62 protein-coding genes and 11 tRNA genes are annotated in these 57,054 nt (G+C 41.0%); 71 read left to right on the top strand and 2 right to left on the bottom strand.

The annotated features are described in order from the left end of the window. The first annotated feature begins 11 nt into the window (after window positions 1-11). The 17 genes from hypB to rplL all read left to right on the top strand — a co-directional run bounded on the left by hypB (window position 12) and on the right by rplL (window position 11,073). Window positions 12-665, top strand: coding sequence for a hydrogenase nickel incorporation protein HypB (gene hypB / locus RYO55_RS03940; RefSeq protein WP_270278913.1), 654 nt, complete (start codon window positions 12-14; stop codon window positions 663-665). Beyond that, the gene (locus RYO55_RS03935; protein ID WP_270278912.1) at window positions 662-2,083 is read left to right on the top strand and encodes a hypothetical protein; all 1,422 of its coding nucleotides are present in this window, start codon (window positions 662-664) and stop codon (window positions 2,081-2,083) included. The genes hypB and RYO55_RS03935 overlap by 4 nt, the downstream gene beginning before the upstream one ends. A 28-nt stretch (window positions 2,084-2,111) precedes the next feature. Then, on the top strand, window positions 2,112-2,576 hold the full coding sequence (gene brxF, locus RYO55_RS03930; RefSeq protein ID WP_004695092.1) for a BREX-3 system P-loop-containing protein BrxF: 465 nt from the start codon (window positions 2,112-2,114) through the stop codon (window positions 2,574-2,576). Between the two features lie 447 nt (window positions 2,577-3,023). Then, window positions 3,024-3,099: transfer RNA gene (locus RYO55_RS03925), tRNA-Thr, on the top strand. 10 nt (window positions 3,100-3,109) lie between these two features. Beyond that, window positions 3,110-3,194 (top strand) — tRNA-Tyr (locus RYO55_RS03920). A 5-nt stretch (window positions 3,195-3,199) separates the two neighbouring features. Next, window positions 3,200-3,275, top strand: a tRNA-Met gene (locus RYO55_RS03915). 31 nt (window positions 3,276-3,306) lie between these two features. Then, window positions 3,307-3,382, top strand: a tRNA-Thr gene (locus RYO55_RS03910). Window positions 3,383-3,387: 5 nt separating this feature from the next. Further along, a tRNA-Met gene (locus tag RYO55_RS03905) sits at window positions 3,388-3,464 on the top strand. 180 nt (window positions 3,465-3,644) lie between these two features. After that, window positions 3,645-4,832 carry an elongation factor Tu gene (gene tuf, locus RYO55_RS03900; RefSeq protein WP_012864763.1) on the top strand — a complete coding sequence of 396 codons (1,188 nt, stop codon included), beginning with the start codon at window positions 3,645-3,647 and terminating at the stop codon, window positions 4,830-4,832. A 335-nt stretch (window positions 4,833-5,167) separates the two neighbouring features. Then, window positions 5,168-7,405 (top strand): nitric-oxide reductase large subunit, encoded by a 2,238-nt coding sequence (locus RYO55_RS03895; RefSeq protein ID WP_004693527.1) that lies wholly within the window; start codon window positions 5,168-5,170, stop codon window positions 7,403-7,405. A gap of 270 nt (window positions 7,406-7,675) precedes the next feature. Next, complete coding sequence (rpmG, locus tag RYO55_RS03890; RefSeq protein WP_004693530.1) at window positions 7,676-7,825, top strand: 50S ribosomal protein L33; 150 nt, start codon at window positions 7,676-7,678, stop codon at window positions 7,823-7,825. Window positions 7,826-7,868: 43 nt separating this feature from the next. Then, window positions 7,869-8,090 carry a preprotein translocase subunit SecE gene (gene secE, locus RYO55_RS03885; RefSeq protein WP_004693531.1) on the top strand — a complete coding sequence of 74 codons (222 nt, stop codon included), beginning with the start codon at window positions 7,869-7,871 and terminating at the stop codon, window positions 8,088-8,090. A gap of 12 nt (window positions 8,091-8,102) precedes the next feature. Continuing rightward, complete coding sequence (gene nusG, locus RYO55_RS03880; RefSeq protein ID WP_008602485.1) at window positions 8,103-8,639, top strand: transcription termination/antitermination protein NusG; 537 nt, start codon at window positions 8,103-8,105, stop codon at window positions 8,637-8,639. Window positions 8,640-8,748: 109 nt separating this feature from the next. Continuing rightward, a complete protein-coding gene (gene rplK / locus RYO55_RS03875) occupies window positions 8,749-9,174 on the top strand; it encodes a 50S ribosomal protein L11 (protein WP_004693535.1) in 426 nt (141 codons plus the stop codon). A 76-nt stretch (window positions 9,175-9,250) separates the two neighbouring features. Then, window positions 9,251-9,961, top strand: coding sequence for a 50S ribosomal protein L1 (gene rplA, locus RYO55_RS03870; protein WP_004693536.1), 711 nt, complete (start codon window positions 9,251-9,253; stop codon window positions 9,959-9,961). Window positions 9,962-10,136: 175 nt separating this feature from the next. Beyond that, window positions 10,137-10,634 carry a 50S ribosomal protein L10 gene (rplJ, locus tag RYO55_RS03865; protein ID WP_008602491.1) on the top strand — a complete coding sequence of 166 codons (498 nt, stop codon included), beginning with the start codon at window positions 10,137-10,139 and terminating at the stop codon, window positions 10,632-10,634. A gap of 70 nt (window positions 10,635-10,704) precedes the next feature. After that, window positions 10,705-11,073: a 50S ribosomal protein L7/L12 gene (gene rplL, locus RYO55_RS03860; RefSeq protein ID WP_004693540.1), complete on the top strand. Its 369-nt coding sequence runs from the start codon at window positions 10,705-10,707 to the stop codon at window positions 11,071-11,073. Window positions 11,074-11,115: 42 nt separating this feature from the next. Here rplL and RYO55_RS03855 read toward each other — a convergent pair whose 3' ends face one another. Further along, window positions 11,116-12,756 (bottom strand): glycosyltransferase family 39 protein, encoded by a 1,641-nt coding sequence (locus tag RYO55_RS03855; protein ID WP_221741251.1) that lies wholly within the window; start codon window positions 12,754-12,756, stop codon window positions 11,116-11,118. Between the two features lie 294 nt (window positions 12,757-13,050). Between RYO55_RS03855 and RYO55_RS03850 the strand changes: the two genes are divergently transcribed. The 3 genes from RYO55_RS03850 (at window position 13,051) to rpoC (ending at window position 23,189) form a co-directional block, all read left to right on the top strand. Further along, on the top strand, window positions 13,051-14,466 hold the full coding sequence (locus RYO55_RS03850; protein ID WP_004696758.1) for an aspartate ammonia-lyase: 1,416 nt from the start codon (window positions 13,051-13,053) through the stop codon (window positions 14,464-14,466). Between the two features lie 330 nt (window positions 14,467-14,796). Continuing rightward, window positions 14,797-18,957, top strand: coding sequence for a DNA-directed RNA polymerase subunit beta (gene rpoB, locus RYO55_RS03845; protein WP_314984233.1), 4,161 nt, complete (start codon window positions 14,797-14,799; stop codon window positions 18,955-18,957). A gap of 29 nt (window positions 18,958-18,986) precedes the next feature. Further along, complete coding sequence (gene rpoC / locus RYO55_RS03840; protein WP_314984231.1) at window positions 18,987-23,189, top strand: DNA-directed RNA polymerase subunit beta'; 4,203 nt, start codon at window positions 18,987-18,989, stop codon at window positions 23,187-23,189. Window positions 23,190-23,452: 263 nt separating this feature from the next. Here rpoC and RYO55_RS03835 read toward each other — a convergent pair whose 3' ends face one another. Next, on the bottom strand, window positions 23,453-25,474 hold the full coding sequence (locus RYO55_RS03835) for a BCCT family transporter (protein WP_314984229.1): 2,022 nt from the start codon (window positions 25,472-25,474) through the stop codon (window positions 23,453-23,455). A 355-nt stretch (window positions 25,475-25,829) separates the two neighbouring features. On the opposite strand from RYO55_RS03835, the gene RYO55_RS03830 reads away from it, so the two are divergent. The 51 genes from RYO55_RS03830 to RYO55_RS03580 all read left to right on the top strand — a co-directional run bounded on the left by RYO55_RS03830 (window position 25,830) and on the right by RYO55_RS03580 (window position 56,997). After that, window positions 25,830-26,075 (top strand): ribosomal L7Ae/L30e/S12e/Gadd45 family protein, encoded by a 246-nt coding sequence (locus RYO55_RS03830; protein WP_314984244.1) that lies wholly within the window; start codon window positions 25,830-25,832, stop codon window positions 26,073-26,075. 76 nt (window positions 26,076-26,151) lie between these two features. Beyond that, complete coding sequence (gene rpsL, locus RYO55_RS03825; RefSeq protein WP_004693554.1) at window positions 26,152-26,526, top strand: 30S ribosomal protein S12; 375 nt, start codon at window positions 26,152-26,154, stop codon at window positions 26,524-26,526. Between the two features lie 52 nt (window positions 26,527-26,578). Continuing rightward, window positions 26,579-27,049 (top strand): 30S ribosomal protein S7, encoded by a 471-nt coding sequence (gene rpsG, locus RYO55_RS03820; protein WP_095066421.1) that lies wholly within the window; start codon window positions 26,579-26,581, stop codon window positions 27,047-27,049. A gap of 15 nt (window positions 27,050-27,064) precedes the next feature. Next, window positions 27,065-29,140, top strand: a complete 2,076-nt coding sequence (gene fusA / locus RYO55_RS03815) for an elongation factor G (protein ID WP_302498768.1) — start codon at window positions 27,065-27,067, stop codon at window positions 29,138-29,140. Window positions 29,141-29,190: 50 nt separating this feature from the next. After that, window positions 29,191-30,378, top strand: a complete 1,188-nt coding sequence (gene tuf, locus RYO55_RS03810) for an elongation factor Tu (protein ID WP_314984226.1) — start codon at window positions 29,191-29,193, stop codon at window positions 30,376-30,378. 184 nt (window positions 30,379-30,562) lie between these two features. After that, window positions 30,563-30,874, top strand: a complete 312-nt coding sequence (gene rpsJ, locus RYO55_RS03805) for a 30S ribosomal protein S10 (RefSeq protein WP_004695100.1) — start codon at window positions 30,563-30,565, stop codon at window positions 30,872-30,874. Window positions 30,875-30,886: 12 nt separating this feature from the next. Continuing rightward, entirely contained in the window at window positions 30,887-31,528 is a 642-nt protein-coding gene (gene rplC / locus RYO55_RS03800; protein WP_004695102.1) for a 50S ribosomal protein L3, read from the top strand. Between the two features lie 26 nt (window positions 31,529-31,554). Continuing rightward, on the top strand, window positions 31,555-32,178 hold the full coding sequence (gene rplD / locus RYO55_RS03795) for a 50S ribosomal protein L4 (RefSeq protein ID WP_004695105.1): 624 nt from the start codon (window positions 31,555-31,557) through the stop codon (window positions 32,176-32,178). After that, on the top strand, window positions 32,178-32,462 hold the full coding sequence (gene rplW, locus RYO55_RS03790) for a 50S ribosomal protein L23 (RefSeq protein ID WP_004695108.1): 285 nt from the start codon (window positions 32,178-32,180) through the stop codon (window positions 32,460-32,462). Before rplD ends, rplW begins: the two co-directional genes overlap by 1 nt. Window positions 32,463-32,488: 26 nt before the next feature. Beyond that, complete coding sequence (gene rplB / locus RYO55_RS03785; RefSeq protein ID WP_005385496.1) at window positions 32,489-33,319, top strand: 50S ribosomal protein L2; 831 nt, start codon at window positions 32,489-32,491, stop codon at window positions 33,317-33,319. Window positions 33,320-33,342: 23 nt separating this feature from the next. Beyond that, on the top strand, window positions 33,343-33,624 hold the full coding sequence (gene rpsS, locus RYO55_RS03780; RefSeq protein ID WP_004695110.1) for a 30S ribosomal protein S19: 282 nt from the start codon (window positions 33,343-33,345) through the stop codon (window positions 33,622-33,624). Window positions 33,625-33,637: 13 nt separating this feature from the next. Next, window positions 33,638-33,973: a 50S ribosomal protein L22 gene (rplV, locus tag RYO55_RS03775; RefSeq protein ID WP_004695112.1), complete on the top strand. Its 336-nt coding sequence runs from the start codon at window positions 33,638-33,640 to the stop codon at window positions 33,971-33,973. A 16-nt stretch (window positions 33,974-33,989) separates the two neighbouring features. Further along, window positions 33,990-34,658, top strand: coding sequence for a 30S ribosomal protein S3 (rpsC, locus tag RYO55_RS03770; RefSeq protein WP_004695113.1), 669 nt, complete (start codon window positions 33,990-33,992; stop codon window positions 34,656-34,658). Next, window positions 34,658-35,095: a 50S ribosomal protein L16 gene (gene rplP / locus RYO55_RS03765; RefSeq protein WP_004695114.1), complete on the top strand. Its 438-nt coding sequence runs from the start codon at window positions 34,658-34,660 to the stop codon at window positions 35,093-35,095. Before rpsC ends, rplP begins: the two co-directional genes overlap by 1 nt. Next, the gene (rpmC, locus tag RYO55_RS03760; protein ID WP_004695115.1) at window positions 35,085-35,288 is read left to right on the top strand and encodes a 50S ribosomal protein L29; all 204 of its coding nucleotides are present in this window, start codon (window positions 35,085-35,087) and stop codon (window positions 35,286-35,288) included. Before rplP ends, rpmC begins: the two co-directional genes overlap by 11 nt. A gap of 39 nt (window positions 35,289-35,327) precedes the next feature. After that, window positions 35,328-35,588 carry a 30S ribosomal protein S17 gene (gene rpsQ / locus RYO55_RS03755; protein ID WP_295206356.1) on the top strand — a complete coding sequence of 87 codons (261 nt, stop codon included), beginning with the start codon at window positions 35,328-35,330 and terminating at the stop codon, window positions 35,586-35,588. Between the two features lie 24 nt (window positions 35,589-35,612). Next, window positions 35,613-35,981: a 50S ribosomal protein L14 gene (rplN, locus tag RYO55_RS03750; protein ID WP_004695117.1), complete on the top strand. Its 369-nt coding sequence runs from the start codon at window positions 35,613-35,615 to the stop codon at window positions 35,979-35,981. A gap of 18 nt (window positions 35,982-35,999) precedes the next feature. Continuing rightward, window positions 36,000-36,320 (top strand): 50S ribosomal protein L24, encoded by a 321-nt coding sequence (gene rplX / locus RYO55_RS03745; protein WP_004695118.1) that lies wholly within the window; start codon window positions 36,000-36,002, stop codon window positions 36,318-36,320. Window positions 36,321-36,343: 23 nt separating this feature from the next. Beyond that, window positions 36,344-36,883 carry a 50S ribosomal protein L5 gene (gene rplE, locus RYO55_RS03740; RefSeq protein WP_004695119.1) on the top strand — a complete coding sequence of 180 codons (540 nt, stop codon included), beginning with the start codon at window positions 36,344-36,346 and terminating at the stop codon, window positions 36,881-36,883. Window positions 36,884-36,899: 16 nt separating this feature from the next. Continuing rightward, entirely contained in the window at window positions 36,900-37,169 is a 270-nt protein-coding gene (rpsN, locus tag RYO55_RS03735) for a 30S ribosomal protein S14 (protein ID WP_004695122.1), read from the top strand. 27 nt (window positions 37,170-37,196) lie between these two features. Beyond that, on the top strand, window positions 37,197-37,583 hold the full coding sequence (gene rpsH / locus RYO55_RS03730) for a 30S ribosomal protein S8 (protein ID WP_004695128.1): 387 nt from the start codon (window positions 37,197-37,199) through the stop codon (window positions 37,581-37,583). A gap of 24 nt (window positions 37,584-37,607) precedes the next feature. Continuing rightward, window positions 37,608-38,153 (top strand): 50S ribosomal protein L6, encoded by a 546-nt coding sequence (rplF, locus tag RYO55_RS03725; RefSeq protein WP_004695131.1) that lies wholly within the window; start codon window positions 37,608-37,610, stop codon window positions 38,151-38,153. Window positions 38,154-38,170: 17 nt separating this feature from the next. Further along, a complete protein-coding gene (gene rplR, locus RYO55_RS03720; protein WP_005385510.1) occupies window positions 38,171-38,551 on the top strand; it encodes a 50S ribosomal protein L18 in 381 nt (126 codons plus the stop codon). An 18-nt stretch (window positions 38,552-38,569) separates the two neighbouring features. Continuing rightward, window positions 38,570-39,073, top strand: coding sequence for a 30S ribosomal protein S5 (rpsE, locus tag RYO55_RS03715; protein ID WP_004695136.1), 504 nt, complete (start codon window positions 38,570-38,572; stop codon window positions 39,071-39,073). A gap of 14 nt (window positions 39,074-39,087) precedes the next feature. After that, window positions 39,088-39,267: a 50S ribosomal protein L30 gene (rpmD, locus tag RYO55_RS03710; protein ID WP_004695138.1), complete on the top strand. Its 180-nt coding sequence runs from the start codon at window positions 39,088-39,090 to the stop codon at window positions 39,265-39,267. Between the two features lie 22 nt (window positions 39,268-39,289). Beyond that, window positions 39,290-39,736, top strand: a complete 447-nt coding sequence (gene rplO / locus RYO55_RS03705; RefSeq protein ID WP_004695141.1) for a 50S ribosomal protein L15 — start codon at window positions 39,290-39,292, stop codon at window positions 39,734-39,736. A gap of 1 nt (window position 39,737) precedes the next feature. Then, a complete protein-coding gene (gene secY / locus RYO55_RS03700) occupies window positions 39,738-41,000 on the top strand; it encodes a preprotein translocase subunit SecY (protein WP_012864761.1) in 1,263 nt (420 codons plus the stop codon). 12 nt (window positions 41,001-41,012) lie between these two features. Further along, window positions 41,013-41,576 (top strand): adenylate kinase, encoded by a 564-nt coding sequence (locus RYO55_RS03695; RefSeq protein ID WP_004695145.1) that lies wholly within the window; start codon window positions 41,013-41,015, stop codon window positions 41,574-41,576. 3 nt (window positions 41,577-41,579) lie between these two features. Beyond that, a complete protein-coding gene (gene map / locus RYO55_RS03690; RefSeq protein ID WP_008602519.1) occupies window positions 41,580-42,350 on the top strand; it encodes a type I methionyl aminopeptidase in 771 nt (256 codons plus the stop codon). A 22-nt stretch (window positions 42,351-42,372) separates the two neighbouring features. Then, window positions 42,373-42,591, top strand: coding sequence for a translation initiation factor IF-1 (infA, locus tag RYO55_RS03685; protein WP_004695147.1), 219 nt, complete (start codon window positions 42,373-42,375; stop codon window positions 42,589-42,591). 26 nt (window positions 42,592-42,617) lie between these two features. Next, window positions 42,618-42,731, top strand: coding sequence for a 50S ribosomal protein L36 (rpmJ, locus tag RYO55_RS03680; RefSeq protein WP_004695148.1), 114 nt, complete (start codon window positions 42,618-42,620; stop codon window positions 42,729-42,731). Window positions 42,732-42,754: 23 nt separating this feature from the next. Then, window positions 42,755-43,123, top strand: coding sequence for a 30S ribosomal protein S13 (rpsM, locus tag RYO55_RS03675; RefSeq protein ID WP_004695149.1), 369 nt, complete (start codon window positions 42,755-42,757; stop codon window positions 43,121-43,123). A 19-nt stretch (window positions 43,124-43,142) separates the two neighbouring features. After that, entirely contained in the window at window positions 43,143-43,532 is a 390-nt protein-coding gene (rpsK, locus tag RYO55_RS03670; protein WP_004695151.1) for a 30S ribosomal protein S11, read from the top strand. A 70-nt stretch (window positions 43,533-43,602) separates the two neighbouring features. Then, on the top strand, window positions 43,603-44,607 hold the full coding sequence (locus RYO55_RS03665) for a DNA-directed RNA polymerase subunit alpha (protein WP_008602523.1): 1,005 nt from the start codon (window positions 43,603-43,605) through the stop codon (window positions 44,605-44,607). 12 nt (window positions 44,608-44,619) lie between these two features. After that, the gene (gene rplQ / locus RYO55_RS03660; protein ID WP_004695155.1) at window positions 44,620-44,955 is read left to right on the top strand and encodes a 50S ribosomal protein L17; all 336 of its coding nucleotides are present in this window, start codon (window positions 44,620-44,622) and stop codon (window positions 44,953-44,955) included. Window positions 44,956-45,238: 283 nt separating this feature from the next. After that, entirely contained in the window at window positions 45,239-46,147 is a 909-nt protein-coding gene (locus RYO55_RS03655; RefSeq protein ID WP_287531453.1) for an energy-coupling factor transporter ATPase, read from the top strand. Further along, window positions 46,147-47,007 (top strand): energy-coupling factor transporter ATPase, encoded by an 861-nt coding sequence (locus RYO55_RS03650; protein WP_295813875.1) that lies wholly within the window; start codon window positions 46,147-46,149, stop codon window positions 47,005-47,007. The genes RYO55_RS03655 and RYO55_RS03650 overlap by 1 nt, the downstream gene beginning before the upstream one ends. Then, window positions 46,997-47,800: an energy-coupling factor transporter transmembrane component T gene (locus RYO55_RS03645; protein ID WP_308521880.1), complete on the top strand. Its 804-nt coding sequence runs from the start codon at window positions 46,997-46,999 to the stop codon at window positions 47,798-47,800. The genes RYO55_RS03650 and RYO55_RS03645 overlap by 11 nt, the downstream gene beginning before the upstream one ends. Continuing rightward, a complete protein-coding gene (gene truA, locus RYO55_RS03640) occupies window positions 47,797-48,582 on the top strand; it encodes a tRNA pseudouridine(38-40) synthase TruA (RefSeq protein ID WP_314984223.1) in 786 nt (261 codons plus the stop codon). Before RYO55_RS03645 ends, truA begins: the two co-directional genes overlap by 4 nt. A 297-nt stretch (window positions 48,583-48,879) precedes the next feature. Then, window positions 48,880-50,631: a 2-oxoacid:acceptor oxidoreductase subunit alpha gene (locus RYO55_RS03635; RefSeq protein ID WP_004698101.1), complete on the top strand. Its 1,752-nt coding sequence runs from the start codon at window positions 48,880-48,882 to the stop codon at window positions 50,629-50,631. Window position 50,632: 1 nt separating this feature from the next. Further along, window positions 50,633-51,505 (top strand): 2-oxoacid:ferredoxin oxidoreductase subunit beta, encoded by an 873-nt coding sequence (locus tag RYO55_RS03630; protein ID WP_302498862.1) that lies wholly within the window; start codon window positions 50,633-50,635, stop codon window positions 51,503-51,505. A gap of 204 nt (window positions 51,506-51,709) precedes the next feature. Next, window positions 51,710-53,056, top strand: coding sequence for an MATE family efflux transporter (locus RYO55_RS03625; protein WP_314984222.1), 1,347 nt, complete (start codon window positions 51,710-51,712; stop codon window positions 53,054-53,056). 107 nt (window positions 53,057-53,163) lie between these two features. Further along, window positions 53,164-54,051 carry a prephenate dehydrogenase/arogenate dehydrogenase family protein gene (locus RYO55_RS03620; RefSeq protein ID WP_270279417.1) on the top strand — a complete coding sequence of 296 codons (888 nt, stop codon included), beginning with the start codon at window positions 53,164-53,166 and terminating at the stop codon, window positions 54,049-54,051. 122 nt (window positions 54,052-54,173) lie between these two features. Next, a complete protein-coding gene (gene cobT, locus RYO55_RS03615; RefSeq protein ID WP_302498864.1) occupies window positions 54,174-55,211 on the top strand; it encodes a nicotinate-nucleotide--dimethylbenzimidazole phosphoribosyltransferase in 1,038 nt (345 codons plus the stop codon). Continuing rightward, complete coding sequence (locus tag RYO55_RS03610; protein WP_314984218.1) at window positions 55,208-56,326, top strand: nicotinate-nucleotide--dimethylbenzimidazole phosphoribosyltransferase; 1,119 nt, start codon at window positions 55,208-55,210, stop codon at window positions 56,324-56,326. The genes cobT and RYO55_RS03610 overlap by 4 nt, the downstream gene beginning before the upstream one ends. A gap of 199 nt (window positions 56,327-56,525) precedes the next feature. After that, window positions 56,526-56,600, top strand: a tRNA-Gly gene (locus RYO55_RS03605). A gap of 5 nt (window positions 56,601-56,605) precedes the next feature. Next, window positions 56,606-56,681: transfer RNA gene (locus RYO55_RS03600), tRNA-Asn, on the top strand. Window positions 56,682-56,684: 3 nt separating this feature from the next. Next, window positions 56,685-56,760 (top strand) — tRNA-Lys (locus RYO55_RS03595). Window positions 56,761-56,765: 5 nt separating this feature from the next. Next, window positions 56,766-56,840: transfer RNA gene (locus RYO55_RS03590), tRNA-Glu, on the top strand. A 3-nt stretch (window positions 56,841-56,843) separates the two neighbouring features. Further along, a tRNA-Val gene (locus RYO55_RS03585) sits at window positions 56,844-56,919 on the top strand. Window positions 56,920-56,922: 3 nt separating this feature from the next. Beyond that, a tRNA-Gly gene (locus RYO55_RS03580) sits at window positions 56,923-56,997 on the top strand. The last annotated feature ends 57 nt before the right edge of the window (window positions 56,998-57,054 follow it).

Genomic DNA, 57,054 nt, shown 5'->3' with positions numbered 1-57,054 from the left:
AAGGTTAGGGCATGCAAGTTCAAGTTAAAACTAATGTACTGGCAAAAAACGATGCTATTGCAGAGTCCTTACAACAGTTGTTTAAGGAAAAGAATATATTTGTATTTAACCTGTTAGGTTCACCTGGGGCAGGTAAGACCTCCCTTTTGGAGGCAACCCTACAAGATTTAAAAAAGGAGTATCGCTTAGCCGTTATTGAAGGCGATTTATTTACGGCAAAGGATGCCAAGCGCATTCATGAGTTGGGTGTGCCTGTTATCCAGATTAATACGGTTGGTGGGTGCCATCTCGATGCACAGATGATTCAAGATGCCTTAGGTGATCTGAATCTTGATGACCTCGATATGATTATTATCGAAAATGTAGGCAATTTAGTGTGCCCTGCGGAATTTGAGATTGGTGAAAGCATGAAAGTAACGGTTTTATCTGTTACCGAAGGTGAAGATAAGCCCCTTAAGTATCCGTTAATCTTTAAAGAGTCTAAGGCCATCCTTATTAACAAGATTGATTTATTGCCCTATGTGCCTTTCAAAAAGGAGCAGGCAATACAAGATATCCGTAATTTAAATCCAAATGGAGAAATTTTTGAAGTAAGTTGCACCGCCCACAACGGTCTTGAACCATGGTTGAATTGGTTGCGTGCACAGTTGGAGAATAATCGATGAACTATTCTATGAAGAGCCGTATTGTAGCGGCCCTCCTTGTGGGTTTGTGTGCTACTACAATCAGTTATGCAGCAGAGCCTGCCATTTCCACTGTTAATCCAGTTGCAGTAGAAACTACTGATGACACTAACGTTGTAGCTCAAGATTCCGCTAATGCGAGCAATGATGGTAGTGTAGATGAAACTGGTGAGGTTGATAGCTTGTCTTACCTTGATAATGCACCAGTTAGAGTTGTTAAGCTAGACCCAAAAACGAAACAGGAAGGTTCTAAAACCGGATGGCTCGCAGAGCAAATGGCTGTAACTGAATTTGGTGATTCTATACAATTCTGGCAAGCGGCTAGTGAGAACGAAGGTCCTTTGCCGAGTATCACTCAGAATAATTTAGCTGATATTGGTAAGTCTTATACGGCAAACAGTTTACCGCCTTTAGGTTCTCAGGATGACTATGCTATCGGCACATACCGATTGGGAGATCAGTTTGAAGTTCCAAAAGATGTAGAAAAAACTGAGGTACGTGATAACTTTACTACGTATTACATGAAAGATGTAGCAGTAACTGTATATACTGGACCTGCTCAAGAATTGTTGGTTAACAATCAATTACGTGGGCAAGGGGCGACTTACTTCTTTGAACCAAATACTATTACAAATATTCATAGTACGAAAAAAGGCTCTAATACAGTACGCGACATTGGTCCTGGTAGCACACGGATGGAATTGATATTTGCCTATGGCAGTCCTAATGCGATGTGGCGTGATAAGAAAAATGAGACATATATTTTCCTTTATGAGGGGCATTCCGAAAATTCATTGCCTCAAAAAAAGGAGTTTAAGAGTCCCGTAGAGAATACAAATAGTGATAGCCAACAACAATCTATGCTTGGTCAGCAAAAAGAATATATTGCTTTCACCATTAAACAAAGTAATATAGAGGCTGTAGATATTATTAGTGGACAAGTATGGCCTAGATTTGGATTGCCGAAAGCTGAAGTGTATGATTTTGAAGCTGGTACACTTACGGCTGATGATTTTGTATTGCGTGGGTTCAAGTTGAATGACCATTTTGTTAATGATCCTAATAATGATTGGAAACATCAAGGCATATTGTTTGGTTCCACTTTTATTGGCTATAATGAATACGGTGTGAGTGTAGATAAAAAAGATCTTATCAATCGCGTATTATTAAATGTGTATACGCCTACACGTCGTGGAATCGCAATGGGTGATACCAAATATTTATTGCTCTTTGTGTATGGTATGCCAACTCGTATTGTTGAATCTACAACAAAGGCGGGGACGTCTACCGTATATGAATATAAAAATCCAGCGGCAAGCAACTCTTATTTACAGTTTGCCCTAGATGATAAAAACCAATATATCAAATCCGTTATGTTATCTGACCGTCCTGTAAAATAGGATAGGTCACAGCGAGGAGGCAAAGGGTATGGTTACTGTACAAGATGTAAAAGAACGTTGGGAAAAGATTCAAGGTGATGATGAACGTATATTGTTTATCGTTGGTGGTCCAGGTTCTGGTAAAAGTTTGCTAATTCGTGAACTGTCTGAGCAGAAGGGCTGGAAATACTTGGAAGCTAAGCAACTCATCGAGGAAGAGTTTTTGCTCGTGCCTCGTGATGAACGGCCTCAATTAGCGGAAGAAGTTATTTGCCGTGCTCTTAGTCGTAGCGATACGGAAGTAGTTCTGCTAGATGGTATTAATGTATTCTTTGCACCTATCTTAAATTTAAAACCATTTGAGTTGTTAAAAACTATTAGTAAGAAGTATCCTATTGTCGTTGGCTGGCGTGGACATATTGAAGGGGACCAGTTGTACTTAGAACATAACAATAATCCTAAACATGCTGTAGTTAGTATTGCACATCCAGATCATGTTATTGCAATCGACTAAAGGTATGTTTGAACATATTGGTTGAATATAGAAAAAACTATAAATGTATAGAAGGAGATAGCGGTCTATCTCCTTTTTTAGTTATATAATTACAGTTATTAGGTAAAAATATAGTTTTGTAACTTCCTATTATTTGATTCTACTAAACCTGAAATATGGATGGTAGTAAGTATGGACTAGCAAGGAATGCAACTATATAAAGGTATATAAAGAATATACTAGTAAATAAAAGTTGATTACTAGATATATTCTGAAAACAAGGCATTTTATAGAGGATTGATAAAATATAAATTTTTTTTGACAAAATACTTGCATAGGGTATCGTTTCATGTTATTATGATTAAGCACTAAGGGTGACCACAGTGAACGAAAAAACTTCAAAAAAGTTTTTAAAAGGTTCTTGACACTTAGTGTGCTAGGTGATACAATTCATCTTGTCGTAATGATGCTGGCGTAGCTCAATAGGTAGAGCAGCTGACTTGTAATCAGCAGGTTGTGGGTTCAATTCCTATCGCCAGCTCCATTTTATTTATGGAGGGATTCCCGAGCGGCCAAAGGGAGCAGACTGTAAATCTGCCGTCTTCGACTTCGAAGGTTCGAATCCTTCTCCCTCCACCATTCATAGCGGGGTGGAGCAGTTGGTAGCTCGTCGGGCTCATAACCCGAAGGTCGCAGGTTCAAGTCCTGTCCCCGCAACCATAAAAACCACAGTGAAATGATCGTTCATTGTGCTGGTGTAGCTCAGTCGGCAGAGCGTATCCTTGGTAAGGATAAGGTCACCGGTTCAATCCCGGTCACTAGCTCCATACATGGCGGCATAGCTCAGTTGGCTAGAGCAATCGGTTCATACCCGGTGTGTCCGCGGTTCAAATCCGTGTGCCGCCACCATTAAACCTCACCTTGGTGGGGATTTTTTTATTTCTTTACATATGACATGCTATTCTAAGACTTTGTATATATGGTATAATAATAGGTAAGGAAATCTTATATTCCATTGATAAATTAGGGTTAATATATTATATTAATACTAGAATGTAATTTGTTTTTGTGAAGGAGGATATAATCCTAATGGCAAAAGAAAAATTTGAACGTACGAAACCGCATGTTAACATCGGTACAATCGGTCACGTTGACCATGGTAAAACTACTTTGACTGCTGCAATCACTAAAGTATTGGCTGAAAAAGGTCAAGCTGACTTCCAAGATTACAGCATGATTGATAAAGCTCCAGAAGAACGTGAACGCGGTATCACAATCAACACTGCACACGTTGAGTATGAAACTGCTAACCGTCACTATGCACACGTTGACTGCCCAGGCCATGCTGACTATGTTAAAAACATGATTACTGGTGCGGCTCAAATGGACGGCGCTATCTTGGTTGTATCCGCAGCTGACGGCCCTATGCCTCAAACTCGCGAACACATCTTGTTGGCTCGCCAAGTTGGTGTTCCTGCAATCGTAGTATTCTTGAACAAAGCTGACATGGTTGACGATGAAGAATTGATCGAATTGGTAGAAATGGAAGTTCGTGAACTTCTTTCTTCCTACGAATTCCCTGGCGACGAAGTACCTATCGTTGTAGGTTCCGCGTTGAAAGCTTTGGAAGGCGACGCTCAATATGTAGCTAAAATTGACGAATTGATGGACGCTGTAGACTCCTACATCCCAACACCAGTTCGTGACACTGATAAACCATTCTTGATGCCTGTGGAAGACGTTTTCACAATCACTGGTCGTGGTACAGTAGCAACTGGCCGTGTTGAACGTGGTCAAGTAAACGTTGGTGATACTGTTGAAGTAGTAGGCTTGAAAGAAAAAGCTGAACAATATGTAGTAACAGGTCTTGAAATGTTCCGTAAAGTGTTGGATTCTGCAGTAGCAGGTGACAACGTAGGTGCATTGCTTCGTGGTGTTGATCGTAAAGACATCGAACGTGGTCAAGTATTGGCTAAACCAGGCTCCATCAACCCACACACAAAATTCAAAGCAGAAGTATACGTATTGACTAAAGAAGAAGGTGGCCGTCATACTCCATTCTTCTCCAACTACCGTCCACAATTCTACTTCCGTACAACAGACGTAACAGGTGTTGTAAACCTTCCTGAAGGTGTAGAAATGTGTATGCCTGGCGATAACGTAACAATGGAAATCGAATTGATTACTCCAATCGCTATCGAAGAAGGTCTTCGCTTTGCGATCCGCGAAGGTGGCCATACAGTAGGCGCTGGCGTAGTAACAGAAATCGAAGGTTAATACAAGTTTATAGCTCAATGTATCGATACATTAGCTATATAATTGAATTTTAGATTCAATAAAAGGGACCCGTTGGGTCCCTTTTATTTTATATATTTTGATGATTAAGAGTATAGGATTGAATCACTAATATATTGAAACAATGATGATTTTGTAATGTGACATATACGTTGTATTCAGGCTTCAAAGAATAATCATACTATTGATACAAATTGAGAAGAAATTTTAATATATTGTAACCTTAGATACAACTTTATTTATAAAATTAGTGTATATTATATATAAGGAGAGCATAGGCTCTCTTTTTGTGCTTTTATAGAAAAGGAGGTAATGTGATGGGCGAATACAAAAAGTATTGGATAGCCGTAGTAGCAGTTCTTATTATTGGATTCTCTATTCTTGGCTATTTGGGTACTGATGTATATCATCAAGCGCCACCGGTACCAACCGCGTATGTATCTCAAGATGGACAGGTTTTGTTCACTAAGGATGATATCTTACATGGTCAATCGGCTTGGCAATCTACAGGTGGTCAATCTGTAGGGACCGTACTAGGTCATGGCGCATATCAAGCCCCGGACTGGACAGCTGATTGGTTGCACAAAGAAGTGTCCGTAATGCTTGATATCAAGTCTCAAGAAGCTTTTGGTGTTCTTTATGAACAGTTAGGTGATGTGCAGAAAGCGGCTGTTAAAGAAGCAGTTAAAGCAGAGTACTTTAACAGTGCTGTTCGTGAAGATGGAACTGTTGTGCTTTCACCGGAACGTATTACAGCGATGAATTTAACCGGACAATATTTTATTGAACTGTATGGTGATAACCCTAAATTGTCCGAAACACGCGATCATTTTGCGATGAAAGACAATACGTTGCCAGAATTAAAAGATCGTATTGATATGGCACGATTCTTCTTCTGGACTACGTGGATGGCATCGACTCAACGCCCTGGTACAGATGCAACATACACCAACAATTGGCCTCACGAGCCATTGTTAGATCATAATCCAACACCGGAAAGCGTAGCTTGGTCTGTTGTGAGTGTTATTATTTTACTTTGTGGTATTGGTATTGTCGTATGGATGTGGGCATTCGGTCGCAAACAAGATGAACATGAATTAACACCACCTGCGGAAGATCCAATTTCCAAATTGCATCTCACACCATCTCAACGGTCTTTAGGAAAATATTTATTTACGATTTTGGCATTATTTTTACTCCAACTTGGTATGGGTGGTATCATTGCGCACTACACCGTAGAAGGACAGGCTTTCTATGGCATTCCATTGGCGCAGTATTTCCCATATTCTATTGCTCGTACTTGGCATATTCAAGCATCCTTGTTCTGGATTGCGATGGCATTCTTGAGTGCCGGTTTATTCTTGGCGCCGATTATTAATGGCGGTAAAGATCCTAAGTTCCAAAAATTGGGCGTGGATATTTTGTTCTGGGCACTCGTTGTGTTGGTAGTGGGTTCCTTTACAGGTACATATTTAGGTGTTGCTCATGAGATTCCGGCGTCTCTAAACTTCTACTTGGGTCACCAAGGATATGAGTTTATCGAGTTGGGGCGCGTATGGCAATGGATTGAATATATCGGCATTCTATTTTGGCTTGTACTCATGGTGCGCAGCATCATTGGTGCTTTCAAAAATAAAGGGGATAAAAACCTTATTGCTGCCTTTATTTTCTCCGTTGTGATGGTCGGTATTTTCTATGGACCAGGTCTTTTCTACGGAGAACACAGCCACTTGGCAATCATGGAATACTGGCGCTGGTGGGTTATTCACCTTTGGGTAGAAGGATTCTTTGAAGTATTCTCTACTACGTTGATGGCCTTTATTTTCGTAACACTTGGTCTCGTATCTTACCGTGCAGGTACCATAGCAGCGATTTCGTCCGGTGCCATTTACCTTATCGGCGGTATCCCTGGTACATTCCATCATCTTTATTTCACCGGTGTTACATCGACTATCGTGGCCACAGGGGCATCGTTCTCCGCGTTGGAAGTAGTGCCTCTTGTACTCTTGGGATATGAAGCGTTTGAAAATTATACACGCCTTCATAGTGCTCCTTGGATGCATCGACTAAAATGGCCTGTATACTGCTTCATTGCCGTATCCTTCTGGAACTTGGTGGGTGCAGGCATCTTCGGCTTCTTAATTAATATGCCGGTTTCCTTGTTCTATATTCAAGGTCTAAATACGACAGCTGTTCATGCTCATACGGCGTTGTTCGGCGTATACGGGTTCTTGAGTTTAGGCTTTGTATTCCTCATCGCTCGTTATATTCGACCTGAAGTGGAATTTAACGACAAGTTGATGAAATTCGGTTTCTGGGCATTGAATTGGGGCCTTGCGTTAATGGTTCTTATCAGTCTATTGCCAATTGGCTTGATTCAAAGTTGGGCAAGTGTTACACAAGGCTTATGGCTCGCTCGCAGTGAAGACTTTATGCAACAACCATTGTTACAAAATTTGCGTTGGCTTCGCATGGTTGGCGATACCATCATGATATTGGGGGCATTGGCCTTCTTCTGGCAAATCGTGAAAGTAACTTTCACAAAGAAACAGTAATAAACGAAGCAATAATAGTAAATATGTAATTATAATATTAAATATAATATATATAAGCTAACTATAAGCTAATATGACATGGCGTTCTTTGGGTAGACAAGGGGCGCCATTGTCTGTTATACTATCCATGTCAGGCATACGTGCCTGGCTTTTTTGAGTTGCTTAATTTCTTGACATCGCTTGCTACGTATGATATAGTTTTTTAGTATGTAGTCGAGCGTTTTCGAGTACAAGAGACAGATTAGTAAATATAAAGCGAGGTGTATCCGGATGCGTAATGCCATTACTTTAGCTTGCACAGATTGCAAACAACGCAACTATCAAACGAACAAGAATAAAAAGAACAATCCTGATCGTATTGAAATGATGAAATATTGCAAATTCTGCGGTAAACATACATTACACCGTGAAACAAAATAATTCTTATCATTCATTACCTGTTGATTTGAGGATGTGAAACACAATGGCAAAGTCTAACTCAGCAGTGCAGCAGCGTGGTGGATTTGGAAAATTCTTCCGCGGTGTGAAAGCTGAACTAAAAAAAGTAGTCTGGCCAACAAAAAAAGAGCTTATCAATTACACAATAGTAGTATTCTTAGTGACCATATTCATCGCTTTGATTATTTCTGTGCTTGATGGACTCTTTGCCCAACTTTTTAATACGTTGTTGCACTTTGTTGGATAAGGGGGCCATTACATGGAAGCAGATAAGAAGTGGTATGTAATTCATACCTATTCAGGCTACGAAAATAAAGTAAAAACCACTCTTGAACTTAAAGTTCAATCTATGGGGCTACAAGATGTGATCAGCCGAATTTTGGTGCCTCTTGAAGACGAAATAGATGAAAAAGATGGGGTTAAAAAAGTAGTAAAACGTAAGATATTTCCTGGGTATGTATTGGTGGAAATGGAAGTTAATGACCGTTCTTGGTATGTTGTACGCAACACGCCAGGTGTAACAGGTTTCGTTGGCTCTGCTACAAAACCAGTTCCACTTTCTGATTCCGAAGTAGAACATATACTTAAGTCTCAGGGCTTGGATAAGAAACCAACCATTAACGTTGATGTAGAAGTTGGTGAAACGGTTCGCATTACGTCCGGTGCCTTTGAAGATAAACTAGGTGTTATTACCGAACTTAACCCTGATAAAGGAACATTGAAACTTAGCGTAGAAATGTTCAATCGAGATACCGAGGTAGAGTTAGAGTTCTCTCAAGTTGAGAAAGCTCTTTAATATATAAATATAATAATATAACTCTAAAAAGAGCAATCGATTTTGGTTGCCAGTGGGAGGATGTATATCCGTTACCACCACAGTATAAGCATAGGAGGTTTAATTACCCATGGCTAAGAAATTAGTTAAACAAGTAAAACTACAAATTGAAGCCGCTAAAGCTACTCCAGCACCACCAGTTGGTCCTGCACTAGGTCAAGCAGGTGTTAACATCGTTGCTTTCACAAAAGAATTCAACGAACGTACTGCTAAACAAGCTGGCTTGATTATTCCAGTAGTTATTAATGTATATGAAGATCGTAGCTTCGACTTCATCACTAAGACTCCACCAGCTGCAGTATTGTTGAAAAAAGCTGCAGGTATTCCGAAAGGTTCTGGTGTACCTAACCGTGATAAAGTAGCAAAAGTAGGTCGCGATAAAGTTCGTGAAATTGCTGAATTGAAAATGCCTGACTTGAATGCTAATACCGTAGAACAAGGTATGCGCATGGTGGAAGGTACTGCTCGCAGCATGGGCATTGAAATCGTTGACTAATAAGCGTACGACTTGCGCATAAGGCGCAAATCGGTGGGAGGGAATTCCCGTTTGACCACATAAGGAGGATATTATAATGGCAAAAGTAGGTAAGAAATACGCTGAAGCAGTAAAACTTATTGAAGCTGGTAAATTCTACGAACCAGTAGAAGCAATTGAGTTGGTTAAGAAAACTGCAACTGCAAATTTCGATGAAACAGTTGAAATTGCTTTCAACTTGAATGTCGACCCTAAATACGCTGATCAACAAGTTCGTGGTGCAGTAGTATTGCCTCATGGTACTGGCAAAACTAAACGCGTTCTTGTATTCGCAAAAGGCGACAATATTAAGGCAGCTGAAGAAGCTGGTGCAGATTTCGTAGGTTCTGAAGAGTTAGTAGCTAAAATCCAAGGTGGTTGGAGTGACTTCGACGTAGTAGTTGCTACACCAGACATGATGGGTCAAGTTGGCCGTCTTGGTAAAATTTTGGGTCCTAAAGGCTTGATGCCAAACCCTAAAGTTGGTACAGTAACTCCAGACGTTGCTCGTGCAGTAAACGAAATCAAAGCTGGTAAAATCGAATATCGTACTGATAAAGCAGGTATTATCTCTTGCTCTATCGGTAAAGCATCTTTCGATGAAGAAAAATTACTTGACAACTACCGTACAATCGTTGATACTATTATCAAGGCTAAACCTGTAGCAGCTAAAGGTCAATACATTAAATCTGTAACCTTGTCCGCTACAATGGGCCCTGGTGTACCTTTGAACGTGTTCAAATTGAGCACTGTTTCCAAAGAGCAATAATTATATATGTCTCTTAGCTGTAGACGGCTGGTATGTATAATGGATGAAAATCCGCCCGCTGAGGCTGACACTAGAACAACCTAGGACTAGTTACGACCTCATCGCGTGCGATGGGGTCGTTTTTACGCTAAGATAGTACATAGAGCACCAAAAAAATCTACAAGGAGGTAATCTAATGGCTGTCACTGAATCAAAAAAAGCAATTGTTGCTCAAATGAAAGAAACTCTTTCTGAAGCAAAAGGTGCTGTATTGATTGGTTACTCTGGTTTAACTGTTGCGCAAGCAACTGATCTTCGTCGCAAAATGTTGGCTGAAGGTGTTGAATACAAAGTAATCAAAAATACTTTGACTCGTATCGCTGCAAACGAATTGAATCTTGAAGGTTTCGCTGAGCATTTAGAAGGCCCAACTGCGTTGGCTACTTCTAAAGATGATGCTGTTGCACCTGCTCGTGTAATCGAACAATTCATCAAAGCAACTGAAAAAGAAGTTGTAACAGTTAAAGCTGGTATCGTTGAAGGCGAAGTTATGGACGCTGCAGGCGTTAAAGCAATTGCATCTCTTCCAAACCGCGAAGGCATGCTTTCCATGTTGCTTTCCGTATTGCAAGCTCCTGTTCGCAATGTTGCATACGCTGTCAAAGCTGTTGCAGAAGCAAAACCTGCAGAATAATATTTTTTGCAAAGTATTCGTTGGCCGCTTGAGGCTGGCACTATAAACTAATTTATGGAGGAAATCTAAAATGGCATTGAACATTGAAAACATCGTTGCTGAATTGAAAGAAGCAACAATCCTTGAACTTAATGATCTTGTAAAAGCAATCGAAGAAGAATTTGGCGTAACTGCAGCAGCTCCTGTAGCTGTAGCAGCTGCTGGTGGTGCTGAAGGCGGCGCTGCTAAAGATTCCTTCGACGTAATCTTGAAAGATGCTGGCGCATCTAAAATCAACGTAATCAAAGTTGTTCGTGAAGCAACTGGTCTTGGCTTGAAAGAAGCTAAAGCTATCGTTGACGGCGCTCCTGCACCTGTAAAAGAAGGCGTAGCTGCTGAAGCTGCTGAAGCTTTGAAAGCTCAATTAGAAGAAGCTGGCGCATCCGTAGAATTGAAATAATTCTGGACATATTAAAGGCGTACCCTATGGGTACGCCTTTTTCTATTGGAGTTTATAAATTGATGCGAGTTTTGTTTTGTTAACTAATTTTGCCTTTGGATATGGTAATGCATTAGAGAAATCCTCATCATATTTTTTAGGAACGATGATATAGGCACCGCGATTATTTGTTGTATTACTTAAAAATGTTTCTTTAGTTATTGTAGGCATTAATGTTTTGCCTTCGGTCCATATAGAATCATCAGTTGTATCTACGAAAACTTGGGTGGGTATAGTATCCATGTAATATACAATAGAAGTATAGTAACTGCCATATACATATATTGGTTTTGATGTATCTTCGATGAACGTTCTAAACTGTAAACCAGATTGATTAAATAATATTGGTGGTACTGTAATTGTAATAGCTGAGTATAAAGTAATTAGTGGAACTAAAGCATATATTGCTAGTTTAAAAAATGATGTTATGTAGTATCGACCGATTAAAATCATACATACTATAATAAAGGAACCTACGATTAACGGTTTACTATCAAGACTTTTATCAAAAGCTGTAGCAAATGTAAAAATCATATAGTAAATACCTAGTGGTAGGGTAATTAAATAATTAAACTTTTTGAATGATTGAGTAAATTCACCGGTCTCTTTGTCAATAAGTAGTTCACAAATTTTTACAGCCGCCCATATTATACAAGGAATAATGGCAGGTAGGGTATAAGTTAGATACTTGGTAGCTACTAGAGAGTAGAAGAGTACTATAACTATAAACCATATAATACCTAATAGATCAAAATCATCTTTCCAGTTAAGAGCTTTTAAATGATAGACTATTACAGGTGTCCATGGTAATAGTGAAAGGGGCACAATTAATAGATAGTAATACCATACATCAAATTTAGGATGCTCAGATACAAGGGCTCGATCTACATTGTGTAGACCCAAGAATCCGGAAATAAACTGCTCACCGTGTATGGAATACATAGCAATATACCAAGGGCTAGCTATCGCTATAAAGACTAATAGTCCGAAGGGATTAAATAGTAATTTTATATCCTTTGAAAGTTGATAGATTTCATCCTTTCTATGGACTATATAGCGAGCACATACATAAATAAGTAATATTAGACCAGGTAAGATGATGCCTATAGGTCCTTTGGTAATTACAGCTAAGGCCGCAGCAATGTAAGCTTTCACCATAGCTGACTTGTCATTGTTGGTAAATGCTAAATAACTATATCCAAATATAGCTAGGGTGAAGAGAAATAGAAATCCGTCGGTTATAATTGCATGAGATATGTACCAAAACTGTAGTGTACTCATTAATAGAATAGCACAGAGTACACTAGCAAAAGTATTTTTAGATATGCGGTAAATTATATGATACATTAGGGCTACGCTGGCTCCCGCAACAAGCGTATTCGGTATACGAGATGTAAAGTCTGATATGCCAAATAGTTTGTACGTAATCATAAGTGCCCAATAGGTGAGCGGTGGTTTATCATACCATACGTGATCGTATATCATAGGGGATATCCATGAGTTATGTTTTAGCATGGTGATGGCGGAGAGAACATAGTTGGACTCCACCGGATCAGTGATTGGCAAATAGGCATTATAAAAGCCGTAGCTCAAAACGGTTAATAAAAAGAGCGCACCTATGCGCAGCATGTGATTGTTAATCATAGTTACTCCTTACTTACATAGTTTATATTATTGTACTATAGGGCGTGTAATATTTAAACCAATCAAAGATAAAAACATAGCCTTTATAAATATGGAGATAATATGGAGATAATATGGAGATAGTTACAAAAAAATAATTATTTATGAAATAATATATTGTATAGAATATTGTTTATTCGGAATACATGAAATGACTTTTATGTATACAAAATACATGCTATAATGAGCGCATAAGATAAAACCGTTTCATTAAACTATCATCTAATATATGAAATAGTGGAAAGAGGATCTATTATGAGAAAAGAACATGATTTCCTAGGTGAATTAGAAGTAGCGGATGAGTTATATTATGGTGTACAAACGATTCGTGCCTTAGAAAACTTCCATATTACAGGGAAACATTTAGACCAAGATTTTATTAAAGCTCTAGCGATGGTAAAAAAAGCATCTGCTTTAGCTAATATGAAAACAGGTCGCCTCAATGTATCTATCGGTAAAGCGATTGTTCAAGCAGCTGATGAAGTTATTGCAGGTGAATTTGCTGACCAATTTCCAGTTGATCCAATTCAAGGCGGTGCTGGCACTTCTGTGAATATGAATATGAATGAAGTGTTGGCAAATCGTGCTTGTGAAATTTTAGGCCATCCAAAAGGTAGCTATGATATTGTAAGCCCTAACAATCACTGTAACATGGCACAATCTACAAATGACGCTTTCCCAACAGCGATTAAAGTTTGTGCAATTTTGAAATCTAAACCGTTACTTGAAGCTTTGCAACGTCTTGTTGATGAGCTTGAGAAAAAAGCTGAAGAATATAGTGAAATTTTAAAAATGGGGCGTACTCATTTACAAGATGCGGTGCCTATTACATTGGGACAAGAGATGGGCGCTTATGCATCTGGTATTCGTCGTGGTATTAAACGTATTAAATCTGCCGTTGAAGGTGCACATGTAATCAACATGGGGGCCACTGCAGTTGGTACAGGCCTTAATGCTGAACCTAATTATATTCATGATGTAGCGTACGAATTAAGCGAAGTAGTAGGCGAACCGTTCTACACTGCGGAGAATTTAATCGATGCCACAAACAATACAGATGTATTTGCTGATATCTCTAGCGGTTTGAAGGTAACTGCACTTGTGTTGATTAAGATGGCAAATGATTTCCGCTTAATGGCATCTGGACCTCGCTGTGGCATTGGTGAATTAAAATTGCCTGCCCGTCAACCAGGCTCCTCTATCATGCCAGGAAAAGTAAATCCTGTTATCGCTGAAGTATTGAATCAAGTGTGTTACCAAGTTATCGGTAATGACCTTACTATTACATTAGCTGTAGAAAATGGTCAATTCGAGTTAAATGTTATGGAACCTGTATTGGCATACAACTTGTTCAATAACCTTTGCTACCTCAAAAACGGTGTAAATACATTCGTTGATAAATTGCTTGTTGATCTTGAAGTAGACCGTGAACAATGCGAGTACTGGTTGAATCGTTCCGTTGGTATCGTAACAGCATTGTTGCCACATCTTGGCTATGAAACAGCTTCTGCATTGGCGAAAGAAGCGTATGAAACAGGTCGAGCTATTCGCGATATCATCTTGGATCAAGGTTTATTGACTGAGGATGAAATTAATCATATTCTTTCTCCTAAAGAAATGACTCGCCCTGGTATCGCTGGTGCGAATCTTTTAAAACAAAAAGGCAACTAATTTATGGTTCTCTTTTGATACATGAATAAAGCATGAAAATAAAAGACTGTCAACCCTTTTGGTTGACAGTCTTTTTTAATACTGATAAAATCATATATTGCAAAAGTAGCGTTTTCTGCTTTTGGATGTAAAAACTATAACACAAATAGTGATGAGGTTTTCTTCCAAGGTTGTGCTTGGTTAATGGGAAGCAAGGTTATTTTAAAAATGAAATGGACCTTGCTTTATTTGACGTTGCCCGAGCAGGAAAACTGAGACCTGTAAGATGTCTTTTTCATGCCGTTATAGAAAATGGTAGACCAGTGTGTTTTGATAGGGGTGAAAGCAAATATGTTCAAACCTGAACAGGTAGGCAAACGAACTCGTTATACATATGCAAAAATTAACGAAGTTATCAAGATGCCGCATTTATTGGACATTCAACGTAAATCGTATGAGTGGTTCTTGGAGAGTGGTTTACAAAATATTTTCAACGATATTTCTCCGATTAAAGACAATTCAGGTAATCTAGTACTTTCTTTTGAAGGTTTTAGCTTAGGTGAACCTAAGTATGATATTAATGAATGTAAAAACCGTGATGCTACTTACGCAGCACCACTTCGTGTAAATATTCGCTTGGTAAATAATGATCCAGAAAATATGGACATTAAAGAACAAGAAGTATTCATGGGCGATTTCCCATTGATGACAGATACAGGTACTTTCATCATCAATGGTGCAGAACGTGTTATCGTATCCCAATTAGTACGTTCTCCAGGCGTTTACTACAATAAAGAAATCGATACAATGGGTAACCGTTTGTATGATTCCACAGTTATTCCTAACCGTGGTGCATGGATTGAACTTGAAACAGATGCTAGTGAAGTGGTAGCTGTTCGTATTGACCGTAACCGTAAATTACCAGCTACTGTATTGGTACGTGCATTAGGTTGGGATACGAATGAAAGTATCCTCGACCTCTTCTGGAATGGTAAAACTGATGAGGATGGTTTACCAGTATATGATGAACGCATCGTTCGCACATTAGAAAAAGATACAACTCAATCTGCTGACGAAGCATTAGTTGAAATCTATAAAAAATTACGTCCAGGTGAGCCTCCTACTGTAGAGTCTGCTCGTAACTTGTTCGATAACTTGTTCTTCGATGCACGCCGTTATGACTTAGCGCGCGTTGGTCGTTATAAATTGAACAAAAAACTTGGCTGGCGCCAACGTATGTTGGGTCAAACATTGGCTCAACCAATTGTAGATCCAGAAACTGGCGAAATTATCCTTGATGCAGGCGTACAAGTTGGGGAAGAACAACTTGATATCGTTGCTAATAGCCATGTTTTCGATGGTGAAGGTTTTGCTGAATTCTATATCGTAAATAATGATGGTGTAGAGTCTAAAGTTATCTGTAATAACTGCAACTTACCATATGATCACCGTACAGTAACACGTGAAGACATGATCGCTAACATTTCTTACTTGCTCAACCTTATGGATGGTGCAGGTCATACAGATGATATTGACCACTTGGGTAACCGTCGCCTTCGTTGCGTAGGCGAATTGTTGCAAAACCAATTCCGTATCGGTTTAACTCGTATGGAACGTGTTGTTCGTGAGCGCATGACAATTCAAGAAACTGAATCCATTACGCCTCAAGCGTTGATCAATATTCGCCCTGTAGTGGCAGCTATCAAAGAATTCTTTGGTTCTTCTCAATTGTCTCAGTTCATGGACCAAACAAACCCATTGGCGGAATTGACTCACAAACGTCGTCTTTCTGCCCTTGGCCCTGGCGGCTTGTCTCGTGAGCGTGCAGGTTTCGAAGTTCGTGACGTGCATCATTCTCACTATGGTCGTATGTGTCCTATTGAAACTCCAGAAGGTCCAAACATTGGCTTGATTAACTCCTTGTCCAACTATGCAAAGGTAAACGAATTTGGCTTCATCGAAGCACCATACCGTAAAGTAGAAAAAGTGTATGGTAAAGGCAAGGATGCTGACAAGGTTGTTAAAGTGCGCGTATCTGACAGCGTAGTATACATGACAGCTGATGAAGAAGAAGGCATGACAATTGCCCAAGCGAACTCTCCACTTGATGCAGAGGGGTACTTCACAACTGAACACGTAGCTTGTCGTCGTGGTCATGATGTATTAGAAGTTACACCGGATAAGGTTGACTATATGGACGTTAGTCCAAAAGAAGTTGTATCTATTGGTACAGCTATGATTCCATTCCTTGAAAATGACGATGCTAACCGTGCCTTGATGGGCGCGAACATGCAACGTCAAGCGGTACCACTTTTGCGCGCTCAAGCACCACTTGTTGGTACAGGTATGGAATATACAGCAGCTACTGACTCTGGTGTTTGCGTATTGGCGCGTGAAGCAGGTAAAGTTGTACGTTGTTGGGGTAATGAAATCCACGTTCTTCGCGATAGCGATGGTCGTGTTGATACATACCATTTGAATAAATTCCTTCGTTCTAACCAATCCACGTGCTTTAACCAAAAACCAATCGTCAATCGTGGGGACCATGTTGTAAAAGGCCAAGTATTGGCTGATGGTCCTGCTACAGATGGCGGCGAATTGGCATTAGGTTATAACGTTCTTGTAGCGTTCATGCCTTGGGAAGGTTATAACTACGAAGATGCTATCTTGCTTAGTGAAGAACTCTGCAAAGAAGATATCTATACATCCATTCATATTGAAGAATACGAATGTGATGCTCGTGATACCAAATTAGGTGCTGAAGAAATTACTCGTGAGTTGCCTAATACAGGTGACGACACACTTAAAAACTTAGACGAAGATGGTATTATCTGCATTGGTGCAGAAGTACATCCTGGCGATATCCTTGTAGGTAAAGCTACTCCAAAAGGTGAAACTGAGCTTACTCCAGAAGAACGTTTGTTGCGTGCTATTTTTGGTGACAAAGAACGTGAAGTTCGTGATACTTCCTTGCGCGTGCCTCATGGCGAATCTGGTAAAGTTGTAGACGTTAAAGTTTTCACTCGTGAAAATGGCGACGAATTACAACCAGGTGTAAATAAACTTGTTCGCGTATATATCGCTCAAAAACGTAAGATTCATGAAGGCGATAAAATGGCGGGCCGTCATGGTAATAAAGGTGTCGTTTCTCGCGTTATGAGAAAAGAAGATATGCCATTCCTTCCAGATGGTACTCCAGTACAAATCGTATTGAACCCATTGGGCGTACCTTCTCGTATGAATATCGGTCAGGTTCTTGAAACTCACTTGGGTTGGGCTGTTCAAGGCTTAGGTATGAAAATCAAAGCTACAGACCTTCACATTCAAAACGTGTTGAAAGAAGCTCGTACTGATGCGTCTTACTGGGAACAAATCGATGCAATCCGCGACCTTTATGCTCAAATTGAAGAATTGGAAGCGAAAGTTGCAGAAGATGTAACCGTAAATCATTTCGAAGAAAATGAACAAATCATTACTTTGAAAACTAAAATTCTAAAACATGTAGAAAAAGCGGCGCAAAAGAAATTGGACGCTATGGGTGGCGAAGCTCGTTACCAAGAACTTAAAGCTATTGAAGCTAAATACAATGCACTTCATGTAGAGTTCTTTGATTCTGAAGAGGATGCTCCTGAAATGGATCCTGTTCTTGTAGAGGAATTAGAGGCCATTAATAAAGTTAAGAATACGCTTAACAATATTCACTCTGCTGAAGAAAAACGCGTTGAAATCCGTAAAGAGCTGGAAGGTCTTGGCTACGACTTTGACAAATATGGCATGCCAAAACCAGATGTAGCAGGTATTCATATTGCTACACCTGTATTTGATGGTGCTCACGAAAAAGATGTATTCGAAACATTGGCGATTGCAGGTCGTCCTGATGATGGTAAAACCGTGCTATATGATGGTCGTACTGGTGAACCGATGGATAATCGCGTTACTGTTGGTTACGTTTACATGCTTAAACTCCATCATTTGGTTGATGATAAAATCCATGCTCGTTCTACAGGTCCGTACTCCCTTGTTACACAACAACCTTTGGGCGGTAAAGCTCAGTTCGGTGGCCAACGTTTTGGGGAAATGGAAGTTTGGGCTCTAGAAGCATATGGCGCAGCCTATACTCTTCAAGAGCTATTAACTGTTAAGTCTGACGATGTTGTTGGTCGTGTGAAAGCATACGAAAAAATCGTTAAAGGCGAAAACATCCCTGAACCAGGTGTACCTGAGTCCTTCAAGGTATTGCTTAAAGAACTTCAAAGTATCGGTCTCGATGTAAAAATCTTGAACGAAGATCAAGAAGAAGTTGTTATGAAAGAACTTGAGGACGAAGATGAGGTGGTAGAAACTGGTATTGAAGAAGTTATGGAAGGCAGTGCTGTAGAAACTGATGAAGTAACTGTAGTAGAACCAGAAGTAGAGGAAGAGGAAGAATTACCAGCTGATAACGGCGGTGAAGATGATATCCTTAGCCAATTGGCGTACCCAATGGGCGACTCCTCTAACGATGAAGACTAAAACTATCTATAAGGAAGGGAGCGATAGTAGTGCTAGACGTAAATGAATTCGATTCCATGCGAATCGGTTTAGCCTCTCCAGAGCAGATTTTATCCTGGTCTCATGGGGAAGTTAAGAAACCTGAAACAATTAACTACCGTACGTTGAAGCCAGAACGTGATGGTCTATTCTGTGAACGCATTTTTGGACCAACAAAGGACTGGGAATGTCACTGCGGCAAATATAAACGCATCCGCCATAAAGGCGTAGTCTGCGACAAATGTGGTGTAGAGGTTACTCGTGCGAAAGTACGTCGTGAACGCATGGGCCATATTCAATTGGCTACTCCTGTATCTCACATTTGGTACTTCAAAGGAATCCCATCCCGTATGGGTCTTATCCTTGACATATCACCACGTTCTTTGGAACGCGTATTATACTTTGCTTCCTACATCGTAGTAGATCCAGCTGGTACACCATTGACAAAACGTCAATTGTTGTCCGAGCAAGAATACCGCGAATACGAAGCTCAATTTAATGAAGACGGTTATACTATCGGTGGTAAATCCGTCGTAATCGAAACAGTAGCTCAACGTAATGAACGTTTAGCTATTGTTCGTGAAGCACAACGTAAAGAGCGCTATAATGCGGCTCTTCGTGATGATGCAACAATACCAGAAGCTGATAAGGAATACGAAGAATTAACTCGTGAAGAACGCTATGAATTAGGCGCTGCTGAAGAGGTCCTCTTCGCATGTATCGACATGGGTGCTGAAGCGGTAAAAGCTCTCTTATCAGAACTTGATCTTGAAGCATTGAATGCTGAATTGCGCGAAGAGTTGAACACTGCTAGTGGTCAACGTAAAATCCGTGCAGTTCGTCGTTTGGAAGTAGTAGAAGCATTCCGTCAATCTGGGAACCGCCCAGAATGGATGATTATGGATATCGTTCCTGTAATCCCACCTGAATTGCGCCCTATGGTTCAATTAGATGGTGGCCGTTTTGCTACATCTGACCTCAATGATTTATACCGTCGTGTTATCAACCGTAACAATCGTTTGAAACGTTTGTTGGATTTGGGTGCTCCTGATATTATCGTGCGCAACGAAAAACGCATGCTTCAAGAAGCGGTTGATGCATTGATTGATAATGGCCGTCGCGGTCGTCCTGTTACAGGTCCTGGTAACCGCCCATTGAAATCTTTATCCGATATGCTTAAAGGTAAACAAGGTCGTTTCCGTCAAAACTTGCTCGGTAAACGTGTTGACTACTCCGGTCGTTCCGTAATCGTAGTAGGTCCTGAACTTAAAATGCACCAATGTGGTTTACCAAAAGAAATGGCATTGGAATTGTTCAAACCGTTCGTTATGAAACGCTTGGTAGAACGTGGTCAAGCATCCAATATTAAGGCCGCTAAACGCCAAGTCGAAAGAATCGGCCCTGGCGTATGGGAATCCTTAGAAGAGGTAATCAAAGAACATCCAGTTCTCTTGAACCGTGCCCCTACATTGCATAGACTTGGTATTCAAGCCTTCGAACCAATCCTTTGGGAAGGCCGTGCTATCAAATTGCATCCACTAGTATGTACAGCGTTCAATGCCGACTTTGACGGTGACCAAATGGCGTGTCACTTACCATTGTCCGTAGAAGCACAAGCGGAAGCTCGTACATTGATGCTTTCTAGCCATAATATTTTGTCCACTAAGGACGGCAAGCCGGTAGCAGTACCTTCTCAAGATATGATCTTAGGTACATACTATTTAACAGTTGTACGCGAAGATACTCGCGATAAAGCCAAAACATTTGCTACCTATGATGAAGTTATGCTTGCCTATGAGTCTCATATCATTGGTTTGCAAGATATTCTTTATATCCGTTTACCTGATCATGGCCGTGTAGAAACAACAGCAGGTCGCTTGATCTTCAACAATGCTTTATTCCCAGAATTGTGGCAATATGAGAAACGTGAAGATGGCACTTACACATTAGGTAAGGTCATGGATAAGAAAACAGTTGGTAAATTGGTTGATCAATGTTTCCAATTGTTTGGTAATGAAAAGACTGCAGAACTTTTGGACCGCATCAAGTCCTTGGGTTACTCCTTTGCACGTCGTGCAGGTATGACTGTAGCTATTGCTGATATTAAAGTACCAGAAGTTAAAACTAGTTTGTTAGATACAGCGGAGCAAGAGGTAGAAAAAGTATCTCGTATGTACCGTCGTGGTCTTATTACAGAAGAAGAACGTTATCGTAAAACTATCCAATTATGGACAAAGGCAACAGAAGATGTTACCGATGCGATGATGGATAACATGGCGTGCGACAAAGATGGCTTCAACCCTGTTTACATGATGGCTATCTCTGGTGCCCGTGGTAATAAACAACAGATTCGTCAGCTTGCTGGTATGCGTGGTTTGATGGCTGATCCATCTGGTCGTATTATCGACTTACCAATCAAAGCAAACTTTAAAGAAGGTTTGACTGTATTGGATTACTTTACATCCTCTCATGGTGCTCGTAAAGGTTTGGCCGATACAGCGCTTCGTACAGCTGACTCTGGTTACTTGACTCGTCGTCTTGTTGACGTATCTCAAGACGTAATCGTTCGTGAGGATGATTGTGACGTTGTAGGTATTGATCTCGTTCGTGAGCGTGCTCGGTTAGCTACATCTTCACGTCAAGCATTAGAATTGCTTAAAGATAAGCTCATTGGTCGTGTTCTAGATAAAGATGTAGTGAACGCTGAAACAGGAGAACTTGTTGTACCTGCTGAAACTATCTTAGACGAACAATGCTTGGCTGATATTGCTGAAGCCGGTGTTACATCTATTGCATTGCGTGGTGCACATTTGGGTTCTGATAGCGATATTAATCATACTAACTTGGTTCAAAAAATTATTCTTGGTGAAAGCGACGATAGCATCCGTGCAACATTGAAAGAAACTATGGTTCAAAATATGTTGAATAAGGATACTGTACAAGCAATCGTTGACAGCGAAGGGGTAGAAATTTTCCCAGCTGATACACGTCTCACCGAAGAAGGCATCGAAGCGATTCTTAACTCCGATGTAAAAGAAGTACAAGTACGCAACAATGAAATCCACGGTATTGAAGTGGAAGCTATCGTTGAAGGCACTGGTGTTATCGAGCCATTAAAAGACCGTATCGTAGGTCGTATTGCAGCTGAAGAATTAGTTAATAAGGAAACTGGCGAAGTCATCGTTCCTCTTAACAGTGAAATCACAGAGGCGTTAGCTGATGAAGTTGTAAAACACTATGAAACAGTAAAAATCCGTTCCGTATTAACTTGCCGTAGCCCGTATGGCGTATGTCGCAAGTGTTATGGTCGTGATCTAGGAACTGGCAACCAAGTTCAAGTTGGTGAAGCTGTAGGTATCATTGCGGCACAATCCATCGGTGAACCTGGTACTCAGTTGACAATGCGTACGTTCCATACTGGTGGTGTCGCAGGTGACGATATTACACAAGGTTTGCCACGTGTTGAAGAATTGTTCGAAGCTCGTAAACCAAAACGTAATGCTATCATCGCAGAAAACGAAGGTATAGTTCGCGTTGTACCTAATGAAGGTAAAAAAGGTACAAATACTATCTTTATCACTGGTGAAGATGGTGTTGAACTCGATTACCTCATCCCTTATGGTTCTCGTATTATCGTTAAAGACGGTGATGTGGTATCCTTGGGCGCTCGTTTGACTGAAGGCTCCATCAATCCTCATGACATCATGCGTGTAATGGGTACTGAAGCAACTCAACGTTACCTCGTATACGAAGTACAAAAAGTATACAAATCCCAAGGTGTAGAAATTAACGATAAACATATCGAAGTTATCGTTCGTCAAATGCTTCATAAAGTTAAAATTGAAACAGCTGGCGATGCGGATATGCTTCCAGGCGATATGGTCGATGTTAATACCTTTGACGAAGAAAACCGTCGTCTTACCCTCAATGGTCGTGAAAATGCTACGGGCAAACGCACGTTATTGGGGATTACGAAAGCCGCTTTGGCAACGGACTCCTTCTTGTCCGCTGCATCATTCCAAGAAACGACACGTGTTCTTACCGATGCTGCTATCAAGGGTAAAATCGATCCATTGTTGGGCTTGAAAGAAAACGTAATCATTGGTAAGTTGATTCCTGCTGGTACAGGCATGAGTCGTTACCGTAAGATTGAAGTTGTAAAAAATACCCCTGAAATCATTGATATTACGGAAGAGGTTATGTCTGAAGATTAATTGCTTCGGAGCGGCCGTTAGGCTATATATAATTGTATAGACTTGTTGCATTATTGATACTGTGCGACAGAATAAAAAAGGGTGCACCCGCGAGGTGCACCCTTTTGTTATGGGGAATTATTGGTTTGAGAGATATATGTATATGAGCTCTATGATTATATGTCTCTATAATTATAGGTCTATATAAATTGAGGGCTTCATGATATGTGTTAGTATCAGTTTGTAAAATAAAATGATACTTTGTTAAGGTTGTGGTATGAAAACTATTCAGCTGCTTCTTCCGCGTCATGAGACATGATGTCATAACCGACGTCATCCGATAAAGTAAGATATCGTTCGTACTGTCGAATGATATCGGTAATGATATCCTCTCGTGTCATATACTGCGCATCGTATCCGGCGCGCCCGTCACTGAAATATGTCATAGGAATTGCGTTGGTGCTTTCAGTAATGTGAGGAATGTTAGGATCTTCAATGAGATGATCTGATACCTCTTGCGTAACGAGCTTGATGCCGTAGGTAAAGTTGCGCATTGATTCTTTTTCGATGGTTAACTCTACGGAGGCGTCGTTACTGTTGAAATATTTGTCAATTCTCGTAGTTAATCCGTACTCTTCGGTCAATTCTTTATTGAGCTGATACATAGCAGGTAGTGCTGTCGTTTTCATAAAGGAGATAACATCTTCTGACTGCGTTTGATTGAGTATTTTGGCAAGACCTTGCTTCCAGTTCTTGCTGTCCCAGTAGATGGATGTGGTTGAAAGTTTTGTGTTAAAGTATTGCGTATCTGTCAATAATCCCTGCCATAAGCTGTAGCACATGATAACCATCAAGGCTGCAAACGGTAAGGCGAGAATGAGTGTTACCGACTGGAGTACGTTGAGTCCGCCGATGCTGAGCAAGCTGATGGCGAGGAATGCCATTACGGCGCCCCACATTGGACACTGCCATTTCGGTGATGGCGTGCCTTTGTCATAAGCGGCAATATTATTTAATACATAAATCCCCGAGTCGGCGGATGTGATAAAAAATAATGCCAATACGATAATCGATAGGAGATTAGTCAAACCGGATAATGGTAAATATTCAAGAAATGCGAAGAGTAGTTGTTCTGGTTTATCGGTTAATGCACCGAGTGCACCGTTTGCTACTGTTTCATCGATATAAATTGCAGTGTTACCAAAGATAGTAAACCAAACGATAGTAAATACAGTTGGAATAATGAGTACCCCAAAGATGAATTCTCGAATTGTGCGACCTCTTGAGATTCGTGCGATGAACATGCCCACAAATGGCGCCCAAGATAACCACCAAGCCCAGAATAGTATGGTCCAGCTGAAGAACCATAGTCGGGTTTCTGGTGTATAGATAGATGTATAGAAGCTTTGTCCTAAGATATGTGATAAATAGTATCCAAAGTTTTCTACCGTTGAATTTAATAGGAGCAATGTAGGACCTGTACAGAGTACAAAGAGCATTAAGACTAATGCGACCGATATATTGATTTCACTGAGCAGCTTAACGCCTTTATCAATACCTGTAACAGCAGATAAAACGGCAATGGACATAATGACGATGATGATGACCGTTTGTGCGGGAAAGTCGTTAGCGGAAATGACGTCAATATATAGAAAGCCCGCACCTAGTTGGGCGGCACCAAATCCTAAGGTGGTTACAATACCTAATAAAGTTACACAAAGTGCGATGATATCGATAATGTGCCCTCGTGGGCCATTGATCTTATCCTTCCACAGAGGATAGAAACATGAACGTAGTGATAATGGCAATTTATAGCGAAAACCGAAATACGCTAATGCTAAAGCCATAATGCCGTATACCGTCCATGCATTGATGCCCCAGTGAAAGATGGAGCGGAATAACGCTTCCTTGGCGTTAGGTGCACCATCGACTAAGCCTACAGCAGAGTGATAATGTGAGAGCGGCTCAGCAGTTCCGAAGAACATGAGACCTACACCGGTACCCGCCGCAAATAACATGGCGAGCCATGCGGTATAAGAGAATTCCGCTTCTTCATCATCGCTACCCAGTTTAATGTCACCTAGCGAACTAAGTGCAAGAAAGATATTGAAGATAAAGAAGAGACTTATGGATAAAACATAAAACCAGCTGAAATCTTCAAATATAATATCACGAACCCTTTGGAGAATCGTTTGAGATATTTGCGGAATCAGAAGGGCACATAAGCTCAGTCCTAAGACGATAGACAAGCTACCTATAATTACAGGGGGATTAAAATTTGAATAACGTTTGATGAGTTTAATCATATAATCTCCTTTCTTTAGTAACTTATAAATACAAATATTTGTTCTATATTAATTTATATCATAATAAAATGGTGTTTATATTAATTTTGCATAATTGGTAAAAGAAAAAATAATAGCAAATGTATAGAATGATTATTTATACATAAAAATAATGATATATGAATAAAAAAACGCTCTTCATTTATAATTTAAGATTGCGTGAAACACACGGATGAGTGTACATATAAAATGCAGATGTAGAGCGGTGTATGACATTGGAAATTGTTTGACATGGCCTGCTGTAATTGATATACTTACATAGTGCTTTAGGCGAGGTATGCCTAATGGGCATAATTTCGTAAGGAGAATTAGTACAATGGACATTGCCCATCTGAAGTCGGTGAACAAAACAATCGGTGCCAAGCAAACGTTGAAACAAATTGCTAAAGGTGCTGTGAAGTACGTGTTCCTCGGTTGTGATAGTGATGAACGTGTGGTACAGCCTTTACGGATTGCTTGTGAAGAACAGGGGATACTTGTGAATGACGAGCACACCATGGATGATCTCGGACGTGCGTGTCGCATCAAGGTGCGGGCCACAGCTGTAGGCATCCTACGTTAATCTCGGTAATATCCGATGTAACACTTTGTTATGACGGATCAATTATAAATCTCAAATTTGGAAAGGAGGTGCCCAAATGCCAACAATTAATCAGCTAGTACGCAAAGGCCGCATGAGCTTGACTAAAAAATCTACAGCTCCTGCGCTTCAAGAATCTCCACAAAAACGTGGTGTATGTACTCGTGTGTACACAGCTACTCCAAAGAAACCAAACTCCGCGCTTCGTAAAGTTGCCCGTGTACGTTTGACAAACGCTATTGAAGTAACTGCTTACATTCCAGGCATTGGTCACAATTTACAAGAACACAGTGTTGTACTTATCAGAGGCGGTCGTGTAAAAGACCTTCCAGGTGTGCGTTATCACATCGTTCGTGGTGCATTGGATACAGCTGGCGTACAAAATCGTATGCAAAGTCGTTCCAAATACGGCGCGAAAAAAGCTAAAAAATAATTTTAGCCATTAAACGAAATTAACACACATCATTATAAAGGAGGAATTGAACATGCCAAGAAAAGGCCCTGTTCCGAAACGTGATGTACTTCCAGATCCGGTGTACAACAGCAAATTAGTAACACGTTTCATTAACAAAGTTATGTACGATGGTAAAAAAGGCATTGCTGAAACTATCGTATATGATGCATTCGAAATTATTCGTTCCAAAATGGGTCAAGACCCAATGGAAGTTTTTGATCAAGCATTGAAAAATGTTATGCCTGTACTTGAAGTGCGCGCTCGCCGTATCGGTGGTGCGAACTACCAAGTGCCAGTTGAAGTTCGTGCTGATCGCCGTCAAACCCTCGGTATTCGTTGGGTTGTAACTTACGCTCGTCTTCGTGGTGAACGCACTATGAAAGAACGTTTGGCAGGCGAATTGATGGACGCTTTCAACAATGCAGGCGCTGCAATCAAGAAAAAAGAAGATACTCATAAAATGGCAGAAGCTAATAAAGCATTTGCTCATTATCGTTGGTAATAAGAGGTGACAACTGTGGCAAGAGAGTTTTCCTTAGCAAAAACTCGTAATATCGGTATCATGGCTCACATCGATGCTGGTAAAACAACAACTACAGAACGTATCCTCTACTATACAGGTATCGTTCACAAGATCGGCGAAGTACATGAAGGCGCTGCTACGATGGACTGGATGGAGCAAGAACAAGAACGTGGTATCACAATCACTTCTGCTGCAACAACTTGTCAATGGAAAGAACATCGTATCAACATCATCGATACTCCTGGTCACGTTGACTTTACTGTAGAAGTAGAACGTTCTCTACGTGTACTTGACGGTTCTGTTGCGGTGTTCAGTGCTAAAGGTGGCGTTGAACCTCAATCCGAAACAGTATGGCGTCAGGCTTCTAACTACGGCGTACCTCGTATCGCTTATGTAAATAAGATGGATACTGTAGGTGCTGACTTCTTCAACGTAGTTGACATGATGAAAACTCGTTTGGGTGCAAATTCCGTAGCTATCCAAGTACCAATCGGTGCTGAAGATACTTTTGAAGGCATCATTGACTTGATGACTATGAAAGCGGAGATTTACAAATCCGATGACGGTAAAGAATATGAAATCACTGATATCCCTGCTGAATATCAAGAAGTAGCAGAAGCTCGTCGCGAAATGATGATCGATGCTATCGCTGAAACTGATGACGATATCATGATGAAATATTTGGAAGGCGAAGAAATCTCCATAGAAGAATTGAAAGCAGCAATGCGTAAAGCCGTTATTGCTAATCAATTGTTCCCGGTTCTTTGCGGTTCTTCCTACAAAAACAAAGGTGTACAAATGCTGTTGGATGCTGTAATCGATTATATGCCAGCTCCAATCGACATCCCACCTATTAAAGGGGTTGTTCCTGGTACTGAAGAAGAAACAACTCGTCCTTCTTCCGATGAAGAGCCATTCTCCGCATTGGCATTCAAAATCATGGCGGATCCTTATGTTGGTAAATTAGCGTTCTTCCGTGTGTACTCCGGTACATTGGAATCCGGCTCCTACGTTTTCAACTCCACTAAAGGTAAAAAAGAACGTATCGGTCGTATTCTTCAAATGCACGCTAACTCCCGTAAAGAAATCGAACGCGTATATTCTGGTGACATCGCTGCGGCGGTTGGCTTAAAGGATACTACTACAGGGGACACATTGTGTGATGAAAAATCTCCTGTAATCCTTGAGTCCATGGAATTCCCTGAACCAGTTATTTCCGTTGCTGTTGAACCTAAAACAAAAGCTGACCAAGAAAAAATGGGTACAGCTCTTGCTCGTTTGGCAGAAGAAGATCCTACTTTCAAAGTTCGTACTGATGAAGAAACAGGTCAAACTATTATTTCCGGTATGGGCGAACTTCACTTGGATATCATCGTTGACCGTATGAACCGTGAATTTAAAGTAGATTGTAACGTAGGTAAGCCTCAAGTAGCATACCGCGAAACTATCCGTAAAGCTGTTAAGGCTGAAGGTAAATTCGTGCGTCAATCTGGTGGTCGTGGTCAATATGGTCACTGCTGGTTGGAATTGATTCCTCAAGAACCAGGTGCTGGCTTCGAGTTTGAAAACAAGGTTGTAGGTGGCGCAATTCCTCGTGAATACATCGGACCTGTAGAAAACGGTGTTAAAGAAGCTATGGAATCTGGTGTTATTGCTGGGTACCCTATGGTTGATGTTAAAGTTATCGTATTTGACGGCTCTTACCATGACGTTGACTCCAACGAAATGGCCTTCAAAATTGCTGGCTCTATGGGCTTTAAAGAAGGTGCTCGCAAAGCAGATCCTGCATTGCTTGAACCATACATGGCTGTAGAAGTAGACGTTCCTGAAGAATACATGGGCGACGTTATCGGTGACTTGAACTCCCGTCGTGGTCGCATGGACGGCATGGAAGCTCGCAATGGTTCCCAACATATCAAAGCATATGTTCCATTGAGCGAAATGTTTGGTTACGCAACAGATCTTCGTTCCAAAACCCAAGGTCGCGGTAACTACTCCATGACATTCGATCATTATGAAGAAGTTCCTAAGAAAATTGCTGAAGAAATTCAAGCAAAGAAAAACGGTTAATCTTACATTAGATTAATAGAATTACTATTTTCCTCGGAGGATAATTTAAAATGGCAAAAGAAAAATTTGAACGTACGAAACCGCATGTTAACATCGGTACAATCGGTCACGTTGACCATGGTAAAACTACTTTGACTGCTGCAATCACTAAAGTATTGGCTGAAAAAGGTCAAGCTGACTTCCAAGATTACAGCATGATTGATAAAGCTCCAGAAGAACGTGAACGCGGTATCACAATCAACACTGCACACGTTGAGTATGAAACTGCTAACCGTCACTATGCACACGTTGACTGCCCAGGCCATGCTGACTATGTTAAAAACATGATTACTGGTGCGGCTCAAATGGACGGCGCTATCTTGGTTGTATCCGCAGCTGACGGCCCTATGCCTCAAACTCGCGAACACATCTTGTTGGCTCGCCAAGTTGGTGTTCCTGCAATCGTAGTATTCTTGAACAAAGCTGACATGGTTGACGATGAAGAATTGATCGAATTGGTAGAAATGGAAGTTCGTGAACTTCTTTCTTCCTACGAATTCCCTGGCGACGAAGTACCTATCGTTGTAGGTTCCGCGTTGAAAGCTTTGGAAGGCGACGCTCAATATGTAGCTAAAATTGACGAATTGATGGACGCTGTAGACTCCTACATCCCAACACCAGTTCGTGACACTGATAAACCATTCTTGATGCCTGTGGAAGACGTTTTCACAATCACTGGTCGTGGTACAGTAGCAACTGGCCGTGTTGAACGTGGTCAAGTAAACGTTGGTGATACTGTTGAAGTAGTAGGCTTGAAAGAAAAAGCTGAACAATATGTAGTAACAGGTCTTGAAATGTTCCGTAAAGTGTTGGATTCTGCAGTAGCAGGTGACAACGTAGGTGCATTGCTTCGTGGTGTTGATCGTAAAGACATCGAACGTGGTCAAGTATTGGCTAAACCAGGCTCCATCAACCCACACACAAAATTCAAAGCAGAAGTATACGTATTGACTAAAGAAGAAGGTGGCCGTCATACTCCATTCTTCTCCAACTACCGTCCACAATTCTACTTCCGTACAACAGACGTAACAGGTGTTGTAAACCTTCCTGAAGGTGTAGAAATGTGTATGCCTGGCGATAACGTAACAATGGAAATCGAATTGATTACTCCAATCGCTATTGAAGAAGGTCTTCGTTTTGCGATCCGCGAAGGTGGCCATACAGTAGGCGCTGGCGTAGTAACAGTAATCGAAGGTTAATTTAATCTTTTATGCTCATCGTAGAATAAATGCGTTGAGCACAATATATGCAGCACTCAGAGCGGCAGATAATGCCGCTCTCGTGTTGTGTTTTTAAACTATGAAGTAGAAGGTTGCCTCTGCGGAGGAGAATTTCTATGGAGCAGCCCATTCACGAAATGGACGACAGGAGGAATTATTAATAATGGCTAAACAGCAAAAAATCCGTATTCGCCTTAAGGCATACGACCACAAAGCTCTCGATCAAAGCGCTGCTAAGATCGTAGACACTGCAAAAAGAAATGGCGCAATGGTATCTGGTCCGATTCCATTGCCAACAGAAAAGAATATCTTCACAATTCTTCGTTCTGTACACGTAAATAAAGATTCTCGTGAACAATTCGAAATGCGTACACATAAACGCTTAATCGATATTCTTGAACCAAATTCGAAAACAGTAGATGCTATCACTCGTTTAGATTTACCAGCTGGTGTATCTATTGAAATAAAACTATAAGGAGGTGCGATAATGTCTAAAGCTATTTTGGGTAAAAAATTAGGAATGACACAAGTCTTCACAGCTGAAGGCCAATTAGTTCCTGTAACAGTAGTGGAAACTACCCCAAGCGTTGTAGTGCGCGTAAAGACTGTAGAAACAGACGGCTACGAAGCAGTACAAATTGGTTATGGTTCCATTAAAGAAAAACATTTAACAAAACCTGTAAAAGGTCAGTTCGACAAAGCTGGCGTAGCTCCAGTGAAATATCTTCGCGAAGTTCGCGTAGCTAATGCAGCTGACTACACAGTAGGCCAAACTCTGGCAGCTGATATCTTCGCAGAAGGTGAATTGGTGGACGTAGTGGGTACAGGTAAAGGTAAGGGTTTTGCTGGCACAATTAAACGCCATAACTTCTCCCGTGGTCCTGAAACTCATGGTTCTAAATCTCACCGTGAACCTGGTTCCATCGGTCCTATGATCTCCGGTGGCGGCGGTAAGGTATACAAAGGTAAAAAACTCCCTGGACAAATGGGTGGTTACAGAGTTACCGTACAACGCTTATCCGTTGTGAAAGTTGATGCTGAACGTAACCTTTTATTGGTTAAAGGTGGTATCCCAGGCGCTAAAGGTAGCTTGGTTATGGTTCGCAACACGGTTAAACCTGTTAAATAATCATTTGTCGAAAGGAGGATTATGTAATGCCTACAGTAGCAACATATAATCAATCCGGCGTTAAAGTCGGTGAAATACAGTTAAACGATGCAGTATTCGGCGTTGAAGTTAACGAAGCCGTAATGCATCAAGCCGTAGTTCGTCAATTGTCTAACGAACGTCTCGGCACACATGCAACAAAAACTAGAGGTATGGTTCGTGGCGGTGGTCGCAAACCTTGGAAACAAAAAGGTACTGGCCGTGCTCGTGCAGGCTCCAGCCGCTCCCCAATCTGGATTGGTGGTGGTACTACATTTGGTCCACAACCTCGCAGCTATTACAAAGCTATGCCTCGTAAGGCTAGACGTTTAGCAGTTAAATCTGCTCTTAGCGATAAAGTGAATAATAGCGAATTATACGTTTTGGAAGAAATCACATTAGCAGCTCCTAAAACAAAAGAAGTGTTGAACATTATTAATAGCTTCAACGTTGGTGATGCAAAAGTATTGTTCATCACTGAAGGTGATGTAAATGTTGAACGTTCCGCTCGCAACATTCAAGGTGTAAAAGCTTTGGCTTGCGAAGGTATGAATATTTTCGATCTTCTTCATTACGATAAGCTCTTCATTACTAAAGGCGCTGTCGCAAAAATCGAGGAGGTGCTCGGATAATGCAATTACATGATGTACTAATCCGCCCGGTTATTACCGAAAAATCCACTATGCTTATGGAAGAAGGCAAATACACTTTCCGTGTGCCTTTAACTGCAAATAAAGTGCAAATCCGTCAAGCAGTTGAAAAAATCTTCAATGTAAAGGTAGAAAAAGTAGCTACTATTCGTGTTTTAGGTAAAACTAAACGCATGGGTCGTACACAAGGTAAACGTAGCGATTACAAAAAAGCTATCGTGACCTTAAAAGCTGGCGAATCCATTGAATTCTTTGAAGGTGTCTAAGAGTCTAGTTGTAAGGAGGCCCACTAATGGCAATTAAATCATTTAAACCGTACTCCGCTGGTCGCCGGTTTATGACAGTATCCGCCTTCGACGAAATCACAGCAAGCAAACCAGAAAAATCCTTGCTCGCTAAGATTTCTCAAAAAGGTGGTCGTAACAATACTGGTAAAATGACAGTTCGTCACCAAGGTGGCGGTCACAAACGTCAATACCGTATTATTGACTTCAAACGTACTAAAGATAATATTCCAGCTAAAGTAGCAACAATCGAGTATGATCCTAACCGTTCTTCTCGTATCGCTTTGCTTAACTACGCTGATGGTGAAAAACGCTACATTTTAGCTCCTAACGGTCTAAAAGTTGGTGACGTTGTATTCTCCGGTCCTGAGTCCGATATTAAACCTGGTAACTGCTTACCATTGGCTAATATTCCAGACGGTACACAAATCCACAATATCGAATTGAAAATCGGTAAAGGTGGTCAAATCGTTCGTTCCGCTGGTACATCTGCTCAATTGATGGGTAAAGATAATGGCTACGCTATTCTTCGTTTACCATCTGGTGAAATGCGTCGTGTTCGTCAAGAGTGCCGTGCAACAGTTGGTGTTGTTGGTAACGCTGACCATAGCAACCTTGTAATCGGTAAAGCTGGTCGTCATCGTTGGATGGGTGTTCGCCCTGGCAACCGTGGTGTTGTAATGAACCCTTGTGACCATCCACATGGTGGTGGTGAAGGTAAATCTCCTGTTGGTCGTAAACATCCTGTTACACCTTGGGGTAAACCAGCACATGGTGTTAAAACTCGCGACAAGAAAAAAGCTTCTAATAGCTTAATCATTAAACGTCGTACAAAATAGGATAAAGGAAAGGAGATAAAATAGTGTCCAGATCTATTAAAAAAGGCCCTTTCGTAGCAGATCATTTGCTTAAGAAAGTTGAAGCTTTAAACGAAACTAACGAAAAGAAAGTTGTAAAAACCTGGTCCCGTGCCTCTACTATTATCCCAAGTTTTGTAGGCCACACAATTGCTGTGCATGATGGTCGCAAACATGTACCTGTATTCATTACAGAAGATATGGTAGGTCATAAATTAGGTGAGTTCGCTCCTACACGTACTTATAGAGGTCATGGTAAGGACGAAAAATCTACAGGCAAAAAATAGGAGGAAATAATACATGGAAGCAAAAGCAATCGCTAGACATATCCGAATCGCGCCTCGTAAAATCCGTATCGTTGCAGATTTAGTGCGCGGTAAAAACATCGGCGAAGCATTTGCCATCTTGAAGTTCACTCCGAAAGTTGGCGCTGATGTAGTAGAAAAAGTTATGCGTTCTGCAATCGCAAACGCTGAACATAATTTCGATATGAATGTTGACAATCTTTACGTATCCGAGATCTTCGTTGATCAAGGCCCTACATTAAAACGCATTCATCCTCGTTCCCGTGGTCAAGCTTTCAAAATTTTGAAACGTACTAGCCACGTAACAGTAGTAGTTAAAGAAAGAGCTTAAGAAGGAGGGAAACAGAGTGGGTCAAAAAGTTAATCCACACGGTTTGCGTGTCGGTATCGTAAAAGATTGGGACGCAAAATGGTATGCAGATAAAGATTTCGCTGCTAATCTTCATGAAGACGTAAAAATTCGTAACTTCTTGAAAGAAACCCTTTTCATTGCTGGTATTTCCCGCATTGAAATCGAGCGTACAAATAAACGTATTAAATTGACTATCCACACTGCGAAACCAGGTATGGTTATCGGTCGTGGTGGTGCTGGTATCGAAGATATCAAAAAAGCAATGACTCGTTTCACTGATAAACAAGTGGATGTTAACATTGCAGAAATTAAACAAGCAGATATGGATGCAACATTAGTTGCTGAAAACATTGCGGGCCAATTGGAACGCCGTATCGGCTTCCGCCGTGCAATGAAACAAGCTGTAGGTCGTACAATGCGCTTAGGTGCAAAAGGTATCAAAATCATGGTAAGCGGTCGTCTTGGCGGTGCTGAAATCGCTCGTAGCGAATCCTACCGTGAAGGTTCTATTCCTTTGCATACACTTCGTGCAGACATTGACTACGGTACTGCTGAAGCTCATACAACATATGGTTGTATTGGCATTAAAGTATGGATTTACAAAGGTGAAGTTTTGCCAGAAGCAAAACAAGCACCTGCTAAGAAGGAAGAAGGTGGCAAGTAATGCTTATTCCAAAGCGCGTAAAACATCGTAAGCAATTCCGCGGCCGTATGAAAGGTCGTGCTATGCGCGGTAATACAGTGTCTCATGGTGAGTTCGGCTTGGTAGCATGCGAACCATCTTGGATTACAAACCGTCAAATTGAAGCTGCCCGTATTGCTATGACTCGTTATATCAAACGTGGTGGTAAAGTATGGATTAAAATTTTCCCTGACAAACCAATCACAGCTAAACCAGCTGGTACTCGTATGGGTTCCGGTAAAGGTTCTCCTGAATACTGGGTAGCAGTGGTTAAACCAGGTCGTGTAATGTTTGAAATGGACGGTGTGCCAGAAGCTACAGCTCGTGAAGCCATGCGTCTTGCAAGCCATAAACTTCCAATCAAATGCAAATTTGTTGTTAAGGGTAAAGAATTGGGTGGTGACGTAAATGAAGGTTAATGACATTCGCAATATGAGCGCTGCCGAAATGGAACAAAAAGTTTCCGGTCTTAAGGAAGAGTTATTTAACCTCCGTTTTCAGCTTGCAACAGGTCAATTAGAGAATCCTATGCGCATTCGTGAAGTTAAGAAGACAATCGCTCGTATTAAAACTGTACAACGTGAAGTTGAACTTAAATCTGAAAACGCATAATAACAGATTTGTTAATGGTTGAAAAGGAGGCTTAAAATCGTGGCAGAAGAAAGAAACGTACGTAAAGTTCGCGTAGGTAAAGTTGTAAGCGACAAAATGAATAAAACTGTTGTTGTTGCTGTAGAACGTAAAGTACCTCACGCATTATATAACAAGCCAATGGTTAGCACAAAACGCTTCAAAGCTCATGATGAAAATAATGAGTGCCAAGTTGGCGATACAGTTAAAATTGTAGAAACTCGTCCACTTTCTAAAGATAAATGTTGGAGAGTTGTTGAAATTCTTGAAAGACAAAAATAAGAGTGATGTAAGGAGGAATAGACGATGATCCAGCAACAAACAATTTTGAATGTTGCCGACAACACTGGTGCTAAACGTATTATGTGCATCCAAGTCATGGGCGGTTCTTATCGCAAATTCGGCAATATCGGTGACGTAATCGTTGCTTCTGTAAAAGATGCATCACCCGGTGGCGTTGTCAAGAAAGGCGACGTAGTTAAAGCTGTTATTGTTCGTTCTAAAAAAGGTATCCGCCGTCAAGACGGTTCCTATATTCGTTTCGATGAAAACGCAGCAGTAGTTATTAAAGATGACAAGACCCCTCGTGGTACTCGTATCTTTGGACCTGTAGCTAGAGAACTTCGTGAAAAAGACTTCATGAAAATCGTTTCTTTGGCTCCAGAAGTATTATAAGAAGGAGGAACGCAGCATATGGCTAAGCTACAAATCAAAAAAGGCGATACAGTTGTTGTTATCTCCGGTAAAGATAAAGGTAAGCAAGGTACAGTTATCGCAACTGAACCTAAAAAAGAACGCGTATTTGTTGAAGGCGTTAATACTGTAAAACGTCACACAAAACCTTCCCAAGCTAACCCACAAGGTGGCATCGTTACTAAAGAAGCGGGCATTCACGTTTCTAACGTAATGGTTGTTGACCCAGAAACTAAAACAGCTACTCGTATCAAAAAGGTAGAAGGTAAGGACGGTAAATTCGTTCGCGCTACTGTTAAATCCGGTACAGTACTTAAATAATCAGGAAAGGAGGAGCTACATAAATGTCTCGTTTGTTTGAACAATACAACTCTGAAATCAAAAAGAGTATGCAAGAAAAATTCCAATACGGCAACGTAATGGAAATTCCTAAATTGGAAAAAATCGTTATCAACATCGGCGTAGGTGATGCAGTAGGTAATGCAAAAGCATTGGAAGCAGCAGTTAATGACTTGACTATCATTGCTGGTCAAAAACCTGTCATCACAAAAGCTAAAAAATCCATTGCGAACTTCAAAGTTCGTGAAGGCATGGCGTTGGGTACAAAAGTTACTCTTCGTGGCGAACGCATGTATGAATTCCTTGATAGATTGATCAATGCGGCATTACCTCGTGTACGTGACTTCCGCGGTATCAGCGCTACTGCATTCGATGGCCGTGGTAACTACGCTTTGGGTCTTAAAGAACAGCTCATCTTCCCTGAAATCGAATATGATCAGGTAGAACGTGTTACTGGTATGGATATCATTATCGTAACAAGTGCTAAGACAGATGAAGAAGCTCGTGAATTGTTGACTCAATTCGGTATGCCTTTTGAAAAATAATAGGAGGAACATATAGATGGCTAAAAAATCTATGATTGAACGCGAAAAGAAACGCGCTAAAATCGTTGAAAAATATGCAGCTAAACGTGAAGCGTTAAAAGCAGCAGGTGATTATGAAGGCTTATCCAAATTACCAGCAAATGCATCCCCAACACGCTTGCACAACCGTTGCAACTTAACTGGTCGTCCTCACGGCTATATGCGTAAATTCGGTATCAGCCGTATTGCGTTCCGTGAATTGGCGTACAAAGGACAAATTCCTGGTGTTAAAAAAGCCAGCTGGTAATATTAGACGAGAGGAGGTTTTTAGATTATGGTAATGACCGATCCTATCGCGGATATGCTTACGCGCATCCGTAATGCAAACGCTGCACTTCATGAAACGGTAAACATTCCTGCATCTAGAATGAAAGCAGCCGTTCTTGACATCCTTTTACAAGAAGGCTTTGTAAAGAACGTTGAAAAAGAAGAAAACACTTTAAAAGTAACTTTGAAATATGGTTCCAATAACGAGAAAGTTATTACAGGAATTAAACGTATTTCCAAACCAGGTTTACGTGTTTACGCGAAAAAGGAAGAACTTCCTCGTGTACTTGGTGGTTTGGGTATCGCAGTTATTTCTACGTCCAAAGGCGTTATGAGCGACAAACAAGCTCGTAAAGAAGGTCTTGGTGGCGAAGTAATCGCATACGTTTGGTAATAGTAGCAATAGGAGGTAGAAATAATGTCACGTATCGGTAGAATGCCTATCGAGATTCCTGCAGGCGTTACTGTTACATATGATAACCATCATATGAACGTAAAAGGCCCTAAAGGTGAATTATCTCGCGATTTGCATCCAGATATGAATATCACTGTAGAAGGTAACACAATCACAGTAACTCGTCCTTCTGACGATAAAAATCATCGTTCCCTTCACGGTTTGACTCGCGCTCTTGTTGCTAATATGGTAACAGGCGTATCTGAAGGATTTACAAAAACTCTTGAAATCAACGGTGTTGGTTACAGAGCGGCTAAACAAGGCAATAAATTAGCTCTTACACTTGGCTTCTCTCATCCAGTAGAAATGGAAGCTCCAGCTGGTATTACAATCGACGTTCCAGCTCCTAACAAAATCGTCGTGTCTGGTGCAGACAAAGAAGTTGTAGGTGCAGTAGCAGCTGATATCCGTAAATGGAGAAAACCTGAACCTTACAAAGGTAAAGGTATCCGCTATGAAGGCGAAGTTGTTCGTCGCAAAGCTGGTAAAGCTGGTGCAAAAGGTAAATAGTAATATCATCTATATGAATGAAAGGAGTGAATATCTTGCCTCGTAAATCTAGTAGAAATATCGCTCGAGCAAAACGTCATCTTCGTATCCGCCGTCACATCTCTGGTACGGCAACTTGCCCACGTTTGAACGTTTACCGTTCTTTGAGCAACATTTACGCACAAGTAATCGATGACGTAGCAGGTACAACTTTGGTTGCTGCTAGCTCTTTAGATAAAGATTTGAACTTATCCTATGGTGGTAACGTAGCTGCTGCTAAAGCTGTTGGTGAAGCAGTTGCTAAAAAAGCTATCGCTAAAGGCATTGACACTGTAGTGTTTGACCGTGGTGGTTACATTTACCACGGCCGCGTAGCAGCCCTTGCAGAAGGTGCTCGTGAAGCAGGCTTAAAATTCTAAGAAGGAGGAACTATAGACATGGCGAGAATTGACTACACCAGTCTTGATCTTAAAGAAAGAGTAGTATTCATCAACCGCGTAGCCAAAGTAGTTAAAGGCGGTCGTCGTTTTTCCTTCAGCGCTCTTGTAGTTGTTGGTGATGGCAACGGTTATGTAGGCGTTGGCTTAGGTAAAGCAGCGGAAGTACCAGAAGCAATTCGCAAAGGTATTGATGATGCTAAGAAAAATATTGTAAACGTAGCAATTAAAAATGGTACAATCCCTCACAGCGTAACAGGCGTATTCGGTGCAGGCCGCGTATTCTTGAAACCAGCTGCTGAAGGTACTGGCGTTATCGCTGGTGGCCCTGTTCGTGCCGTATTGGAATTAGTAGGTGTTCGTAACATCTTGACTAAATCTTTGGGCTCTTCTAACCCTAACAATATGGTTCGTGCTACAATCGAAGGTTTGAAAGATTTGAAACGCGCTAGCGAAGTTGCTGAACTTCGTGGTAAAACCGTTGAAGAAATCTATAACGCGTAATAAGGAGACAAGAAATGGCACAAGTTAAAGTAACATTAACAAGAAGCTTAATCGGTCGTCCTGAAGATCAACGCGCGACAGTTAAAGCTTTGGGCTTGAAAAAAACTAATTCTCAAGTCGTAAAAGAAGTGACACCTCAAATCGAAGGTATGCTTCACAAAGTTAGACATTTAGTAAAAGTTGAAGAAGTTTAATACTGATAAGGAGGTGCACTGAATGAAACTTCATGAATTACAACCAGCAGCTGGTTCTAAAAAAACTCGTACTCGTGTAGGCCGTGGTTTAGGTTCTGGCTTGGGTAAAACATCTGGTCGTGGTCAAAAAGGTCAAAACTCCCGTTCTGGCGGTGGCGTTCGCTCCGGTTTTGAAGGCGGCCAAATGCCTCTTTATCGTCGTTTACCAAAACGCGGTTTCAACAACAGCGTTTTTGCTAAACAATATGCTGAAGTTAACGTAGCACAATTAAATCGTTTTGAAGATGGTGCAACAGTTGATCCAGTAGCTCTTATTGAAGCTGGCATTTTGAAAAATGTACGCGATGGTATTCGTATTTTAGGTAACGGTACATTGGAAACTAAAAACTTGACTGTTATCGCTAATGGCTTCACTAAAGCTGCTGAAGAAAAAATCACAGCAGCAGGCGGAAAAGTTGAGGTGATCTAGGGTGCTAGATAGCCTCTCGAACATCTTTAAGATTACTGAGTTACGTAACAAGATTTTGTACACATTGATGATGTTTGCTGTGTTTAGAGCCGGCATTCACATCCCAGTACCAGGTGTAGATGCATCTGTTATTGAATCCTTGTTTACATCCGGTAACCTATTTGGTCTATTAGACTTGTTTGCTGGTGGTGCGCTAAGTAAGTTCTCTATCTTTGCGATGAGTATTACCCCTTACATTAATGCTTCCATCATCATGCAACTGCTTCAGTCTGTAGTTCCTCAGTTTGAAGCATGGAGTAAAGATGGTGAAGACGGGCGTAAGAAAATAGCGAAGGTAACTCGTTATGGCACCGTAGTCCTTGGCTTTGTACAAGCCGCTGGTATGGCATTTGCTCTTAGAGCAAATAACGCTTTGGTAAATAATGATTTCCTTAGCGTATTTGTTGTGGCCATCATCCTCACAGCAGGCACATGTTTATTGATGTGGATTGGTGAGCAAATCACAGCATATGGTATAGGTAATGGTATTTCCTTGATCATCTTTGCTGGTATCGTAGCTCGATTGCCAGATGGTCTCGAAACTATTTATCAATATATCCAAAACGGAACCATTAACATGTTCCAAGCATTCTTATTTGCTGTAATTGCACTTGCGATGATCGCTGTCGTAGTGGCAGTTACACAAGGCCAACGTCGCATTCCTATCCAATACGCAAAACGCGTAGTAGGGCGTAAAATGTACGGTGGTCACTCTACATTCTTGCCGTTGAAAGTCAATCAGGCGGGTGTAATCCCAATTATCTTTGCGTCATCTGTGTTGATGTTCCCTGTAACAATTGCACAATTTATTGACAATGAATTTGTTCATAAAGTTGCTGATTTATTTACATGGGGGACGCCGTTACAAACGGCATTGTATGCGATATTGATCTTTATCTTTACGTATTTCTATACTGCAATCTCTATCAACATTACAGATATGGCAGATAATATGAAAAAATACGGTGGTTTTATCCCAGGTATTCGTGCGGGTAAACCAACTGCTGATTATGTGGATAACGTGATGACCAAGATCACTTTGGCTGGCGCTGTATTCTTAGCTGTCGTTGCTATTATACCGAATTTCCTCGGTAGTATAACCGGCGTCCAAGGCGTATACTTTGGTGGTACGGCTCTTCTCATCGTTGTAGGTGTAGCACTTGATACAATGCAACAAATTGAGTCGCTCATGGTAACACGCCACTATAAAGGCTTTGTGAAATAGGAGGGAAACAATATGTATATTCTATTAATGGGACCTCCTGGTGCTGGTAAAGGCACTCAGGCAGCTCGACTTATTGAAAAATACGGTATTCCCCAAATTTCAACAGGTGATATGTTCCGCGCTGCGATTAAGAACGAAACACCTCTTGGAGTTGAGGCTAAGAAATACATCGATGCCGGTCAATTGGTACCAGACAGTGTAACTGTTGGTATCGTACGTGATCGCTTGGTGAAAGATGACTGCAAATCTGGATTTATTCTTGATGGATTCCCAAGAACTACAGCGCAAGCTGTATCCTTGGATGCAATCCTTAAAGAATTAGGAATTTCTTTGGACGCTGTACTTAACTTAAACGTTCCTTCCGAGGAATTGGTTAAACGTATTAGCGAACGAGCTGTTCTAGAAAATCGTGCTGATGATAACCCTGAAACAGTACAGAAACGTCTAGCTGTGTACGAAGAATCTACTAAACCATTAATTGATTACTATCGCAATAGCGGATTGTATCAAGAAATCAATGGTTTACAAGATGTAGACGCAGTATTTGCTGACATCATTAAGGCGTTGGAGAAATAATCTATGATTATTTTAAAATCGCCCCATGAGATTGAATGTATCCGCAAGGCAAGTAAGCTTACAGCAGACACGTTGTCCTTGTTAGTAGAAAAGGCTAAACCTGGCATCACGACGCTTGAGTTAGATACAATTGCCGAAGAATATATTCGCAGCCACGGTGGTATACCAAGTTGTAAAGGGTACTATGGATTCCCCGCTACAATCTGTGCTTCTATTAACGAAGAAGTCGTTCATGGTATTCCGAGCGCTAAGCGTAAGCTTAAAAACGGCGATGTCCTCAGTATTGATCTCGTATCATCTATTGATGGATATCACGGCGATTCGGCTGTGACGATTCCTATTGGTCACGTCAAACCCGATGTGATGAAATTGTTAAAAGTTACAGAGGAAAGTCTGTTCAAGGGAATTGAACAAGTGAAAGTCGGTAACCGTATTGGTGCTATCGGTCACGCTGTTCAAACGTATTGTGAGAAACATGGTTACGGTGTCGTACGCGACTTCGTAGGGCATGGTTTAGGCCGCGAAATGCATGAAGATCCGCAAATACCAAACTATGGTAGTCCTGATCAAGGACCTCTTATGAAACCAGGTATGGTATTGTGTATTGAACCGATGATAACTCTAGGGACACATCGTGTTCGTGTATTAGGGGATGACTGGACAGCAGTTACAGTAGATGGTAAACCTGCTGCTCATTTCGAACATACAGTGGTTGTTACAGAAAACGGCCCTGAAATATTAACTATGCGGGAAGAACCGCGGTTAATTAAATAAACAGGTAACCGGAGGAAAAGATATGTCAAAAGAAGACGTTATTGAGGTGGAAGGTACGGTCGTTGAGGCATTACCGAATGCCATGTTCCAAGTTGAATTGGAAAATGGTCATATCGTATTGGCTCATGTGTCAGGTAAAATGCGTATGAATTTTATCCGTATTCTTCCTGGTGATAAAGTTACTATGGAACTGACACCGTATGACTTAAATCGTGGTCGCATCACCTATCGCTTTAAATAAGCATAGGGTCCACAAAGGAGGTACTAATGAAGGTTCAACCATCAGTTAAAAAGATATGCGAAAAATGTAAAATCATTAAACGCAAAGGCCGTGTAATGGTTATTTGCGAAAATCCAAAACATAAACAAAAACAAGGATAATCTGATAGGAGGTGGATGATTAGATGGCACGTATCGCCGGTGTAGATTTACCTCGTGATAAACGAGTGGAAATTGGTTTAACTTATATTTATGGTATTGGTCCAACTTTAGCATCTGAAATTATTGCTAAAACTGGCATCAATCCTGACACACGCGTTCGCGATCTTTCTGAAGATGAAGTAGCGAAAATCCGTGAATTGTTAGATGCTGATTACAAAGTAGAAGGTGACCTTCGTCGTGAAGAAGCTCTTAACATTAAACGCTTAATTGAAATCAACTCCTATCGAGGCAAACGTCATCGTATGGGTTTACCACTTCGTGGTCAACGTACTAAAACGAATGCACGTACTCGCAAAGGTCCTAGAAAAGCAATTGCTGGTAAAAAGAAATAAGATAAAGGAGGGATAAAGCGTGGCTAAAAAAGTTGTTAGAACTAAAAGAAAAGAAAAGAAACATATTGAATCCGGTGCGGCTCATATTCGTTCTACATTCAATAACACTATCGTAACTTTGACAGATACAAACGGTAATGCGTTGTCTTGGGCTTCCGCTGGTGGCTTGGGCTTCCGTGGTTCTCGTAAATCCACTCCATTTGCTGCTCAAATGGCTGCTGAACAAGCTGCTAAAGCTGCAATGGAACATGGTCTTCGCACTGTTGAAGTATTCGTAAAAGGTCCTGGATCCGGCCGTGAAGCTGCAATCCGTGCTTTACAAGCTGCAGGTCTTGAAGTTACTTCCATTAAAGACGTAACTCCAATTCCTCACAATGGTTGTCGCCCTCCAAAACGCCGTCGTGTATAATTTATAGTGACCGATATGATACGGTGCTATAATTAACTATGAACGTGTGTTATATAGGAGGATGTTCCTGATGAGCGAAGAAAAGAAACTTAAAATCGAGAAAGTGGACATCGCCGATGGCGGTCGTTATGGTAAGTTCGTATGTGAACCATTAGATCGTGGTTATGGGATCACTCTCGGTAATAGCTTACGCAGAATTTTGCTTTCATCCTTGGATGGGGCAGCTATCACCTCTATCAAAATTGATGGAGTTCTTCATGAATTCTCTACTATTCCTGGTATTCGCGAAGACGTTACGGATATCATCCTTAACTTAAAGCAATTGTGCATCAAAGTTGAAGAAGAAGCACAATTACCTTTGGAAGTTCATTTCGACTTCCAAAAGGATGGAATATTGACAGCTACTGATTTAGCTGAACAATTCCCGCCAGAGGTAGAAGTATTGAATCCTGAACTCGTGATTGCGACAATGGATGAGACAGCTCATCTCGTAATGGACGTAGTAATCGAACGAGGTAAAGGCTATGTTCCTTCAACGAAGAATAAAAAAGATACTGATGTTATTGGTTGTATTCCAATCGATTCCATCTTCTCTCCAATTCTTCGTGCTAAATACGAAGTGAGTGATGTTCGTGTAGGCAATGAAATGGACTTCGACAAGCTTACATTAGAAGTTTGGACTGATGGCTCCATTACTGCTGCTGATGCAGTGGCAAAATCTGCTGCCATTATGATTGGTTATTTAGGGAACTTCACTAAATTAGCGCATTCTGCAGATGTTGTAGATGTAAACACTGGTGAAGGCGGTATCGTTATAGATCCAGTAGGTTCCGATAATGAAGAACCAGCTGTAGATGACGGCCCAGCAAAGATTTCCATCGACGAGTTGGAACTCTCTGTTCGTGCGTATAACTGCTTGAAACGTGCTGGCATTAATACAATTGCAGATTTGCTAGACAAAACCATTGATGACTTAGGAAAAGTTCGCAACTTAGGTAAAAAATCTATCGATGAAATTGAGGAAAAACTCAATAATCACCCAGGTGGTTTTCAACTTAAACAAAAAGGCGAATAAGGAGGAAGACGAATGTACAGAAAATTAGGCCGCGACAGCTCCGCTCGTAAAGCGTTGTTCCGTAGCATGTTAACATCTTTCTTCCAATATGAGCGTATTGAAACGACTGAAGCTAAAGCGAAAGAACTTCGTTCTTTAGCTGATCAAATGGTAACTTTGGCTAAACGTGGTGATCTTCATGCACGTCGCCAAGTTCTTGCATACCTCATGGATGAAAGTGTAGTAAAAAAATTGTTTGATACAATTGCTCCAAAATATGCAGACCGCCAAGGTGGTTACACTCGTGTAATCAAAACTGGTCTCCGCAAAGGTGACGCTGCACCTTTGGCTATTATCGAGTTAGTTTAATCAAACTCATACGGTGTTGTAACTTACGTTGCAGCACCGTTTTTTTATTGTCAATTTTATGGTACAATCGACTAGTATAATATCGTAATATGTTAGCAGTTATCGTAAATAATGAATATGTATTGTCAACTTTTTGCATAAAATCTAAGACATTATTAAATTCCAGTTCTATCAATAGGATAAATTGAAATAAGGTAATCATGCACAGCATGAGTATGATAGATGATGCAAATGGTTCTACTTTCATAGAAACGAAATTGACTAGAAAGATATGAGGTTATCCATGAATGAACAAGACATTATGATTGAGGTCAATCATATGAGTCATATTTATACTGATGAAAACGGCAATGATGTACGTGCCTTAGACGATGTGAGTCTATCCATTAAGCACGGCGAATTTGTTTGTATCATCGGTACTAATGGCAGTGGTAAAAGTACGCTTGCCAAGCATTTTAATGTGCTATTACAACCTAGCGAAGGATATATCAACGTGTGTGGTTTTGATACGCGAGATGAAGCGCATATTTGGGAGATTCGCCAACATGTGGGGATGGTATTTCAAAATCCTGATAACCAAATTGTAGCGGCCGTCGTAGAAGAGGACGTTGCCTTTGGTCCAGAAAACTTAGGTATTCCTAGTGCAGAAATTAGACAACGTGTCGATGCAGCGTTAGCCGCTGTTAATATGACTGAATATAGAGAACATGGGCCCCATTTATTATCGGGTGGACAAAAACAACGTATTGCTATCGCAGGTGTATTAGCGATGAAGCCTGATTGCATTGTTCTTGATGAACCAACAGCGATGCTCGACCCCAAAGGTCGTCGTGAGGTTCTTGAAACAGTTCATAAGCTCAATAAAGAAGAAGGTATTACCATTGTATATATTACACACTTTATGGAGGAAGCTGTTACGGCAGACCGCGTTGTGGTTATGAAAAATGGTGTGAAATTACATGATGGTACGCCTCGTGAAATCTTTAGCCATGTAGATACCTTAAAAGGTCTGGGCCTCGATGTACCGGTGGCATCAGAAATTGCTTTTAAACTGAATGCTAAAGGGTATGAAGTTGGTAAGAGTATCATTAATAATGAAGAGTTAGCAAAGGGCCTTAAAGGCTCAAAGTTAGGCAAGCAATTATCCGCTATACACTCAACAGATGCTTCAAGAGGGGAGGAAACCCACTAATGGCGATCGTATTAGATAATATTACATATACTTACGGCATGGGTACTCCTTTTGAAAAGACTGCACTTCGTGGTGTATCTCTTACCATTGAAAATGGGGAGTTTTTAGGTGTTATCGGTCATACTGGTTCCGGTAAATCTACCTTTGTACAGCATCTAAATGGTCTATTACATCCTACAACTGGTACCGTTACGGTCAATGGTGTAGATATTAGCGCCTCCACAGAGGAAGCTAAAAAAATGCGCCATAAGGTTGGTATGGTATTCCAATACCCAGAGCATCAATTGTTTGAAGAAACCATTGCTCAGGATATCGCCTTTGGTCCTAAAAATTTAGGGCTTAGTGCTGATGACGTAGACGAGCGTGTGCGAGATGCGATGAAGTTCGTAGGACTCGATTACGATACATATGCAGAACGTTCTCCATTTCATTTATCTGGTGGTCAAATGCGCCGCGTTGCTATTGCTGGTGTAGTGGCTATGAACCCAGATTTCCTTGTGCTTGATGAACCATCTGCTGGTCTTGATCCATTTGGACGGGAAGAAATTTTTGAAGAAATCATTCGACTTCATAAAGAAAAGGGAATAACTGTAATTCTTGTATCTCACAATATGGAAGATATTTCTCGCATGGCTTCCCGTCTCGTAGTACTCGATAAAGGGCGTGTCGTTCTTGATGGTGAGCCGATGGACATCTTTAATAATCATCGTGATGAGTTACAAGCTGTTGGTGTAGATGTTCCACCAGTGTCTGTTACCATGGAATATTTGCGTGAACAAGGCCTTGATGTATCTAATCGCGTACTGTCTGTAGATGATGCGGTACAAGCAATTCTAGAGGGAGGTAGCCATGTTAAATAACATTACTATTGGTCAATACTTCCCAGGGAATTCCTTTTTGCATCGCATGGACCCGCGAGCAAAGATTATTGCTACTACCATCTTCGTAGTGGCTATCTTCTTGGCAAATTCTCCACTAGCCTATGGCATAGTAGGTGGTTTTACCATCTTTGCAATGCTATTATCGCGTTTGCCATTACGCCTGATGTGGTCTGCTATTAAACCGCTTTGGATTATCATCGTATTTACCATGGGTATTCATATTTTTACGACGCCTGGTAATCCAATTTTCCAATGGGGAATTATTAATATTACAGATCATGGGGTGGCAATGGGCCTTCAAATGGCGGCACGATTAATCTTCTTAATCTTGTTCTCTTCTTTGTTGACCTATACCACATCACCGATTCGCTTAACTGATGGCATCGAGCACTTGCTCAATCCATTCCGTCGCATTGGTGTTCCTGCTCATGAACTAGCCATGATGATGACTATTGCGTTGCGTTTCATCCCTACCTTATTGGATGAGACAGATCGTATTATGAAAGCACAATCTGCTCGTGGTGCAGACTTTGTGACAGGCTCTATTATTCAACGAGCGAAAAACATGGTGCCACTTTTAGTGCCATTATTTATCAGTGCGTTTCGACGGGCCGATGAATTAGCTATCGCTATGGAAGCGCGTTGCTATAGAGGTGGTGTCAACCGTACGCGTATGAAGGAATTACAAGTTACCTATGTCGATTATATTGGTGTTGGCGCTGTTGTTTTGGTAACTATTGTACTTATCGCATTGTGGTGGTTAGATCTATGAGAAACATACAGATCATAGTGGCTTATGATGGTACAGATTTAGCAGGCTATCAAAAGCAACCTAATGATAAAGGCTTAACGGTACAAGGATGTTTGGAATATGGTTTATCACGTATTTGTAATGAACCCATTCAAATTTATGGTGCATCTCGTACAGATGCAGGGGTGCATGCTAAATTTCAAGTGTGTACTTTTCAAACGTCAGGGATTATACCGGTAGAAAATATCCCTCGCGCCATGATAGCTCATATTCCAAAAGATATAGTCGTTCTAGAAGCAGTAGAAATTCCATTAGACTGGAAGCCACGATGGAATATATACGGTAAAGAGTATGTATATACGATTCATAATCAGCTCATTGCAGATCCTTTGACGAAGCGGTATCATTGGCATGTGAAAAAGCCCTTAGATATTGATCGGATGCAGGCTGCAGGTAATGAACTATTAGGTACGCATGACTTTACAACCTTAAAGGGAACGAATTCAACCCCTGCTGATCCTGTAAAAACAATTCTGGGAATCCATGTTGAGGCAAAGGGGGCTCACGTAACGATTTCTGTGGTCGGTGATGGGTTCTTATATCATATGGTGCGTAATATTGCGGGACTACTCGTAGATGTCGGACTTGGTCGCCGTAAGGTGGAGGACATTAAAGGGTACTTAGTAGCTAAGGACCGCCGTGTTATAGGAAAAACTGCACCCGCTCAAGGCTTATGTTTAGAAGAAATATTCTTCACTGAGGAGCGTCAACAAGAGGTGTTACGAAATAAATATTTTAGATGATTCGAGAATAAATATTCTATATAATTTTATATAGACTCTTTTTTTGCCGTCTGAATATAAAACGATAAGCATAAATACTAAAAGGATACTACTTAAAAAGTGGTATCCTTTTTCTCTTATAATTTTTAGTTATAATACCTTAATTTATACCTATTATTATGTGAAATGATACATTGTAAACCTAAAATATACATGATACAATGACGATATAAGACAGGTTCGTACTATACATACATTAAAATAGTAAGGTAGACTCTTGTCAGCAGTGTAATTTTTATCCTAAGGAGGGTGAATCTCTTGCAAAAACGTAAAGATTTTATCTGGAAAATGGGCGGCCAACAAGGTGAAGGTATCGAGAGTTGCGGTGAAATCATGGCCACAATCCTTGCTAAAGAAGGTTACTCTTTGTATAGCCAACGTTTATTTGCATCTCGCATCAAAGGTGGTCATACTACATTCGCATTGCGCGTAGCATTGGAACAAATTATGTCCATTGGTGAAGGGGTAGACTTCTTGCTTTCCCTTGATCAAGAAACCGTTGATATGCACGGTTCCGAAGTACGCGATGGTGGATATATCATCTGTGATAGCAAAGTTAATCCAGACTTTTCTAAATTTGAAGGTACAAAGATTAATTGTTTATCTTTGCCTATCTCTGAAACAGCAATGAAACAAGGCTCCTTGTTGATGCGTAATATCGTAGCACTTGGAATGTCCGTAGCGCTTCTTGGCTTTGATACTAAGATGTTTAAAGATGCTATTACTGAGAAATTTGCAAAGAAATCCCAAGAGATTATAGATAAAAACTTGGCTGCTTTCGATGATGGTCATAGCCTTGTAATGGAAAAGTTAGGCGATGTTGAGATCGATACATTGCCAGCGCCTGGTAAGAAAGATCAAATGTTCTTATTAGGTAACGAAGCATGTGCTCTTGGTGCTATTGCTGCGGGCTCCCGTTTCATGGCATCATATCCTATTACGCCAGCATCCGAAGTTATGGAATACATGATTAAAACTATGGATAAGTTGGGCTCAACTGTTGTTCAAACAGAAGACGAAATCGCAGCATGTATGACAGCTATGGGTGGTGTATACGCAGGTGTTCGTGGCTTTACATGTACTTCTGGTCCAGGCCTTTCCTTGATGGCAGAATCCTTGTCTATGGCTTCCATGGCTGAATTGCCAATGGTTGTTATTGACGTTCAACGTTCTGGCCCATCCACTGGTATGGCTACAAAAGTTGAACAATCCGATATTGATGCAGCTTGCTACAATGCACATGGTGACTACTCTGGTATCGTAATTTCTCCAACATCTATTGAAGAATGTTTCTATGAAATTCAAAAAGCTTTCAACTTGGCAGAAATGTACCAATGTCCAGTTATCTTTATGCCTGACTTACAACAAGGTTTGAATAAACAATCCGTTCCTTCTTTCGATTTGAACCGCGTACCTATTAATCGAGGTAAAATGATGAAAGAAGCTGAGCTTCCTGAATTGGTACAACCTAACTACTTTAAACGCTTTGAATTGACTGAAGATGGCATTTCCCCTCGTACAATTCCAGGTATGAAAAATGGTCTATTCCTTTCCACAGGTTTAGAGCATAATGAAGAAGGTAAACCAGCAGAAGCGCCTACAATGCACGTAGCGCAAACTGATAAACGTTTCCGTAAATTGGAAACTGTAGCTGACAATTATGAACCATTCTTGAACAATGCTAAATACGACGAAGCGGATGTACTCGTTGTAGGTATGGCTTCTAGTCGTGGTGCTATCGAAGAAGCTGTTGCTGAATTCGATCAAGAAGGTGTTAAAGTTAACCATTTACAATTGCGCTTAATTAAACCATTCCCAGCAAAGCAATTACAACCGTTCTTTGATGCGGCGAAAAAAGTAGTTATTGTAGAACACAATAAAACTGGTCAATTGGCTAACTTATTTAAAATCAACATGCATAAGAAACATAAGATTTCTAGCTGCTTGAAATACGATGGTAATCCATTCACAAAAAGTTATGTGAAAAATGCGATTAAGGAGGTCCTATAATATGACAACAGCTAAAGATTACAGAAATGATATTCGTCCTAACTGGTGTCCAGGCTGTGGCCATTATGGGGTTCAAGCGGCGATTACTGACGCTGTAGTAGCGAAAAATATTCCACCAGAAAAATTAGCCATAATTTCCGGTATTGGTTGTTCTAGCCGTATCGGTGGCTATTTCTACGCTTATGGTGCGCATACAACTCATGGCCGTGCGCTTCCTTATGCGCAAGGCGTTAAGCTTGCTAACCAAGACCTAGAAGTTATTGCATTTTCCGGTGACGGTGATGCCTTTGCTATCGGTATGGGTCACACCATTCATGCTTTTAAACGTAATGTAAACATGACATACGTAGTAATGGATAACCATGTATATGGTTTGACTAAAGGTCAAGCATCCCCTCGTTCTGACATCGGTTTTGTTACAAAAACAACTCCTCATGGTGCGTTTGAGTCTCCATTGTCCGTTTGTGAAACTGCGATTGCAGCAGGTGCTACATTTGTAGCACAAAGCTATATGGTGAATCGTAAAGAGCTCGTTGATTTGATTCAACAAGCTATGGATCATGAGGGCTTCTCCTTCATTAATGTATTTAGCCCATGTGTTACATATAATAAACGCAATAGTTATGATTGGTTCAAAGAACACTTAGTAGCATTGCCTGAAGGTTATGACCCAACAGATCGTGCAACAGCGCTTAAAACTTTGGGTGATACTGATGGTTTGGTTACAGGCCTTATCTATCAAAATACATCTAAACCTTCCTTTGAAAAAGCAATGGCTGCAGCAAATGGCGGACCACATCCTCGTCCATTGACTGAAGATGTTGTAAAACCTGACCAAGCATTATTTGATAGTCTTTGCAATCAATTTAAATAATATTAGTATCGTACCCATTAGGTAGGATGCTGATTAAAGAAACGTGTCACCTTCGGGTGGCACGTTTTTATATGTACTATTTTATGAAAAACTATTTAGTATATTGCTTTCTGCGATTTGTCCCATGTGGTTATATAACGTGATATAATAAGGACATTGTATGATATTCATTGCAATTGTATCGTATTCATTGCAGAGGTTTTTATGAAAGCATACGAAAAGGGCCTCAGTCTATCTATCTGGACTTTGAGTTGGCCTATATTTATTGAAGTGTTCCTACAGATGCTAGTAGGTAATATAGACCAATTGATGATGAGTCACTACTCGCCTCAAGCGGTAGCAGCGGTAGCTAATGCCAATCAAATTTTAAATATCTTTATTATGCTCATCATCGTCATGAGTACAGCTACGACGATTTTGATTGCTCAATATTTAGGAGCGAGAAACCAGTCCAAGCTATCAGAAGTATGTACGGTCAGCTTAATGATGAATTTTCTCTTTTCATCTATAGCGGCAGTATTCTTTACTACTTGCCATGAATGGATCTTTACATGGCTAGGTATACCACCAGAAACGATGAGTGATACGTCGATATATACTACTATCGTTGCTGCAGGGCTACCGATACAAGCGATGTATTATGCGTTAGTAGCCGTATTTAGAGGTCACTCATTAACACGCGTTACCATGTACATTGCCCTTGTGATGAATATCATTCATATTCTAACAAACTATGTATTAATCTTTGGACATGGACCAATACCAAGTCTTGGGGTATTAGGTGTTTCTATTTCTACGTGGCTATCTAAGGTAGTAGGCCTCGTGATTATTGGTTATACTTTTAAGAAATTATTGGACTTAAAAATTAGCTTTTCATTCTTAAAACCATTTCCGTGGCATACGGTTAAATCTTTATTGCATATTAGTGTTCCTTCTGGTGGAGAAACATTGAGCTATCAATTATCTCAAACGACGATTATGAAAATGGTCAATATTTTGGGACTCGCGGTAATCAATACAAAGGTGTATGTATCTGTTATCGCCATGCTTTGTTATGTATACACCATAGCGCTATCCAATGCTTCACAAGTTATTGTAGGCTTCCTAATGGGCGCTAAACGCCAAGAGGAGGTTACTAGTCGTGTATGGAGGTCCATGTATTTAGCGATTGCTATTAGCGTAGGTCTTGCTACATTCTTCTATGTGACTAGTGATTTTGTTGTATCTGTGTTTACTTCAGATCCGGAAATCTTAGAGTTAGCACATAATGTATTACTGGTTGAGATCTTCCTTGAGTTAGGACGTGCAGTAAATATCGTTATGGTTGGTTGTTTACAGGCTGCTGGTGATATTCGTACGCCTATGCTAGTGGGAATCTTTGGCATGTGGTTATGCGCCGTGCCATTATCGTATCTATTTGGTATTTACTGGGGCTGGGGCCTTGTTGGTATATGGATTGCCATGGCCGCTGATGAAATCTTGCGAGGTGTATTGTTTGTATATCGTTGGTATAGCGGCAAATGGAGAAACAAGCATCTTATCGAAGCTTAATTTCATTCTCCCTAATTTTGATTTACAATTAGCTAAATAATAATGTAATATAACTAGCATTATATTGGAGAATAGACATTGCTAGTTTTACTTGAAAGTAGGTTTATATGAGCAAGACAGTAGGCATTATTGGCTTAGGCCTATTAGGTGGATCCTTGGCAAAGGCCTTAAAGGCATATACCGATTATGAGGTAGTAGGTTATGCACGTCGCCAAGAGGTCTGTGATGCGGCTATTCAAGATGGAGTAGTAAAAGCTGCATGGACAGAAGTTGAACCATTGATTAAACATTCTGATATCGTTGTATTCTCCTTGCCGCCTGATACAAATGCACGACTTTTTACTGAAACGGCTCATCTATTTAGACCGGGACAAGTCGTAACCGATGTATCTAGTGCGAAGGAAAATTTTGTACGAGCCGTTTATGAATCGATTCCTAAGGGGACCGTTTTCGTATCTGTCCATCCTATGGCAGGATCCGAAAAGGGTGGGTATGAAGTATCTCATAAAAACCTATTCAAAGGTATGGGCTGGATCGTGTTAGAAGATAAGGCATCTGATGTATATAGTGAAGAAGTAGCTCAAGAATTAGCTGAAATGGGTCGTGCCTTAGGGTCTCGTATTGAATTTGTCGATATCTATGCCCATGATGCATATCTTGCGATGGTTAGTCATATGCCTCATTTGTTGGCGTCCATTGTGACACAAGTTTCTGGCGGTGGTGAATTGGGCGAATTACGCATGAAATTATCTGCTGGTGGGTTCCGTGATTGTACCCGTGTTGCAGGTGGGTTACCATCTATGTGGCGTGAAATTATCTATGGAAATCGTCGTAATGTCATCGAAGGTCTTACACAAGTTGAAGCAGAAATTCAACGTGTAAAAGAGATACTTTTACAAGAGGATGACGGTCAAGAATTAGAAATCTATCTTGAACGAAGTCGCGAGATTCGAGGAAAGTTACCGTATTTAACTGGTCAAATCAAGGATAATTAAATTTGCGTAGTTTTGTATCCTATAAGAGAGTAATGTAACTGAAAAAACATGACATATAGCTAGAATCGTGTATACTATATATCGATATGAGTATGTAAATATATTATGTTAAGGGAGCTTTTATGAGTTTGTTACAAGAAACTTGTGGCGCTATTACAGGTCGCAGCTTAAAGATTGAACAACATATATTTAATAGCTGGAATGCAGAATCGCCGGTGGAACTATATGGTCGTCTTGTAGATGTTGTGGCTCAATACGGGGCGGCTACGAATCAAGAGCAGGTAACCGTGCCAAAACCATGCATGATTATTGCTTCTGCGGATCATGGCGTAGCTGATATGGGTGTCAGTGCGTATCCTAAGGAAACAACTGTTGGGATGACACAAAATTATCTAATCCCTAAAGGGGCGGGTGCTAACTCCCTAGCTAATTATTGTGGGGCCCAAATGGAAGTTATCGACATGGGGATTGATGCGGATATGAGTTGGGTTCCAGGCCTTCGAAGTCATAAACTGGGGATGGGTACAAAAAACTTTGTAGAAGAGCCGGCTATGACGCGCGAACAAGCCGTGGAGGGCATCGAAACAGGGATTCGTCTAGTAAAAGAAAAAATCGATGAAGGTTTCAACGTATTTTTGGTAGGTGAAATGGGCATATCGAATACGACAGCTAGCGCCCTTATGACTGCTAAGTTTGCAGGACTTACAGCGGAAGAGGCAACGGGACGAGGGACGAATATTTCTGATGAACGGCTCAAACTAAAACAGCGGATCGTTCATGATGTGCTAGAAAAATATAAGGATATTAGTAAGGATGATGCTCTTGGTATTTTATCGTCTGTAGGCGGTTTTGAATTTGCTTGTATTGTTGGTGTTATCTTAGGCGCTGCAGCAAATCATGGGTTAGTTATTATCGATGGATTTAATACATCGGCTTGTGCATTGGTGGCTAAAACGTTGGCTCCAAAAGCGATGGATTATGTGATGGCATCTCATTTGTCTGCTGAAAAGGCGGCGAAGTCCTCCTTAGAAAACCTAGGCTTAGAAGCGTATGTAGACTTGGGACTTTGTTTGGGGGAGGCCTCTGGCAGTTCGATACAAATGGGGATGCTAGATCTTGCGGTGCATATGTATATGGCTATTACAGGAGGTAATAAATGAGAACTTTCAAAATTGAGCCGTTAGATACACAAGCAATGGAAACATGTCGATTCCGTATTGATAATCTGACAAAGCCTATCTATAGCTTGGCTACGTTAGAAACTATAGCGGAGCGTTTTGCAGGAATTTTAAGAGACCCTAAACCAAATCATTTGCGTCAAGGTGTGCTCGTTGTGGCAGCTGATCACTTGGTAGATGGACCGCAAAATGATCAACATGGTAGTGAAAGTTATGCTGCCATAAAACGCTTTAATGAGGGAAGAACAGCTACACAAGGGGCTGCAGCTAAATTAAATGCTACGGTACATGTGGTGAATATAGGTCTAGAACAAGACACTTCTGATTTAGCAAATATTGAGCAACAGGTGATTCGGAAGGGGTCCCATTTCTTTGGTGTAGAACCTGTTATTTCTCGAGATGAATTAGACCGTGCTCTTGAGCTAGGTTTTACCTATGCAGATAAATTACATGCAGATGGACTACAAGTGGTGGCGATTGGTAACATAGGGGAGAGAGCCTTTTTAGATTCTCTCGTAACGACAGCTACTATTACAGGCTGTGCCTACAATGATATTCTCGTACACAATGAATGGGGGCCTACAGTGGATGAACGTGCTGCTCATATTCATTCCTTTGTAGATCCATTCAAGATTGCTGTTGATGATTGGTCTGCTATTAGTGAAAGTGAGCGCCGTGATGCGGTATTGCACTTGCTTCACATAGCGGGTGGTTTAGATATTGCATTTTTAACGGCCTTTATCTTAGGAGCTGCTAGCCATCGCATGGCTGTAGTCTTTGATAATATAGTAACTGGTGCAGCTGTTTTAGCGGCGGTTACCATTGAACCGCTAGTTAAGGACTATGTGTTCCCGTCGGCTGCCTATGATGAGCCTATACATGATGAACCTATACATAAGGAACAATGTCGCTTCTTAGGGGTAAAGCCTTATTTAGACTATAAACTGCTAATCGATGAAGCCTTAGGTTCTACCATGGGCCTATCTGTTATCAATGCATCTATGTATATGCTAAATGACATGAAAACCTTCGTTGAAGCGGAGGTGAGTGCAGCCGAAGATGGGGCTGGTAAAGGTAGACAAAAGAATAAAGAATAACCCGTTTTAAAGGGGATTGTACCATCTCCATTTTTCTTATGTGGGCGATGGTCTTTAAACCAATATTTACTAGCATTTTATGGAAAAACCATTGACACTATATGTGTAAATTGATATTATTATATGGCAGTCAGGACGGACTTAATTCATCCTTGACGACAGATTGATAATTATGTTATAGTAATTATCGGTTCTGTATGCGGGAATAGCTCAGCGGTAGAGCACCGCCTTGCCAAGGCGGGGGTCGCGAGTTCGAATCTCGTTTCCCGCTCCATACATTCCTCGATAGCTCAGTCGGTAGAGCAATCGGCTGTTAACCGATCGGTCGTAGGTTCGAGTCCTACTCGAGGAGCCATTTGACTCACTAGCTCAGTTGGCAGAGCACCTGACTTTTAATCAGGGTGTCCCGCGTTCGAGTCGCGGGTGAGTCACCATTTCTGGCCCGTTGGTCAAGCGGTTAAGACACCGCCCTTTCACGGCGGTATCCCGGGTTCGATTCCCGGACGGGTCACCACATGGACGATTAGCTCAGCTGGGAGAGCGCCTGCCTTACAAGCAGGATGTCGGCAGTTCGATCCTGTCATCGTCCACCATTTGCGGGAATAGCTCAGCGGTAGAGCACCGCCTTGCCAAGGCGGGGGTCGCGAGTTCGAATCTCGTTTCCCGCTCCATACATTCCTCGATAGCTCAGTCGGTAGAGCAATCGGCTGTTAACCGATCGGTCGTAG

Origin of the sequence: uncultured Veillonella sp. (genome assembly GCF_963551295.1) — a bacterium.
Taxonomy (GTDB): domain Bacteria; phylum Bacillota; class Negativicutes; order Veillonellales; family Veillonellaceae; genus Veillonella.
The sequence above is the reverse complement of the archived record's forward strand: the minus strand, read 5'-3'. Positions and strand labels throughout refer to the sequence as shown.

What these genes read in the sequence shown, in the direction of transcription:
- rplD (WP_004695105.1), top strand. Translation starts at nt 31,555, where the DNA reads ATGCCTACAGTAGCAACATATAATCAATCCGGCGTTAAAGTCGGTGAA.
- rpsM (WP_004695149.1), top strand. Translation starts at nt 42,755, where the DNA reads ATGGCACGTATCGCCGGTGTAGATTTACCTCGTGATAAACGAGTGGAA.
- rplP (WP_004695114.1), top strand. Translation starts at nt 34,658, where the DNA reads ATGCTTATTCCAAAGCGCGTAAAACATCGTAAGCAATTCCGCGGCCGT.
- RYO55_RS03610 (WP_314984218.1), top strand. Translation starts at nt 55,208, where the DNA reads ATGAGAACTTTCAAAATTGAGCCGTTAGATACACAAGCAATGGAAACA.
- RYO55_RS03620 (WP_270279417.1), top strand. Translation starts at nt 53,164, where the DNA reads ATGAGCAAGACAGTAGGCATTATTGGCTTAGGCCTATTAGGTGGATCC.
- hypB (WP_270278913.1), top strand. Translation starts at nt 12, where the DNA reads ATGCAAGTTCAAGTTAAAACTAATGTACTGGCAAAAAACGATGCTATT.
- nusG (WP_008602485.1), top strand. Translation starts at nt 8,103, where the DNA reads ATGGAAGCAGATAAGAAGTGGTATGTAATTCATACCTATTCAGGCTAC.
- tuf (WP_012864763.1), top strand. Translation starts at nt 3,645, where the DNA reads ATGGCAAAAGAAAAATTTGAACGTACGAAACCGCATGTTAACATCGGT.
- cobT (WP_302498864.1), top strand. Translation starts at nt 54,174, where the DNA reads ATGAGTTTGTTACAAGAAACTTGTGGCGCTATTACAGGTCGCAGCTTA.
- infA (WP_004695147.1), top strand. Translation starts at nt 42,373, where the DNA reads ATGTCAAAAGAAGACGTTATTGAGGTGGAAGGTACGGTCGTTGAGGCA.
- RYO55_RS03850 (WP_004696758.1), top strand. Translation starts at nt 13,051, where the DNA reads ATGAGAAAAGAACATGATTTCCTAGGTGAATTAGAAGTAGCGGATGAG.
- rpoB (WP_314984233.1), top strand. Translation starts at nt 14,797, where the DNA reads ATGTTCAAACCTGAACAGGTAGGCAAACGAACTCGTTATACATATGCA.
- rplO (WP_004695141.1), top strand. Translation starts at nt 39,290, where the DNA reads ATGAAACTTCATGAATTACAACCAGCAGCTGGTTCTAAAAAAACTCGT.
- RYO55_RS03665 (WP_008602523.1), top strand. Translation starts at nt 43,603, where the DNA reads ATGAGCGAAGAAAAGAAACTTAAAATCGAGAAAGTGGACATCGCCGAT.
- rplJ (WP_008602491.1), top strand. Translation starts at nt 10,137, where the DNA reads ATGGCTGTCACTGAATCAAAAAAAGCAATTGTTGCTCAAATGAAAGAA.
- rpsG (WP_095066421.1), top strand. Translation starts at nt 26,579, where the DNA reads ATGCCAAGAAAAGGCCCTGTTCCGAAACGTGATGTACTTCCAGATCCG.
- RYO55_RS03655 (WP_287531453.1), top strand. Translation starts at nt 45,239, where the DNA reads ATGAATGAACAAGACATTATGATTGAGGTCAATCATATGAGTCATATT.
- rplC (WP_004695102.1), top strand. Translation starts at nt 30,887, where the DNA reads ATGTCTAAAGCTATTTTGGGTAAAAAATTAGGAATGACACAAGTCTTC.
- map (WP_008602519.1), top strand. Translation starts at nt 41,580, where the DNA reads ATGATTATTTTAAAATCGCCCCATGAGATTGAATGTATCCGCAAGGCA.
- rpsH (WP_004695128.1), top strand. Translation starts at nt 37,197, where the DNA reads ATGGTAATGACCGATCCTATCGCGGATATGCTTACGCGCATCCGTAAT.
- rpsL (WP_004693554.1), top strand. Translation starts at nt 26,152, where the DNA reads ATGCCAACAATTAATCAGCTAGTACGCAAAGGCCGCATGAGCTTGACT.
- secE (WP_004693531.1), top strand. Translation starts at nt 7,869, where the DNA reads ATGGCAAAGTCTAACTCAGCAGTGCAGCAGCGTGGTGGATTTGGAAAA.
- rplB (WP_005385496.1), top strand. Translation starts at nt 32,489, where the DNA reads ATGGCAATTAAATCATTTAAACCGTACTCCGCTGGTCGCCGGTTTATG.
- rplN (WP_004695117.1), top strand. Translation starts at nt 35,613, where the DNA reads ATGATCCAGCAACAAACAATTTTGAATGTTGCCGACAACACTGGTGCT.
- rpmG (WP_004693530.1), top strand. Translation starts at nt 7,676, where the DNA reads ATGCGTAATGCCATTACTTTAGCTTGCACAGATTGCAAACAACGCAAC.
- rplV (WP_004695112.1), top strand. Translation starts at nt 33,638, where the DNA reads ATGGAAGCAAAAGCAATCGCTAGACATATCCGAATCGCGCCTCGTAAA.
- brxF (WP_004695092.1), top strand. Translation starts at nt 2,112, where the DNA reads ATGGTTACTGTACAAGATGTAAAAGAACGTTGGGAAAAGATTCAAGGT.
- rpmJ (WP_004695148.1), top strand. Translation starts at nt 42,618, where the DNA reads ATGAAGGTTCAACCATCAGTTAAAAAGATATGCGAAAAATGTAAAATC.
- rplK (WP_004693535.1), top strand. Translation starts at nt 8,749, where the DNA reads ATGGCTAAGAAATTAGTTAAACAAGTAAAACTACAAATTGAAGCCGCT.
- RYO55_RS03855 (WP_221741251.1), bottom strand. Translation starts at nt 12,756, where the DNA reads ATGATTAACAATCACATGCTGCGCATAGGTGCGCTCTTTTTATTAACC.
- rpsN (WP_004695122.1), top strand. Translation starts at nt 36,900, where the DNA reads ATGGCTAAAAAATCTATGATTGAACGCGAAAAGAAACGCGCTAAAATC.
- RYO55_RS03835 (WP_314984229.1), bottom strand. Translation starts at nt 25,474, where the DNA reads ATGATTAAACTCATCAAACGTTATTCAAATTTTAATCCCCCTGTAATT.
- RYO55_RS03650 (WP_295813875.1), top strand. Translation starts at nt 46,147, where the DNA reads ATGGCGATCGTATTAGATAATATTACATATACTTACGGCATGGGTACT.
- rplL (WP_004693540.1), top strand. Translation starts at nt 10,705, where the DNA reads ATGGCATTGAACATTGAAAACATCGTTGCTGAATTGAAAGAAGCAACA.
- rplF (WP_004695131.1), top strand. Translation starts at nt 37,608, where the DNA reads ATGTCACGTATCGGTAGAATGCCTATCGAGATTCCTGCAGGCGTTACT.
- rpmD (WP_004695138.1), top strand. Translation starts at nt 39,088, where the DNA reads ATGGCACAAGTTAAAGTAACATTAACAAGAAGCTTAATCGGTCGTCCT.
- RYO55_RS03935 (WP_270278912.1), top strand. Translation starts at nt 662, where the DNA reads ATGAACTATTCTATGAAGAGCCGTATTGTAGCGGCCCTCCTTGTGGGT.
- rplE (WP_004695119.1), top strand. Translation starts at nt 36,344, where the DNA reads ATGTCTCGTTTGTTTGAACAATACAACTCTGAAATCAAAAAGAGTATG.
- RYO55_RS03830 (WP_314984244.1), top strand. Translation starts at nt 25,830, where the DNA reads ATGGACATTGCCCATCTGAAGTCGGTGAACAAAACAATCGGTGCCAAG.
- RYO55_RS03895 (WP_004693527.1), top strand. Translation starts at nt 5,168, where the DNA reads ATGGGCGAATACAAAAAGTATTGGATAGCCGTAGTAGCAGTTCTTATT.
- truA (WP_314984223.1), top strand. Translation starts at nt 47,797, where the DNA reads ATGAGAAACATACAGATCATAGTGGCTTATGATGGTACAGATTTAGCA.
- rplQ (WP_004695155.1), top strand. Translation starts at nt 44,620, where the DNA reads ATGTACAGAAAATTAGGCCGCGACAGCTCCGCTCGTAAAGCGTTGTTC.
- rpmC (WP_004695115.1), top strand. Translation starts at nt 35,085, where the DNA reads ATGAAGGTTAATGACATTCGCAATATGAGCGCTGCCGAAATGGAACAA.
- rplW (WP_004695108.1), top strand. Translation starts at nt 32,178, where the DNA reads ATGCAATTACATGATGTACTAATCCGCCCGGTTATTACCGAAAAATCC.
- rpsJ (WP_004695100.1), top strand. Translation starts at nt 30,563, where the DNA reads ATGGCTAAACAGCAAAAAATCCGTATTCGCCTTAAGGCATACGACCAC.
- rpsE (WP_004695136.1), top strand. Translation starts at nt 38,570, where the DNA reads ATGGCGAGAATTGACTACACCAGTCTTGATCTTAAAGAAAGAGTAGTA.
- RYO55_RS03645 (WP_308521880.1), top strand. Translation starts at nt 46,997, where the DNA reads ATGTTAAATAACATTACTATTGGTCAATACTTCCCAGGGAATTCCTTT.
- rplX (WP_004695118.1), top strand. Translation starts at nt 36,000, where the DNA reads ATGGCTAAGCTACAAATCAAAAAAGGCGATACAGTTGTTGTTATCTCC.
- RYO55_RS03695 (WP_004695145.1), top strand. Translation starts at nt 41,013, where the DNA reads ATGTATATTCTATTAATGGGACCTCCTGGTGCTGGTAAAGGCACTCAG.
- rplR (WP_005385510.1), top strand. Translation starts at nt 38,171, where the DNA reads ATGAAAGGAGTGAATATCTTGCCTCGTAAATCTAGTAGAAATATCGCT.
- RYO55_RS03630 (WP_302498862.1), top strand. Translation starts at nt 50,633, where the DNA reads ATGACAACAGCTAAAGATTACAGAAATGATATTCGTCCTAACTGGTGT.
- RYO55_RS03625 (WP_314984222.1), top strand. Translation starts at nt 51,710, where the DNA reads ATGAAAGCATACGAAAAGGGCCTCAGTCTATCTATCTGGACTTTGAGT.
- rplA (WP_004693536.1), top strand. Translation starts at nt 9,251, where the DNA reads ATGGCAAAAGTAGGTAAGAAATACGCTGAAGCAGTAAAACTTATTGAA.
- tuf (WP_314984226.1), top strand. Translation starts at nt 29,191, where the DNA reads ATGGCAAAAGAAAAATTTGAACGTACGAAACCGCATGTTAACATCGGT.